Below are 56,323 nucleotides of genomic sequence, written 5' to 3' on the forward strand. Positions count from 1 at the left end.
ATCCGTAAGTGTGATCGCCAATTCGCTTAGGCTAAAGAGAACCGATCTCGATAACTGAGTGTTATCCCGGGAATAAGCCCGGGTCATTGGGAGGAAAATCATGAAAAATGGCACACTGGCTCTTGTTGCCCTGATCGCTATATTGGTATTTGCCCTTATCAGGGAGCACTGGGAACATGTCGCTGGCTACTGGCCCTATCTGATCCTGCTTTTGTGTCCGCTTATGCACTTTTTCCATGGGCATGGGGATGGGCATAACCATAAAGGAAAGGATTCTTCTGACAAAAAATAACGATGTTCGGGGCCAGTCGACCCCGAACGTTAATCCAGAAATCGCTCATACTGTTGTATGTGCGCGTAGACATGTTTTTCCAGTTTACCGATTTTCGGTTTCTGTGGCTGAAAGGCCAGAGAATCAACGGGGCTATCCTTAACCAGCAATTCATAATGCAAATGAGGTCCAGAGGAACGACCACTGTTTCCTGACAACGCGATCGTCGAACCGCTACTGACTCGCTGGCCTTTCATTACCAGAATTTTATTGAGATGGAGGTATCGTGTCTTGACGCCTGCTTTTCCTGCCACCTCCACATAATACCCCATTGAGTTGCTGTATTCTGCTTTCATCACTGTCCCACTGATGACACTGATCACCGCCGTATTCATCGGCATAGAGTAATCAATACCATTGTGGGGACTGATTTTGCCTGATACCGGGTTAACGCGAGCTGGATTGAAAGAGGAACTGAGACGGGCAGAGGGCGGTTTTGGATAAGCCAGGTTCGTTAATTGGGGATCACGTCCTAATTTATAAAAATCAGTATCCGAAATGCGGTACGCGATATATTCTTTTTTTCCTGAAGATAATTTATAAGCGACCACGCGAGATTTTCCGGATCTTTTTTCGACCACAAGCCGTAGGGCTTCATTTATTTTAAGTTTCCGTAAATTGATGGCATCCGGAATAGACTTTTTAAGCGCAGCTATTTCACCCGATCCGAGTCCGGATCGGGTGGCGGTGATATAAAAATCATCCTTAATGACATCAGTAGAATACATACGCTAATTTCGCTGGTAATATAATTGTTACTCGCTATTCTAGAGTGGACAGGGTCATCTGTCATCATTAATCACACAAAATGGGACTACAGATGGTCATAATATTTGTAACATATCTTTTATACGTTGTCGTGCAAAAAATCCTGACGCTTTATGATAAGCCAGATGAGGATTGACTTTTGCGCTGACTGCGGTTATTAGGACTGATGCCCTCGCGATAATGAGCCGCATTTTGTCGGGCTTTATCTGCCAGTTTTACCAGCTCAGCATCAGAAATCGCTTCAGAGGCGGCAAAGAGTCTGGCCAAACCATCACTGACCCTGACATTCAACAACTCATTGTTTTTCATATTAAATTCCTTTCAAATTAATCATATCCTCCACTAAAGAAGGCAGGTAATTTCCGAAGAAATACACACTCAATCTGCATAAGCTGCGCGGATCCTTTCTGCCTGTATCTGATGAGCCGGTGCGGTAGCATTGTTGACTTTTTCATGCACAAGTGCAGCCCGGTCGGCAGCACTTAACTCAGAAAAAGAAACCGGAACAGGTTTGTTTTCTTCCAGTGCTAACATTTTTTTATGAGACTCAATAATTTTCTGATGGGCATACGAGCTGCTGTTATTCATAAATGAATGTGCAACGATAGCTCGCTCATGATCATTCATTTCAGAGAATGACTTTGCCCTATTTTTATTTACACTTGTTGAACTTTCTTTATGTACGGAAGCGTTGACATGTGAAACAGCAGACGCATTATTAACGAATCGATGAGCATTTAATGCCTGCTCACTGGTATTAGCAAAAGAAGTTCCTATGGAAAATGCGGAAAGCAAAGTAATAAGAATTATTCTATTCATGACCGTTATCCTTAATTATTTATATTGACACTTAGGGTGTAATAAAATAATACCTCATTTATAAAGTCAGTGCGGAAAATGACGTAAATGTAATGAAAATAATTACCCTCCCAACATTACGCAAATGTAATGATTATGTTGATTTTTTTATGTTAGCTTCATTTCAAGTTTTAAAAATGTCCAGAGTCCACGTCTCAAAAACACCAAAGAGCAGCCTACGAATTGCTCGAATCACTCTCAAAGGGAGAAAGATAATGCCGCTAAAAGTTACACGACGCTCTTTCATTAAGGGGCTCACTGTCACCGGCGTTACCAGCGGCCTCGGCGTGTGGAGTTTTAATGCCCGATCCAGTCTGAGCCTTCCACTGCCCCCGACACTGCTGGGCACCCATTTTGATCTGACAATAAGTGAAACTCCAGTCAACATCACGGGCAGCAACAAGCAGGCCAAAACAATCAATGGTGGCCTGCCCGGGCCAACATTGCGCTGGAAGGAAGGTGACAAAGTCACACTCAAGGTCAAGAACCAGTTGGATGAACAAACGTCGATTCACTGGCATGGCATTATTCTGCCCGCCAATATGGACGGAGTTCCAGGGCTCAGTTTTGCGGGCATCGAGCCAAACGACACCTATGTCTATACCTTCCAGGTCAATCAAAACGGCACTTACTGGTACCACAGCCATTCAGGTTTGCAAGAGCAGGAAGGCGTTTACGGTGCCATCATCATTGATGCCCGTGAGCCAGAACCGTTTAAATATGATCGTGAGCATGTGGTCATGCTAACCGACTGGACAGATGAGAACCCTCAACGCTTATTGAGCAAGCTCAAGAAACAGTCTGATTATTACAATGTTAATAAACCCACCGTCGGCTCCTTTTTCAGGGATGTAAACACCAAGGGTCTCTCAGCCACGATTGCCGACCGCAAAATGTGGGCGGAGATGAAAATGAACCCCACTGACCTGGCTGACGTTAGTGGCTATACCTACACCTATCTGATGAACGGGCAAGCTCCCCTGATGAACTGGACAGGGCTGTTTACCCGAGGAGAAAAAGTTCGTCTCAGATTCATTAATGGTTCTGCAATGACCTACTTTGACGTACGCATTCCAGGTCTGAAGATGATTATTGTCGCTGCAGACGGTCAGTATGTAGAACCCGTTACTGTTGACGAATTCAGAATTGCAGTTGCTGAAACGTACGATGTGATCGTCGAGCCAACAGAAGATGCCTGCACCATCTTTGCACAGTCCATGGATCGCACGGGTTATGCCCGAGGAACGCTGGCGATACGTGAGGGGCTCAGTGCCCGTATACCTCCTCTGGATCCCCGACCTGTTTTAACCATGGATGACATGGGGATGGGGGGAATGGATCACGGTATGTCCGGCATGGACCATAGCACGATGGCAGGAATGGCAGAGGGTGATCAGATGATGAGTATGGATGGTGCTGACATGGCGCAACCAGAGGTATCGTCGTCACCGATGGACCACAGCAACATGGCTGGAATGGACCATTCGCAGATGGCGGGTATGCCTGGCATGCAGAGTCATCCGGCATCTGAGGATAATAATCCGCTTGTTGATATGCAGGCCATGAGTGTGTCACCCAAACTGAGCGATCCGGGTCTCGGACTCAGAAACAATGGTCGTAAAGTGCTCACCTATGCCGATCTTAAAAGTACGTTTGAAGATCCCGATGGCCGGGAGCCCACACGAACGATAGAGCTCCATCTGACCGGCCATATGGAAAAATTCGCCTGGTCATTTAACGGCATCAAGTTTTCTGATGCAGGGCCTCTACTGCTTCAATACGGAGAACGCATCCGGATCGTACTTGTCAACGATACCATGATGACTCACCCCATTCATCTGCACGGCATGTGGAGCGATCTAGAAGATGAAACCGGTAATTTTTTAGTGCGTAAGCACACGATTGATATGCCACCAGGCACCAAACGCAGCTACAGGGTCACGGCTGACGCGCTGGGTCGCTGGGCTTATCACTGCCATCTTCTTTATCACATGGAAATGGGCATGTTTCGCGAAGTTCGGGTTGATGAATGAGGAGAGTGAATGTGAATATGTGGAATGTTAAACACCTCATGGTCGGGATACTCTTTTCTCCCTTGGCGTATGCCGGTCAACCTATACCTGTCTCCTCTCATGCGGGTCATGATATGTCTGCCATGCAGCAACCAGCCGAGACAGAAGACATGAGTATGACAGCCATGGAGCCGGTGATAACGGAGAGTCGCACGCCTATCCGCCCCATTACGGATGAGGACAGGAAAGCCGCATTCAACGCTCTTCAGGGACATAAAGTTCATGACAGTAGCATTAATTACTTCATTCTGCTTGACCAGTTGGAATGGCAAAAAAGCAATACTGCCAATATGTTCAACTGGAATGTCAACAGTTGGGTGGGCGGTGATATCGATCGGTTGTGGGTTAAAAGTGAGGGCAAGCGGGTCGGCGGTAAAACGGAAAGTGCAGAAGCCCAGTTATTATGGGGGCATGCCATCGGCTCCTGGTGGGATCTGGTCGCGGGGATCCGGCAGGATTTTCGCCCCTCATCACCACAGACCTGGGGCGCAATAGGTTTCCAGGGGCTGGCGCTCTACAACTTTGAATCTGAGATCACTGCCTTTGTGGGAAACGGCGGTAAAGCGGCGCTTCGCCTGGGGGGAGAGTACGATATTCTATTGACCAACCAACTTATTCTCCAACCCTCTTACGAGGTCAATTTCTACAGCCAGAATGATGAATCACGGGGAACAGGCAGTGGGCTGTCCGATACCGAACTCGGCCTCAGATTGCGTTATGAGGTGCGCCGTGAATTTGCCCCTTACCTCGGTGTTTCATGGGATCGGCGTTATGGAAACTCATCAGATTTTGCAAAAAATGACGGCGAGAAGGACAGCGAATTTGCCTTCCTGGCAGGTGTCAGGATGTGGTTTTAATTATCCAAATAATTCAATAGGAAATATTATGCGTTTATTTTATCAAGCTGCACTGGCTTCGGGATTAACTGTCGGTCTTGCTTTTTCAGCAATGGCACATCCTGAATTAAAAAGTTCGGAACCCCAGGCGAATGCAATGGTTTCATCGCCTACAAAAATAGAATTGAATTTTACCGAAGATTTGGCCACTAAATTTTCGGGGGCAAAATTAACCATGACCGGAATGAAAGGCATGTCCTCTCATTCACCAATGGCCGTTGCGGCCAAAGTATCACCAGGTAGTAACCCTAAGTCCATGGTTGTCACCCCTCGAGAACCATTACCTGCAGGAACATACCGAGTTGACTGGCGGGCGGTATCCTCCGATACACACCCTATTACCGGAAATTATACCTTCTCTGTGAAGTGATCGCTATGAACGACCAAGTAATGATTATAGTTCGATTTTTCCTTTATCTCGATTTGATGCTGGTTTTTGGACTGCCTTTTTTTGAGATATATGGAATAAAAAAAACACGACGTGAAGAAGAATCAGTCATTCATTTTAGGTCGTTCATCTTCTTTGCGGTCACCTCAGGTATTGTGCTGACATTTCTCAATATGCTTCTCGTCTCAAATGCCATGAGTGGAGTGACGGATTTCAGAGAGTTATCAATACATATTATAGAGATGGTGATTGAAGAAACAGAAGTGGGTGTCAGTTGGATCATTCGTCTGGTTGCACTTTTTATCGCATTGGCCGGTATTTTACTGTACAAGCGCAGTCAGCAAGTATCACGCTGGATAACCACTCTGGCGGGCATGGTGGCCCTGGCCACCCTCGCGTGGGGGGGGCATGCGGTCATGCACGACGGCATTCACTACTACCTTCACTTATTCAGCGATCTTGTTCATCTTGTCGCTGCGGGTACATGGGTAGGAGCGCTGGCGGCCTTTGCAATACTGTTGCTGCGTAAAGGTAATCACAACAAGCAGTTTGTTGAGGTTGTCTCGGAGTCGCTAGCCGGATTTGCCACAGCAGGAACGATTATTGTTGTGGCATTGAGCCTCAGTGCCGCGATCAATTATGTGTATATTACCGAAGGCACTCTTTCTGTACTTGTCAACAGTACCTGGGGGTTATTGCTGCTGGCGAAAACCGGGCTCTTTGGACTCATGCTGTTGCTGGCAGCAGCAAACAGGTTTCATCTTGGCCCACGCCTGGAACGCACAGTCAGTATGGGTGAATACAGTAAAAGTATCTCTTTAATGCGCCAAAGTATTCTGACAGAATTCTTTATTGCCATAATTATCCTTGCAGCGGTGGCCTGGTTGGGAATGTTGTCTCCTTCCGCCATGGGCAAATAGAGAAACAGCCGACCACTCCACGGGGTGGTCGGCGTACGGCCTGGAGAGCGAGTACATAATGCAGCGCATTCTCATTGTAGAAGATGAAATAAAAACAGGCAGTTACCTTCGTCAGGGACTGGAAGAAGTCGGGTATCATGTGGAGCTTTTTCACAATGGCCGTGAAGGTCTGAATGCTATACTGAAGGGTCACTATGAGCTGATTATTCTGGACATTATGCTGCCGAGCCTAAATGGCTGGCAAATCATCGAGGAGATGCGTAAATCCGGCCATGAAGAGCCTGTTTTGTTTCTCACTGCGAAAGATAATGTCCAGGATAAAGTGAAGGGCCTGGAGCTAGGCGCGGATGATTATCTGATCAAACCCTTTGATTTTGCCGAACTGGTCGCCCGAGTACGAACACTTCTGCGCAGATCTCGTGCCCTTGGTCCGACTGTCTGCAGTCTGGCTGACTTGACTGTGGATATGGTACGCCGGACAGTCATACGTTCTGGAAAACGGATTCATCTGACATCAAAAGAATATATCCTGCTTGAATTATTATTACAACGAACCGGAGAAGTGCTGCCTCGTAGCCTGATATCGTCGCTGGTATGGAACATGAATTTCGACAGTGATACAAATGTTATTGATGTCGCAGTGCGTCGCTTGCGAAGCAAAATTGATGATGATTTTGAACCTAAACTAATACATACCGTACGTGGTACAGGTTATGTTCTGGAGATAAAAGAAGAGTGAAAAAAAAGTTCTCCCTAACAACACGACTTAGTCTTGTTTTTTCCATTTTCATGCTTTCGGTATGGTGGCCATCAAGTTTCTTGTTAATTACTGCACTTAACAGTTACTTTGATAATCAGGATAAAGAATTTATTCTCGGTAAATTACAGCTTACTGAAGAATTCCTGAAAACCGAGACAACCAGCACCACTGAAAATATAAACTCTCTTTATGGTAAAATTAATGACGCCATGATTGGCCATGCTGGATTGTTTATTTCCATAAAGAATTCGGATAATGAAAAAGTGGTTAACGTCTATTCTAAGAATACCTCAATCCCGGAAAATCTGTTAAATAATTCTGGGCGCATTCTAAATAAAATGCTGCAAAATAGAGAGAACGGGACGATATACCGGAGTATTTCTCAGCGTGTTAGCCTACCCCAACCTACCGGACAGGATAAGTATTTCATCATTACCGTGGCCACGGATACCGGTTTTCACTCCCAGTTTATGGATAAGCTGGGAAACTGGTTGTTCTGGTTTAATCTTGGGTTGCTATTTATTTCAGTTTTCCTTGGCTGGCTCACTACACGGCTGGGTCTAAAACCGCTAAGGGAAATGACACGTCTGGCGTCAGGGATCACAATTAATAATCTTGACCAGCGTCTGGATCCAAATTCAGCACCCTCTGAAATAGCCGGAACAATGCGAGAATTTAACAACATGCTGGATAGGCTAGAAGGGTCATTCCAGCGATTGTCTGATTTTTCATCGGACATTGCTCACGAGCTGCGTACACCTGTCAGTAATCTGATGATGCAGACACAGTTTGCGCTCGCTAAAGAGAGGGATGCAGGACATTATCGCGAGATCCTTTTTGCTAACCTTGATGAACTCAAACGCTTATCCCGCATGAGCAGTGACATGCTTTTTCTGGCCAGGTCAGAGCATGGTCTTCTGCAACTGGATAAAAAGGATGTTGATCTTACCAGGGAACTGAAAGACCTCATTGAGTTGTTCGAGCCACTGGCGACGGAAACTGAGAAAAGAATAACCCTGAGTGGCTCAGCAACAGCTCAAGCAGATCCTGACATGCTCCGCCGGGCGTTCAGCAATCTGTTGTCGAATGCGATTAAATATTCTCCTGACAAGTCAAATATTACAGTCAAGATTGATGCTGACGAAGAACATACGATCATCAGTTTCATTAATACTGCCACAGGCATTTCCGTTGCGAATATTGACCGGTTGTTTGATCGCTTTTACAGAGCAGACTCATCAAGGGTCCACAACACGGAAGGTACAGGTCTTGGGCTGTCGATAACACGTTCCATAATCAATACGCATGGCGGAGATTTATCTGTGGAGCAGCAGGGAGGAGAAATATTGTTCAGGGTCTGTCTATTTCAACAAAGTAGACTGAAGAAACAATAAAAACCCCAGAAAAAAGGGGATGAGATGTGCCCTTGATGAGTGACAAAATTGTCATCATCCCGTCACGGGTTAAACAGAACCCAGTGTTTATACTCAACAGCAAATCAGGATAACAGCGGAATATGATGTTTCGCTTCAGGCCTGAACTGAGAAAGAAACTGAGGGTAGCGCGCCATAAATCAGCATTGGATGAATGGAATGCGAACCACCTATTGCTGAATACTGGAGAGTATAAACCATGAAGAAAATTATTATTGCTGCTGCTGTTGCCTTGACCTTTGTTTCCTCAGCCTGGGCCGCAGAAACCGTGAATGCACATGACCAGGTCAAGAATGCCCAAGCGATGGCACACCAAAATATGTCAACCACACAGGGCTCTGCTGTGCAGGGAACGGGGGCGAAAATGGCGGATATGGATGAACATGGTAAAGCCGCCATGTCGCATGAAACCATGAAAAACAGCAGTGCACCTGCACATCAGGATATGGCAGAAATGCACAAGAAAATGATGGACGATAAGGCACCAAATGACACGGCTAAATCAAAATCATTCGCAGAGATGGATGAGCATGAAAAAGCGGCCATTGTCCATGAAAAAGCCAACAATGGGCAATCATCCGTGATTCATCAGCAGCAAGCCGAAAGACATCGTAGCCAAGTCAAGACTAACTGATCCTGAGCTCGAACTCTTAGTATGTGTGTTGTGTCCCCCTGTTAATGCCGCTTTATGATGGCATTTGCCCCGACTGTAGGGGCTTTTTTTTGACTTTGCCCCTGCCAGTGGGGCTTTTTTTTAACCCGTTGCTCCGTTTCCCAGATTTACTGTGACGAAAACGTAAGTGAATGAGATATCGCTTTAATAGCTTTCAGACCAGAACCAAACCGAACGATTGCATCCCTGTTTTTTTCAAGCCCACTATAAGGCAGGTAGGAAATGTTTAAATCTGTGATCCTACTGAAAGCGGGTCGCTGTAGTTGATTACGTACATCTTTTTCGCGTGCATCGGGAGCAACCAAAAATAAAGCCGTTGAGGCAGAAAAATCATTTCCGTTAAGCGCCAGATCCAGCATACGGACAATACCTGAATAAATTGACGTTGAATGCTCCACTTCAAATGCTGCAATAACCTTACCGCCTTCAGGAGCAAACCAGAGCACATCAATTAACTTTGTCGCTTCCGCTCCCTTCGCGGTTGTAATGGATTCAGGCAGGCACTCAAGGCACCCCTTTGCAAGAGGTATGCCCTCATGCTGACGTCCTCGGTCATTAGACGCAATCCAGACATCATACCCAAGCCCTTTACCGATATCTCGCAACCATGCCTGTATTTCGCTGTGTGTCCGTTCGTTTTCGCCCTCCTGGCGCATCGCCTTGCTCAGTTCTTTTGCACTAATAGCTTCCTTCAGATATATGTTCCAATCTTCAACAGCGGAACTCGAATCTTCCAGAGGAGGGGCCGGGTAACGACCCGAACCAACATCAAAAAGAAGCCCAGCAATAGCACCAAGATCGTTAGAAAGTAAATCACGATATCGGGCATTAAGTGCAAGAACCCCCTCTCTCATTGCAAGAAAGTGCTCCCAACTTCCCAGCTTGACTTTCGCACCAGTAAGAGCATTAAATCCCTTGACTATCGCTGTGTTAAAAGGTGGTACATGGGTAGGGTGCAAGAAGTAAAGGAGGTTTGCAACTGCAGGACCAAGCCCCTTTATCTTCACATTATCAAGGGTATGTATATGGCGGATAATCTCATCAGCCTGACCGGAACAAGAGCAGGCATGAAGCAGACGACCAAAGGCTTTCTGATGATGCGGATTTTCATAGATATCAGGAATACGAAGTTTGGGTTTCCAAAGAAACGCATGATCCGCCCCTTTGAATATTTGTTTTTGTTCAGCAACCGAATGCACAATAGTCTCGAGAGATGAACCACGGTATGTCACCCCAAATGTTCCCTGTTCTATCTCATCCACAACAATGCTGATACCGTTCCGGATCGACCTAAAATTCTTCAAGCGCTTATCCCATAAGAACCATGTCTGATAGGTGGCTTGAGGATCATGCCGCCATTGTTCAATTAAATGACGAATATGTTTCTGGTGATTCATCTCCATTGAAGAACCTTTTGCAAAAAAGCATGATAACTATTTATGATTTCTACCTTTTTTAAGATGGTAGAACTAACAGCGTGAGGACTGAGCGTGATATCCCACCAGCATGGTTGGCATAGTTTAAGCTAGTCAGGGTGATAACGGCTACAATCAAATTGGCTATCAATTGCGGAACATTTTTGAAATTTTTTCCACATCTGGCCATCATCATGAATCGGGGGGAGTGAGTCTCTTTGCTAAGGTTGTTTCTCTGGCTAGAATTGAAGTACAGGGATAGCCGTTCCCAAAACTCGTCACTGTTAGCTGATTTTGTCCCGATATTTTGACGACGCCAAAAGTTATGTGCTACACGTGGATGATACTGTGAGTGTTTCAGCCAAATGTAGCAAGACGAGACTCATGGCGTTACGTCTATGGACAGCGCCATGTAAAAGATTATGCGCTGACTGTGAATGACATCATCATTCCAGTGTCTTCATGTTCTAACAGATGGCAATGAGCCATAAAGGCTTTCTCAGGCGGAGCCAGATGATTAAATTGTACTAACACCTCACTGACGGCTCCCTCAACATGAACGGTATCTTTCCAGCCACTGCGATGCGCCGCCGGGGGTTTCCCATTCTCTGAGAGGATCCTGAATTGAGTACCATGGATATGGAATGGATGCAGCATCATGTCCCCTACACCCGAAATCGTCCATTTTTCGTACTGACCTTTTTTTGCATCAAACATCGGTTTCTTCATGTTGAATGGTAGCCCATTAATAAAGTTGGCATTGAACAAATCAATTTTTCCACCTGTCGTCGCACCACCATGATCCATACCTTTCATCATATCGCCATACATTGTCATTGCAGGATCCATTTTCATTTTCCCATGATCTTCCATACTCATGCCTGCCATGGCTTTCTCACCAAATCGATCCATCAACGCTTGCATACCCTGGATGTCAACTTGAGGATCCATAGATAACAGTAATGAGCGCTGGGTCATGCCTTCAGTTGAAGGTATAGCAGGAAGTGTCACCAAACTTTCTGGAAGATTTTTCTCCCCTACTTTTAACGAAGTTTCTATATGCAAAACCGGTAAAACGTCATCAAACGGCGCTAATGTCATCCCTATTTGTTGCACGGGTAATGCCACAATATCAAAAGGTTTTCCATCCGACGTATCAACCAATACTTCGAATCTTTCCCCCATTAAAATAGGTAACTCTGTGATTTTTACCGGCTCTGAAAGATAGCCCCCGTCGCTGGCTATCACATACATGGCTCGTTTATCACTGGTAGCTAATCTTAAAGAGCGTGCATTACAACCATTCAAAAAGCGTAGGCGTAACCATCCGCGAGGAGAAACATGCTGGGGATACACCGCGCCATTTGTCAGCATCAGATCGCCAAACCAGCCAATAGCAGCGGTCATCACATCCATTTTGTAATCAACCTGCCCCTCACTGTTAAGCCTTTTATCTTGTAAAATGACTGGAATATCATCTACTCCCCAATTTTTGGGTAGGGTTAAATAACTACTTTCCTTGTCTTCAACAAGGATAAGTCCGCCTAATCCCATGGCAACATGGTACCCACTGACATGATGAGGATGTGGATGGAACCAACAGGTTGCTGCTTGTTGATCAACCTTGAATTGTGTTTTCCTGCTCTTGCCGGGTTCAATGATCGCTTGTGGTCCGCCATCAGCACTTCCAGGAACCTCCAAACCATGCAGATGAACTGTCGTCGCTTCTGTTAATTGGTTATTAATTAATAAAGTAACATCATTGTCTTTTTTTAAACGTAAAGCTGGCCCCAGTAGCGCACCGTTATAACCCCATGTTGTAGTAGGGGGTGTCCCTCGGAAAAGGGTTTTCCCTGATTGAATGGTTAATGCGATCAGGCCTTGAGCATCAGGTTCTAACAAAGGGGGGATTGGTAGAGCGGGATAGCTCGCTGCAAAAACACGAGAACTCCACAAAGGTAACGTAGTGGCAACACCCAATGCTGCACTTAACTTAATAAAATCGCGACGTTGCATATTCAACTCCTGAGTTTCAGGGCTAATTACATGGCTTTTGATATCTTTCAGAAAACATCGATTTTAATGAAATGACTTAGCATTTACGACGAATAAACCGATAAACGGCTGGGGTGATATCAACAAAGATATCTTTGTGCCATCTGGTACCACCTGTTAGTGATGCAGCTACCCACTGCATCACCTTTTAGTAGTATCGTTTTAATGTGATGGGGGCTTACCTGTGCCGACCTACAGCCATCACTTCGCGTTCATTCAGGTTATGGTATGTATTTCTCAAATGCAAATGATAAACATTATGATTTAGAGCAGGGATTTCGGACATTACCATGAGGATTTCTGATGCCTCAGCCAAACCCCACCCTTTCATTTTTCTATAATTAATCAACGACCTCTCTTGCACCGATGATCTAAAACCACTTTATTGTTTTTGGTGGTTTTTTAGCCATTCTTGCATCTGGTCAATTTCTGGTTGCTGGGCTTTTATGATTTCTTCTGCCAGCTTTCTCATTTCGGGATCTTTGCCGAATTTAAGCTGCGTTTCCGACATCTTAATGGCACCTTGATGATGAGCTATCATCCCTTTAGCAAAGGCTACATCTGGATCCGATGACATTACTCCCGCCATCATGTCATCATGCATAGTCTTCATTCCAGCCATCAACTCTTGAGATGCTGGAGACAGTGATCCATGCCCCCCCATTTGCATGGTCTGGTTGGCGGCGAAGACTGCCACAGGTGACATTAACAACACTGTTAGGAACAACATTTTTTTATTCATTTTACTACCCTTTCAAGTGAATTCGTTCGTTTGAAAGTATAGCTGTTATTTGTAATTCAGAACGTTTATGTCGTAAGTGCATACTCGTCCTCAAAGCTCCCGCGAAAAAGCGACCTGATTGTGGACTGCGCAAGCAGCCATCTATACAAAATCCCGGAAGACCTCATAACGATAGTGGTAGAGCGAGGTTTGGTTAAATAATGCAATAAATTCCGTAACATGCGGATTGAGGGTTATCATAGGGATGTTTCCTGAAATAAAAAGGAAAACATCTCCCCAGGGAAATATTTTCCCTGGGGAGTGATAGGTTGACTTAGCAACCCTGTGTTAAAAATCAGTGCTGCGTTGGTTTGTCGCCAGCCTCATCGATACAGACGAGTTGGACTTTCCCCGGCACAATTTCCAATACGGCAACCAGGAAGTTGCTCGGCGTCAGTAAGGGACTTCGGGGAGACCAGACGTTCTGGTCAATCCTGTCCAGGTGGTACTTTTCGACCAGTTGGTTTATCGCTTCAAACACCGGCACGTTAAGCTCAACCAGCCCCTGTACAACAGCATCGTCATGCAGGTTGGTGTCGTTCAACGTCAGCCCAAAATGCTTCTCCAGCAAATACGCCGCTATCGTCTGGTATTCACGAACTTCATGGGTATCCATCGTTAATTCCTCCGATATAGGTTCAGGCTGCAGCCAGGGTCTGTTCACGTAAAATAAGGTACTCAAAGGCTTCACGGGCAAAACGGCTTGCCTGGAAGATGGCCTTTTTGTCTTCTTTCAGTGCCTTCAGCCATGAGGCAATATAGCTCTCATGCTGAACATCACCCTGGATACCTACTTCAGCGCACAAAAATGCCGAACCGATTTCCGCCACAAGCTCTTCGAACGCATACACCGGGTCCCCGAACCGGCGTGAAGAAGACGTGATGCCTTCTCGCGCCAGGCGGGAGATGTGACCGGTTGAATGCACCAGCTCATGCAACAGTGTACTGTAGTAATCTGCCGGGCGATGGAACTGCACCGCTTCTGGCATTGTGATACGGTCGGCTCTAGGGCTGTAGAACGCCTGATCCTGATGCCGGTGTACCACCGGTACGCCACTGCAGGCAACCACCTGTTCTGCCCGTTGGATACGCTCAATATCGTGTTGCTCGGGTGTTTCCTCAGCATCACCGGCCACACTCACCGGCGTCAGCAATTTCTCGGGTAAATTCTCACACTGCTCAACGTTGAACAGGTGAAAACTGGTCATGAAATTCCGCCTGGAGACCACGGCGTTACCCTTCTCATCAAAAAGAGGCTTGCCTTGATCGTCAGTCTCTTTTTTTTCGAACGGCTTAAACAGGGTCACCAGTGTGGATTTCTCGCCTTTACGCACGTTACCGCCCACATCCAGTGCCTGTTTGAACGTCAGCCAGCGATGTGAGGTAAACCCCTTCTCTGCTGCATCAATCCACAGCAACAACACATTGATACCGCTGTAGGCCCGTCCAGTAATCGCGTTGGCCGGTAACCCGCTCATGTTGACAGAACGGCCGCCGGCAACAGTACGCCACGGTTTGCGCCACGGAGACGTGCCCTTCTCCAGCGCCGCGACAATTTTATCCGTCACGACCTGGAACAGGTCCACTTTATCCTGGTGACGTGATGCTGCCTTTTTCCTGGTCTGTTTCGTTGTCATGGTAAGTCCTCGCCATAAAAAACGGGGACTTACCCCCTTGCGGGAATAAATCCCCGCAAGGGTTGTCAGTGCTAGAATCGCATTAACCGATAATAGCGTCAGTGTGGTGAAGTCCTGGAGGTAACGTCACCGCCAGATGTAAGTGGGTGTTTAACCAGTCAGTCACCTGTTGCCACTCGGTACGTCCGACCGTCGAATGAAGGGCGTAGCACGTCGGGCAGTAATGGCTGACCAGCAGCAGTACCGCCATCACCAGAAAATCGTAAGGGTGATGGAAGGTATTGCACTGACTTTGCCGCCGTTCGGAAGAACACAACCGAACCAGGCAAAGAGGATCACCTGACAGGCCTGCGCCAAAATCACCGTTAAAGGCGATAACGCCCAGACCGACCAGACTGTCGTCATACCTCAGTGGTTTTGTTCCACTGTGGTCATAGACAGTCAAAGGCTTACCCAACCAGCAAAAACCCGGCTCGTTGCGAACCCGATGATGCACTCGGGTTATTGCACGGCACAGCTCACTCCAGGCCTCATGGGGAACCGTCTTGATAGGGGTGAAGAAGTAACATCTACGCATTACCATCCCGCCAGAATTGCCCTTGACTCCTCTAGCCCCGCTTCATAGAAGTGGTCCCAGGCTCCAGGGCAAACCGTTCTGCCCAGAGCAATGACGTCTTCGAACAAAACTTTGCATGGCGGATGGGTATAACGGAGTGGCTCCAACCCACATTTTCTCGCAACAGTTTGAGCCATATGAGCAACCGCCCAGATGTTATCGGTAAAATTGTCTTCATCCGGCTGAGTGCCGATATCCAACTTCTCGTGTGCTGCAATCACCAGCAAATCACCTTCAAGGTTAGCCAGTTCACACAAGTCATCGAGAGAAAAGGGGCTGTTGGCCTGGTTTGTCGTCATCATGGTAAGTTCCTTTATAATTAGAAAAGGGACTTACCCCCGATAGGGAGGTCAGCCCCTATGGGTGAGTAAAATCAAAACATCGGTTTAGCTGCCCTGGGTTCGAACAACCTCTAATGCAGCCTCCAGCGTTAACCAGCAGATCCCCGTGTTGGCATCAAAGTCATGAACAGCCTGTTCAAGGGCTGCTATGGCTTCGCCAGGGGTCGCCGTCTCGTCTTGAGACTGAACATCTTCGGCGTACCACAGATCCAGCAGGATCATTTCGTCCTGATCCGCACGCCGTTGAAGTTTTTGAATGGCTTCAGCCACCGTTAAGATAGCGGCCATCAGTCAATCGCTCCGCCAATAGCAGCCCATTCAGAATGCCGCACCGCAAAATCACGCAGTCGATGGTAGCTCTCGATCAAAAAATCATGACCCGATTCCGCCAGGACGCACAGGGCATACAATGACACCGTCATTCCCAACGCCTGGGCACTCATCTCACCCCGGTAATAGTTTGAGTGAACCTCAACGCGATAGGTTTTTTCTGTCTGCGGACAGACAAAGAATCCGCCATCGGATTGGGTGTACCAGTGCCAGAAATCACTGCCATAGTCCTCGCCATAGTCCTGACTGAACTTACGGGCATAGGCGTAGGACATCTGAGTAAAGCTGACCACATGGAGCGTGGCACTGTCCTGGGAAAAACCCTGTTGGACGAGTGCCGATACCAGGTTGTAGAACCCGGTCATCCAGTCCGTGTTCTCCGCCGTTACGGCGGGTGTTTTTGTCATCTGTATCATTCCAGGCCTTCTCCAAAAAAAGAGCGGAACCTGCCCTTTGGGGGACACGTCTCGCAAAGGATTGAGTAACAATAAGGTTATGCGACGTTCACCACAGACTTGGGTAGCAGCATCTCGCCGTGTTCGTTCAACATCGCTATACGTTCACGCAATAAACGACTGGCATGGCTAAAACATCGCCGGTCACGCTCACTCGCTCGCTTACAGCTCAGATTTTCCAGTTCTGCAAGATGACGTTGCGCACTACCCCGCCATGAACGCCGCTCATCATTCCCAACGCAGGCGCAGAAATGGGCATTCGCCAGGGTAAACATACGGTCTGTTGCATTGCGGTATTCCGCGACAAGAACAAAGGTTGTCATAAGTCACTCCGTATCAAATATGACAGGGAGTCATCCCTTTACGGGGATCGGCTCCCGTAAAGGTGAGAATGAAAATCTCTACCAGGGGAAAAGCATCCCGGCAGAGACAAGAGCCATTAGCTCGCTGAAGTAATTATCAGTTTGTAATCGTCATATTTCACCAGGAAGCTCTCTGTCAGCTCGACAGACTCCTCCCCCAGACGAACAAACAGGGTTAACGAAAATGTCACTTCCGTATCGGAAGGAACTGGCCGATTACTCCAGGCATCCTGCGCTGCTTTTATCAGCGCAAGTTGCCGACGTTCCCACTCAGCGATGCTGAAGCGGTCTACGGCGCGATCCCAGGCCGATAACGTGATAGATACCGGTAAAAAAGCCAGTTCTTTGTCTTTGTGTGAGTCCATAGATGTTTCCTTACGCAAAAAAATAAGGGAACACCTATCCCCAGAAGGGAAGCGTGTTCCCTTGAGGGTGAGTCAATCAGATAGGATGCCAATCAAGGCATGTTGGATAAGTGCACCTTCATCGCAGTGAACTGCGATCCCCGCTTTCAAAGGTTCAGGGGGGTTACCGCTCTAAAGCGCGTCCTCTCAGGTTATGGTCGCTTTGGCTTGCGATTGCCCGAAGGCGTCCTTCTCAAATCACCAGGACATTGGCTGTTGTCAGAGACAACGGGTTAGCATGTAAAATCGTACACAATTCAAACGCATTCGACAAGTCCATTCCTGCAAGAAATACAACTATCCTAGGGGCACCCGACAGCAATTATCACTGCCGATCAAAATTCATCATCACCCACTCTATTATAAACCCTGGCAACATAATGCCCGCGCCCGTCCCCATGCCCTAAATCCATTGAGACCATTGCTTCCGCCTCTTTTCGGCTCAATCCTTTATTCATATGATATTCCGTCGCTTCTCTAGAATAGGCATAGCGCAGACTGTGCGGAGATTCTCTCCCCGTTAACCCGGCCTCTTTGAGCGTATTTCTATATCTATCAATAGCAGAGTGCAAATTAGGCTTATCTATTAATTTCCCATTATGTTTATCAACATATTTTATCGCCTCATTGACTGCGCGAATAACCGTATCGCGATCCACTACCGTGGTATCCCTCGGGCGTCCACCTTTGGTTCCGAATACAATCCGTATACGCTCATCACCTTTATTTAATGCCTGCCGCCAAGTCTTCAATGACTTGGCGGATTGAACTGTCTCTTCCGTTCTCAATCCTAAATAACGGGCTAATTGCATTGCAGCGGCAACACCTTCGTCTTTATCACGGACCTGGGCGAGCGCTGCGTGATAGCGCTCGTCTGAAATAGCGACTTTTGAACCGTCACGACTGGCCCCAGATAAGCCGAGAGCTGAATTACTTAATCGTTCATGATTTGGATCGGCGAGTTTCGTCCTGCCAGCAGTAGAAAACATCGCCCGAATAGCCGCCATTTCATTTTGCATCGTCCGTTTTGATATATTTTCAGACTGACGATTTTTTATGTATAGCTCAACATGATTGGTTTTTATGTTACTGATATCGCGGATCTGGATATTTAATTTCAACATACTTTCGGCGAAACGAGACGCTATTCTGACGCGATCTGAAACAGTTTTAAAACTTCCGCCCGATTTTCGCGCCAATGTGATCAATTGCTTACTTAACTGCTTATTGGCTCTCGACATCCCCCACTCCTTTCGTCCTGAAAAACGCACGACATTACCGCCTTCGTCCTGAAGGATGAAGGACGAAGGACGTACCGAACTGCATTTTTGATGTACGCCAAAAACGTCTGAACAACGTTCAGCACGACGGTGATACATCCTGGCCCCGACGACACGGTTTGATTTGCGCTTCCTGCGGCTCGACTGATAACTGTGCATCGGGGTGGCAAAATGTTGAGTTCTTGTGAGGTATCCACAGCTCGCTGAGCTGCTTGCGGCTTGCGCCGGTACCTGACTATTGCCAGGTCACCTCCATCCATCAGCTTTCACTGATGTTGCCATCGTTACCGAGTCGATTGTTCTCCTTTATTTCATAGATAAGCGTCTTCATGGGGTTACCCCGTTTTTACGACGCGATGGTTTAAAAAATGGCCTTTTACTGCGCTGGACGTTCTGTAGCCCCTTGTTCGGCCAGCGTACTACGTGTCGGTCAGAGCGTAGAAAACGTTGGTAAAGCCCGTATTACGTGGGTTCGTCCGTTATGCGCTTTGCGCGTCACTTGGTATATGCTTCGCAATTACACAAGTGACGCGCTGCGCAACTCCCGCGCCAAATGCCTCTTCTGCAGATGCCAAATGTTCCAATTGGCATAGCAGAACGCCGCAAATGTTGCCGGATTGCTGGACGTCGGTCCAAAAAGATAAGGGCATAGACGTGATGTTTCTCCTGGTCATGGAGAAACTAAACCCGCCGGGAAGTTTCCCGCTGGGGTGTCAGTTGTCGTGATGAAACTGACGGTCTGTGAGTGGATAAGTGCACCTTCATCGCAGTGAACTGCGATCCCCGCTCTCAAAGGTTCAGGGGGGTTACCGCTCTAAAGCGCGTCCTTTCAGGTTAAGGTCGCATTGGCTGTGGTCGCTCGAAAGCGTCAGTCTCAGACCACGCTTCTCTCCGTATGACTTTGGCTGTGTGATCACCCTAGGGCGCTTCTCTCAGATCACCTGCGCACTCCTTGCGCTGAAAGCATTGGCTGTTGTCATCGACAACGATAGAACGGGGGGATCATAAAGGAGAGTTCAGAGATCTTCAACAGAAACAAGGGGGGATATATGCAGCAGAAGCGTTGGAGTTTTGCACATACCCACCGCCAGAGTCTGTTCGCTTGCCCCGCTCACAGACCGCTCCCGTTTGCCGGTGTGCTGGGTGGCCCCCGGCTTCACTGGCTTTTCTGACCGTGGATATGTGCATAACTCACTTTATTTTTTCAACATTGACAGGTTCACAATCGCTTTTTTCTCCGCCAGTTTAGCTACCGGTTTAATATAACCCTCAATGCCTGAAGACACTGGAGGAATAACATCAACACCGGTTGATTTTGATTGGTAACACGTCACCTGCTCTATCAGTTTAATCACATTATCGGCTGTTAGCGCCCCATTAAAAAAACCACTAATCAAGTTAACCAAACGAGGATCAACAGAGGATAATGCAGCTCCGCAAATAATGGCTTGCCGGTAAAAATCACCCCGAACTTGCGTCGGTAAACTTTCAACATAGTGTTGCGCAAATTTATCTTGCAGGTATATTGATGGATGTAAATACGCAACAATCTTCTTTCGTTTATCATCCATAATTACGCCCTGACCATCGCCTTCACCAAGGCAAATTGTGGCTCTTCTACTTTACTCACTTTATGACGAGGGAAATATTCCTTGATATAGGAATAGATAATTTCCGCACCTCCTCCTGTCAGATATATACGATGCATGCCGCTGAAGGATTCAATTTCATTTCTCACACCATCAGCCAAGGAAGCAGATTCCATTTGGGGTCGTCTCAGAAAACGGAAAATAAAGCACGTTAAGCCGGTGGCAGTGGTCGCAACGGTCTGAACTTGCCTGCGCCGACCTTGGTGCTGCTGCGCCAGAGGTAATCGCCGGTCAGATTGATGTGTTCCCACCCCAGCGGTGACAGGTATTGAAACAGCGTCTCGTCTACCGGTTTGCCGTGCCCGTTCAAAGCATTGGTTGCCCGTTCCAGATAGGCCGTGTTCCACAACACGATGGCCGCCGTCACCAGATTGAGGCCGCTGGCTCGGTAGCGTTGTTGCTCAAAGCTGCGGTCGCGGATTTCACCCAATCGGTAGAAAAAGACAGCCCTGGCCAACGCGTTGCGCGCTTCGCCCTTATTCAGTCCGGCATTAACGCGGCGACGCAGCTCCACGCTTTGCAGCCAATCCAGTATGAACAGCGTGCGCTCAATGCGCCCCAGCTCGCGCAGTGCAACGGCCAGTCCGTTCTGACGCGGATAGCTGCCGAGCTTGCGCAACATCAGCGAGGCCGTCACCGTACCCTGCTTGATCGAGGTCGCGAGCCGCAAGATTTCATCCCAATGGGCGCGTATCTGCTTGATGTTCAGCCGGTCGCTGCTAATCATCGGCTTGAGCGCGTCATAGGCGGTATCGCTCTTTGGGATGAATAGCTTGGTGTCGCCCAGGTCTCGGATACGTGGCGCGAATCGGAAGCCCAGTAGGTGCATCAGGCCGAAGACATGATCGGTAAAGCCCGCTGTGTCGGTGTAGTGCTCCTCGATCCGCAAGTCCGACTCGTGGTACAGCAGGCCATCGAGCACATAGGTTGAATCACGCACGCCGACGTTGACTACCTTGGTGCTGAAGGGCGCGTACTGGTCGGAGATATGGGTATAAAACGTCCGGCCTGGACTGCTTCCATACTTCGGGTTGATATGCCCGGTGCTCTCCGCTTTGCTGCCGGTTCTGAAATTTTGGCCATCCGACGATGACGTGGTGCCATCGCCCCAGTTTCCGGCAAAGGATTGCCGGAACTGCGCGTTGACCAGTTCGGCCAGCGCCGTTGAGTACGTTTCATCCCGGATGTGCCAGGCTTGCAGCCACGACAGCTTGGCGTAAGTCGTGCCTGGGCAGGACTCGGCCATCTTGGTTAGCCCGAGATTGATGCCATCAGCCAGGATCGTCGTCAGCAGCAAGGTTTTGTCCTTGGCCGTGTCGCCGGTCTTCAGATGCGTGAAATGCCGGGTGAAGCCTGTCCACTCATCAACTTCCATCAGCAGTTCGGTAATCTTGACGTGTGGCAGCAGCATCGCCGACTGGTCGATTAGGGCTTGTGCGGTCTCCGGCACCGCCGCGTCCAGCGGCGTGATCTTCAGGCCGGACTCGGTAATGATGGCATCCGGCAGATCATTGGCCGCCGCCATGCGGTTGACGGTGGCAAGCTGCTGTTCCAGCAATGCCAGTCGGTCGTGCAAATACTGATCGCAATCGGTGGCCACTGCCAGCGACAATTCGTTGGCCAGCTTCAGAGTAGCGAACTTCTCGGCCGGCACCAGGTACTCATCAAAGTCCTTGAACTGGCGCGAACCCTGCACCCAGACATCGCCTGATCGCAGCGCGTTCTTTAGCTCTGACAGGGCGCACAGCTCGTAGTAGCGCCGGTCAATGCCATCGTCCGTGAGCACCAGTTTCGCCCAGCGTGGCTTGATGAATGCGGTCGGCGCGTCGGCGGGCACCTTGCGGGCGTTGTCGCTGTTCATGCCGCGAAGCACCTCGATGGCATCGAGTACGCCCTTGGCGGCTGGTGCCGCCCGTAACTTAAGTACGTCCAGGAACTGCGGCGCGTAGCGGCGCAACGTGGCGTAGCTTTCACCGATGCGATGCAGAAAGTCGAAGCTCTCCGGCTGCGCGAGCTTTTGCGCCTCCGTGACGCTGGCGGCGAAGGTATCCCACGGCATTACGGCCTCGATGGCGGCGAACGGATCGCCGCCGCTCTGTTTGGCTTCCAGCAAGGCTTGGCCGATGCGGCCATACATCCGCACCTTGTCATTGATCGCCTTGCCGGAAGCCTGAAACTGCTGCTGATGCTTGTTCTTGGCGGCGTTGAATAGTTTGCCAATGATGCGGTCGTGCAGGTCGATGATTTCGTCGGTGACGGTGGCCATGCCTTCAATGGCCAGCGAAACCAGAGTGGCATAGCGTCGTTGCATCTCGAACTTTGCCAGATCGGCAGGCGTCATCTGCCCACCCTCACGGGCGATCTTGAGCAGGCGGTTCTGGTGAACTTGTCGCTCGATGCCTGCGGGAAGGTCAAGCGCCTGCCAAGCCTTGAGGCGCTCGATGTGTTCAAGCATATGCCGAGAGTTCGGCTTGACGGGCGACTGGCGCAGCCATGCCAGCCACGTCAATTTGCTGCCGTCCTTGCGCTTGAGAAGTTCGTCCAGGCGCTGACGGTGGAGCGATAACAAAGAATCGGTCAACGCCGCGTAAATGCGCCGGTTGGCACGGGTGATGGCCTCGGCGCTCGCGCGCTCGATGGCATTCATGGCGGGCAGGATGATGCTCTGGCGCCGCAGGTTTTCGACAAGGGCGCTGGCCAGCACAATGCCTTTATCGGTCTGCAAGGCCAGCTCGGTCAATGTATGCACGGCTTGCCGGTAGTGACTCATGGTGAAGGGCTTGAACCCGAACACCGTTTGCAGCTCGACCAAGTGCTCCCGCCGCGTCTGCTCGCGCTGGCCGTAATCGTTCCAACTTTCCACCGGCACCTTGAGTTGTGCGGCCACCATGCGCAACAGGGGCGGAAACGGAGGCTCATCGATGCCCAAGAAGATGCCAGGGAATCGCAAGTAGCGAAGCCCAATCGATTCGCAGCGCCGCGACGCTGGCGGATCACCGATAGGTCGGTTTCGTTGAACGTGTAGTGCCGTATCAGTTCGTCTTTGGCATCTGGTAGTGCCAGCAGGCTTTCGCGCTCGGTGGCGGACAGGATTGAGCGGCGCGGCATGATCAGTCTTCCCGCAGGTACTGGTACAAGGTTTCGCGACTGATGCCGAAGTCACGGGCCACCAAGGTTTTTTGATCGCCTGCCGCGACTCGCTGTTTCAACTTGGCAATTTGTTCGCTGTTCAGCGATTTCTTTCGTCCCCGGTAGGCACCGCGCTGCTTGGCCAGCACGATTCCCTCGCGCTGGCGTTCGCGGATCAGTGCGCGCTCGAACTCCGCAAAAGCCCCCATGACCGACAGCATCAAATTGGCCATCGGTGAGTCATCGCCGGTGAACGCCAGCCCTTCTTTGACAAACTCCATCCGCACGCCCCGTTGTGTCAGCCCCTGAACGATGCGGCGCAGGTCATCGAGATTGCGTGCCAACCTGTCCATGCTGTGCACCACCACGGTGTCGCCCTCGCGCACAAAGGCCAGCAGCCTTTCAAGTTCGGGACGTTGCGTGTCCTTGCCGGAAGCCTTATCGGTGAATACCTTACCGACTTCGATTTGCTCCAGTTGCCGATCAGGGTTCTGGTCGAAGCTGCTGACGCGGATATAGCCAATGCGTTGACCTTGCAAGGTGCCTCCAAAGGTAAAAGTGTCAGGATGAAATCTATTACCCTTGGCGGCTTATGTCAATAAATACAAACTACAACTCTATTCTGACGTGCTTTGCGCCAAGCATCTGACATCAGGTTAGGGTATAGCTTAACCGGACACCTCGGCCTCTGTGCCTTTACTGCTTTTCGGTACAACCGTCAAGAACAGGCAGAGCGCTCCGATAGTTATCGCCACATCAGCGAGGTTGAAGGCGGGCCAGTGCGCAAGTCGCCAATGGAAGTCAAGGAAATCAACAACCTGTCCACGCAGCACACGATCCGCGACATTGCCCAGCGCACCGCCGAGGATCAGGCTGTATCCCATCGCTTCGAGACGGGGCAATTGCTGGCACAGCATGCGTCCCAGCCAAGCAGAAACGACCAGGCCCAGCGTGATGAAAAAGTAACGTTGCCAGCCGCCAGCGTTCGCCAGAAAGCTGAATGCCGCGCCGGGATTCAGGACATGGACGAAGTTGAAGAAGGGCGTGACTTCGACCTGTTCACCGTAGGCAAACGTGCGGGTGATGGCGAACTTTGCGAGCTGATCTGTCATGACAGCACTGGCGGCCACTGCGAACCAGACCCAAGTCGATGTGCGGCGAGCCGATTGCCACACAGGGGCGGCCAGCGGCATCAGCCACCCGGCGAGCGCCGTGCAACTCAATCCAAGTACCCACCCCGCCAGCACATCGGCAGGAAAGTGCATTCCGGCTGCGATGCGTGACCAACCGACCAATGCGGCGTACAACACCAAGCCGATGCGGCCACGACGGCCTATCAAAGGCCAGAGCGCGCCGACCACCAGCGCGGCATAGGTGGCATGCCCGCTGGGCAGGCTGTAGTGTCGTTCGATGCCCCCGATAACGCGCACCATGTCGCCAAAAACGGCAGGCGGGCGTGGAAAGTCGATCCATGGCTTCAAGATGGTGGCGACGAGAAATGCCAACGCAAAGGCCACGCTAAAGACTCTGAGTCTGTACCGGATGGCATCGGCCCGCGTTGGGTCAGGTGCCGACTTTGACCATCCCCACATCGCCAAGAGCATCAGTGGTGCAGTCCAGTAGTTGCCTATCACAAGGTTGAAGAACGATGCCAGCGGTTCCAGCGCTGCAGGTGTGCTCATGTTGATGGCTTGGAACAACGCGATGTTCAGACCACCCCAGTCGTAGAGAAAGAATTTCCAGCTCATTTGCGCAACAGCCTCAAGCCATTGCCAACGACGAGCAAGCTGGCCCCCATATCAGCAAACACCGCCATCCACATGGTCGCTTGACCCGTGAAGGTCAGCACCAGAAATACTGCCTTGATGCCAAGGGCCAGCACAATGTTTTGCATCAGCACCTGCGCCGTCGCACGCGACAGGCGCACGAAGGTCGGAATCTTGCCCAGGTTGTCGTCCATCAGGGCCACGTCAGCGGTCTCGATGGCGGTATCTGTGCCAGCCGCTCCCATGGCAAAGCCGATGTCCGCACGCGCCAAGGCCGGGGCATCGTTGATGCCATCACCGACCATGCCGACCTTGCCCTTTATGGCCAGTAGCTCAACTTCGCGCAGTTTGTCGTCTGGGAGCAGATTGCCTTGCGCACGGTCGATCCCGGCTTGTGCGGCAATGGCCTGTGCCGTGTGGGGGTTGTCGCCGGTCAGCATCATGGTGTTGATGCCCAGTGCATGAAGCTCGGCAATGGCGCTCCTGCTGCTTTCCTTGATGGTGTCCGCTACGGCAAATAAGGCATGAACCCCTTTTGCGCTGACCAACATCACGACAGTTTTACCCATGGTTTCCAGCGCCGCGATGCGCTGTTCCAGCTCGGGAGTACGCTGCCCCAGCTCTTCTAGCATCCGCTGGTTGCCAAGATGGTAGGTTTCACCGTTGATTTGGCCCTGCACACCCCGACCGGGCAGCGCGTTGAATTCGGCCACGTCGAGCAAGGCAACCCCGTCCGTCTGCGCGGCCTGTGCCACCGCCTTGGATACAGGATGGTCCGAGCGGGCCGCCAGACTGGCAGCGATGCTGCGGCTGTCCGAGGCGAGTGCATTGCCCCATGTGACAAAGTCGGTCTGTGCGGGCTTGCCGTGCGTGATCGTGCCGGTCTTGTCCAGAGCCAGCCAGCGCAGCTTGCGGCCTTCTTCCAGATAGACGCCACCTTTGATGAGAATGCCGTGGCGGGCGGCGGCGGCCAGGCCGCTGACGATGCTGACCGGTGTAGAGATCACCAGTGCGCACGGGCAGGCGACCACCAGCAGAACCAATGCACGGTAGATCCAGTCGAGCCATGCCGCACCCATGAACAGCGGCGGCAACAACGCGACGGCGATGGCAACGCCGAATACAACGGGGGTGTACCAGCGGGCGAACTGATCGACAAAACGCTGAGTCGGCGCACGACTACCTTGCGCAGCCTCTACCGCGTGAATGATCCGGGCCAAAGTGGAGTTGTTGGCCAAGGCGGTGACGCGGTACTCGAACGAGCCGGATTCGTTGATCGTGCCAGCGAACACCGAATCACCGGGGGATTTTTCGACCGGGAGGCTTTCACCCGTGATCGGGGCTTGGTTGACGGCAGAGCGGCCTTCCAGCACCTCACCATCAAGGGCGATGCGCTCACCTGGTTTGACCCGGACGCGGGCGCCGATGGTGATTTGCTTGGCGCCCACCTCGCGCCATGTGCCGTCAGCCTGCTGTACCGTGGCCTGTTCCGGGGTCAGGTCGAGCAGGCCACGGATAGCGTTACGAGCGCGATCCAGCGATTTGGCTTCGATTACCTCGGCCAGCGCGAACAGTACCATCACCATTGCCGCTTCGGGCCAGTGGCCGATCAACATGGCACCCGTGACCGCAATCGACATGAGGGCGTTCATGTTGAGATTACGGTTCTTGAGCGCAATCCACCCCTTCTTGTAGGTGGAGAGGCCACCCGTGAAGACCGCGACAAGCGCCAGAACGACAACCGACCAGTGATTGCCGTTGTGGAGCCAGTAGACCGCCTCGGCCGCCGATGCAGTGACCAAGGAGATGCCCAGCGGCCACCAGTTGGTCGGCGTGGTCACAGGGGCGGCGGATGGAGATGCGACCTCTGCCGTGTCCACGACCTGCGCCTCGAATCCAAGCGCTTGCAGTGCCACGAGCACGTCTGGCAGAACCTGGTTCGCATGGCGTACCGACAGCGTGCGCTGCATCAGGTTGAAATCGAGATCAGCAACACCGGCCACGGTGCCGAGCTTGTTGCGGATCAACGTCTCTTCGGTCGGGCAATCCATCTTGGCAATGGACAGCTTGGTCGTCTGCTCGGCCGACGCCTGATCCATGCGCACAGCTTGCATGCCGATGGCCTTCAGCGCCTGCTCGACGGGAGACAACGAAGGCAATTCGTGTCGCACGGCCAAGGTACGTTGCATCAGGTTGAATTCAAGACCCGCCCCCCCCGCCAGACCGGCCAGTTTGCTTCGGATCAGCGCCTCTTCGGTCGGGCAATCCATGTTCTCGATGCGGTACACCGCTTGAGCCGATCCGGTTGCCAGCGGGGCCGGTGCCGTGGGTTGGATGATCGGCTCAGTCGTGCAGCCACACCCCTTTGAAGCGCATTCGCTCATGAGTAACTCCTGAAAATCTTCTATTCAGCCTCCATTAAAATCTCTATAGTCACTATAGAGTCAAGTGATAATTGGAGATTGATGCATGGAAATCAGAATTGGCGACCTCGCCAAGCGCTCTGGGTGCGAGGTCGTGACCATCCGCTACTACGAGAAGGAAGGGCTACTGCCGAAGCCAGCGCGAAGCGGTGGCAACTTCCGGCTGTACGGTGAGGTGCACATTGAGCGCTTGCAATTCATCCGTCATTGCCGTTCGCTCGACATGACGTTGAGCGAGATTCGCGCATTGCTGGGTCTGCGAGACAACCCGATGCAGGACTGTGGGGAGGTCAACACGCTGCTGGAGGCCCATATTCAACAGGTGGAAATGCGTGTGTCCGCGCTGTTGCAGTTAAAACGGCACTTGGTTGATTTGCGCGAGAAGTGTTCTGGCTCTCGATCTGTAGAGGCGTGCGGCATTTTGCAAGGGTTGGGCAATTGCAATTGCCATGGTGAAAGTGCCACGAACAGTCAAACATCTGGGTAAGTAAGGGCTTAGCGTGCTTTATTTTCCGTTTTCTGAGGCGACCCCCATTTGTATTACCGACTGAATATTACTGATCTGGTCAACGTCATTGATGAGGGTTCGTAAATAGTCCTCATCCAAATGATTCCTGATAATTTCCCCCGTCACATAATAGCTACTTGGGGTAGAAGCATTCATTAATGCATTCATCACCGCCCGGTTAATTCGAGATGTCCCAATCTCTGCATTCCCTTTGACCTCGGTAATACTTTCGAAAGCCCCCTGTATAATGCCACAATCCAGCGTGGTTCCCCCTAGATCGACAATCAAACTACGCTCCAGTGGATTAACCTCATCAGCAATGATTGAAGCCAATGCCGCTGGCAAGGACTCAGGCATGACCTTCACATCGATAATTTTAAAGGTTTCTCCTTTATTCAACGAAATATCGCGCAAAACATTATTTTTCTTCGCCTCTATATTCGCCTCATTCGGCTGGTTATCCGCATCGAAAAATTCCGTCACCGGCAGGGTGACCGTCAGTGCAATCTCCTGTGGTGGTAAACCCGATGTCAGCAGGGCATGATGAATGGCAAGTAGGTTTGTGGTGCTGTATTGGTAACTGACATGCGTGGTGCCGATTGCTGCAGTGCTTCCCAAATCATGCGAATACTTTTTCCCGTCAACGGTATAGTTGAACACTTTTCGCGTTCCCAGGATGGCAGGGCTCCAGCCATCTTTGAAACTGTTACCCGACAGATGTGTCTTGATCTCACCCTGTTCCAGCCAGGCCAGTTTTACGTAGGTCGATCCATCATCACAAGATACGTTGAGCATAGCTTTGTCTCTAATTGCGTATTGATATGACTCATATTGGGAAAAATGAGCGTGTGAAAACACGCCCACCTTCTGATAAACCCCAAAGTGAGTCTATTTTTAACTCAAATTGAGAAAATTATAATTTCCCGGCCTCGTGATCCCCAGCGCTGACTCAAAATGCGTCATGATTTGTCTCAGATTACGTCACCCTTCATGCAGTAAACAGGTTGTTTTTGCATCACCGCTGCCGTAAGGTGACCATGTTATGATAAGCAGATAAAACGAGGGAGAAAGCATGGCTAACAAAACGCAGGATGATATCTGGAGCGTTATCGCCAAGGGATTAGTTGAAGCCGTGAAGATGGTGTTTTCAGTTATAGTGGCAATCGTTGTTGCTGGGATCGAAACAACTCCCCCGACTAACACATCAACAGAAGATGAAACATTACATGCTGGTTATCGTCATAATGACGACAAAACTGTACATTTCGACAACGATGCATAAAAACAGGCAGTGAAACGACCATTCACTGCCTGCACTGCTCAGCCTTTCCCTTTCGATGCCCCTTTTGTTGCAACTGTCTTGGCTACTTTCATTGCGGCAGCGCCCCCTTCAGCACCCGCTTGCTGTGACCCTCGACTAGCTTTATCAACTGCTGAAGATAATGCCCCACCGATCTGAACACCACTCCAACTCACCGCCCCGAACCAAAATGCAGGCAGCACCACAAACATCGACCCCAGTACCAGATTCATAATCCAGCCTTCAGCCCCAACACTGCTGAACCAGTTGTAATACCCGCGAGCGCCAGTGTAGACAATCTCGATGAGCCGATCATCAAGCCAACTGCCCAGTTCCCACCAGAATGTCACGAAAGTCATCGCAAACATGACAAACGTCAGCGTGACCACCACCTTGGGGTCATAGGCACCGAACAGCATCACCAGGGGGATACAAATGACCAGCGCCATCATCAGAATGCCATGCACCATCGGCAACGCCTGACGCAGCGCATCAAACGCCGGTAACTGGGTCGCTTGTGCTGAGAATGCGCCCAGGCCACTGACCATCTGCTTGAAACTAGTATCAAGGTCTATCCCGGTCCCCCGTTGGCTTCCCGCCATATAGGTTTCATGCCCCCCGGACATCAGGGTATTTTGCGGGCTGACCAGCCAGCGCAACAGATTTTCCTCCCAATTTTCGCTATCAACGAACTTCATCCTGTTGGCAACTTTGGTGTTATAGCTCCCTGACAATCGGCTTTTCAGCCCGGTACCGGAGGCACTCCACCACTCCTTGCACGTGGGGTACCCACCCCGCCCCACGTTGGGATAACCGCTGTCCCGACTCTCGCTGTACGGCCACTGCGAACGGGGTGAGGTAGACGTGTAATAGTCATAGTAGCCCCCCGTATTCAGGAAGTAGCTCGAGCCTATCCAGCCCACCGAATTGATGGTGGCATCAGTAAGCTGGCTATTGGTGGATTTCAACTTGTAGTAGGCTTTGGAATAGCACTGATTGGCGAATTCCTGCACCTCCTGACGGATCACCGGATCAATAAGTTGGGTATGCTGTACCTCAAAGCGCAACTGGCGCAGTTCCATACCGCAGGGGATGGACGCAATGGCTGCATGCGTTACCCCTTTTGACAGGTTGTGAACCAGGTACCACCACATCGGCACCTTGGCAACCTGGCCGTTGAAGTCGGTCAACAACCCGCCATAGCCTGATTCATCCGGCTTGGGCACGTTAGTGCCGCATTGTCTGGAGCGGGTCTGGTCAAACTTCATCACCGTCAGATCCACTTCTTGAAAAGGCATCGCGCAGAACATAATAACGATGAACGCCACGTACAATACCTGCTCGATGCGAGGGAGCGCCAGCGCCCCCTTGTTTCCCTCGTCATCCCCTTCGGTACGCACCTTCAACCAGACTCCGGCCACCTTCAGTACCAACGGCAACGCGAACAACCCCGTGGCGGTAATAATGGTCCACAGGGCGTTGTTAATCAGCCAGCCCAGGAACACCAGGAAAAACTCAAGATAACTGTCCGTCGTCATCACATCCCCCAACGGTAACTGGTGAATTCAATCAGCAAGGCCAGGCACACCATCATCACTTCGAGCCGGTAAACCGCCCACGGTGACGAGGCCTGACGTAACAACGTCGCCCGGACACGGTGAAACCACATGGCGGCCACAATGCCGTACAGTGTTAACCGCCAGATAAACAGCGGAACTCGCGCCTGCTGCAGCCAGTCTGTCAGTGCGGTTTCATGTCCGGCAAGATACAGCCCCAATGCCGTCGCACATCCCCCCAGTAACAAAATCCCTGCCATGCCGAAAATAAAACCGGTAGCTTTACGCCACCGGCGCTGCGCCATTGTCTTTGGTCGGTTTTGGGTTTCGTCCTTCGATACTCTTGTGGTCGTCATGATTGATTATTCCTCCGTGGACTTGCTGAGCCCTTGGACAGCACTGTCATTTTGTTGACGGTCCTGACGCAGGCTGTTGTCCACTTCACGCGCTTCCTGACGGGTGATCGCCACCAGAATGGAGTTGTTGCTGATGGCCTTGCGTATATCCATCTCATTTTTCAGCGCCTGGATCTCCCGATCCAGAAACTCCAGGCGGCGATCAGATTCCGCCACGATGGGCTCTTGGGCTGCTACGCTAGGCTCTGATTGCCCCACCATCAACATACGACGCATCGCCAATGCCGTCGTAATGGTGTCTGCCATCGCCAGTTCCCCGGCCAGACGCTGTACCAACGCCCCATTGTCTGGGTCATCTTTCAGCGCCTGGATAACCCCGCGCGTTACGGCCAAATCACCGGTTTTCAACGTTGCCAGATTAGTTGTATTGGGAGCCAGGTTACCGTTCACCAGTTTGATCAGGATCTCCTGATTCTCTTTGGTGGTCTTTTCCAGCGTGGGAGAAAAACCTTCGCCTGGTGTAGAGGTGCCCGGCTCATTTTCCAACCCACCGCTATTACATTCGCTGCCACTCACACAAGTGCGTAGCGCTCGATCCCCCAGAACTTTCGATACCGCATCTGCTGCTTCAGCACTGGTTTTATACTTTTGACACAACGAGCCATTACACGCTGAAGTGCTCACCGCAGCATCACTGGTTGCAGACTGTTTATTCAGGATGTTGTAACCCGCTTTGGCAATGTCATACGTGGGTTTGATAGCCTTCTGACCCGTCCCCCCGCGCTGTTGCCCCCCCACCCATTTCACCCCTTCTTTGCCCGTCGATTTCTTCAAGCTATTATCTGCACGGATCGCATCAGACGTACTGGAAATGACGTTTTGAAACTCTTCCCCGATAGCGGTTTGCGTCAACTTGCCTGACAAAGAGTAATCAGCCAGTTTCTTCGACATCGTCTGGCAGTTGAGCTGAGCCTTATCAAACGCCACATTGGCCTGCAGAACACCGTTGGTCAGCAGTTCGTACAGTCCAGGATTCGCCCGCTGGATTATCATCGCCGGAAGGCTGGCAACCGCGCCGGTAGCCCCATTAATCACATCCCCCATCATGTTTTTAAAGCCATCCGTCGCCCCGTTGAGCTGGTTCTTGACCGTGGTACTCAAATCGAAATTGCCGCACATCAGGTCATTGTTCCAACTGATACCGAGTCCCATTTTCTCCATATTGTTGCTACTGGGGGGCTGGGATATCACGGTTCCCCCACCGATGGAGTAAAACAGGTTGTCGTTTACCGCCCCTTTCATTCCTTTGCCATAACCGACGTTGGCTTCTTCGCCCGTGATACCGAACGCCGCCAATGCCGGTTGATTCAGAACCAGCAGGACAGCACCTGCCAGCGCCCCTGCCTTTAAAAATGCGTTGAATGTCATGGTGTACACTCCCTTGAGTTAAAAATCAGTGCTGTAGAGGAACGTTTGCCCGCGCCGTTGGCAGCAGGAATAGGGTTGCCAGAGCGCCCAGGCATACGCGCCATCTGTCGCGATGGGGTTGCTGTTGTCTGGGAATACGGCACAGGAAGAGGAAACCGAGGGAACCAATTGCTGCCATTTGTGGTTTTTGGTGCCGGTATTCTCCGTCACCGGGTCGGGCGGCCAGTACCCGTCACTGCGGCTGGCGGTCATCGGGTTATAGACATGCACCTGACCGGTACGCGTGATAATGTCTGCAGTACGTTGTGCGACAACAGCCGCCGCCTTGTAGTCATCCACCTGGGTGACAAACCCGCCACGGGGGTACACATTGCCCCACATATTCCCGGTTGACCCCACTTCACGCATTCCCGGTGTCAGGGCTTCCGGGTAGAGGGTTTCCGGGAGACCGGTACGCCACATCAGGGCATCCAGGGTACTGAGGAAATACGGCACAAACGCCGTGGCCGAACCGGCGCAGGTGTAGCCCATCGACCCCATGAAGTTGTTAAACAACGGGGCGGCTAATGCAGGGTGACCAATCGCATCGGCGTTCTTGAAACGCAGGTTGTCTTTGCGCAGCCCACGCTTCTGCTCATTATTGCTACCGCCTTCAGCCACACCCTGAATACCGGTCCCCAGTATCGCCACTTCCGACCAGGGGTTATCCCCGGTCTGGGCATAGCTGGACACCACGGCATTGGGAATGTAGTGCTTCACCTTGACGGAGGTCCGAACCGTACATCCCCACGCGGTACAGAACAGCCAGTAACACACCCCGACAACCCGGTATTCCAGGCAGGACGGAGAAAGGGCACTGGTGACTATCGCTACCGAGTTGATGGCACTGGCCGTGAACGGCTGTACCGCGCTGCACAGCAATAACGCCGTCGCCAACTTATGACGACGCAAGGAGAGTCGTTTCATTGAGCCCCCTTGTGCTCAGCCAGCTTCGATTCGGCCAGGGCAACGTCAGCCGTGCCGTACACAACATAATGGTCGTCAAATACCACGGCAGGATATTTCTTCAGTTCGAGACCGTAGGCCTGGAGAACGCCCTGGTAGGCCTGCACTATCTTTTGTTCTTTCTGCTGCCAGTCAGGGGACTGCAGCACCGCGTTGGCCTGCTGCTCTGCCTGGCGAGGGTCAGCCGACAGCGCACCAAATACCTCGTGCTGAACCGTCTCCGGCGCATCCAGGTAAACCACCTGATGACCGGTACCTAATCCAGTCGGGGGATGCTGACTGTCGGTATATACCACGGTGGCCGCCTGTGCCGATACGGCAGCGCACCCGATAGCCAGCAGGAACACAGCGTTACGTTTCTTCATCACATTTCACTCCTGTGGGACAAAACCGCAGGGTGACGCGCATTGCTGACAAAAACAGCAAACAACTCGAAATGCGCGGGGAAAAATTAGGGGAACCAGGGGGTGTTCTGATGAAAAAAACGGCAGACTACCGAAACCGGTAACCTGCCGCCAAAATAAAGGGGCCAGACGCGTATAACTGCTACTCGGGAACGCCCAATCGCTCAGCCAACTGCGTCACCAGGTACACTGTATCGACCGCATCCGGCAGGTTGATATACCAGCGCGGAGCCAGGACATAATCCTGCGAGGTCGGCCAGCGTAACGTGCCGGTGATCGTCAACAACAGATTGACACAGGCGCTGGCCCCAGCGAACTTCACCGCGACACAACTGTGATGCCCCACCCGGTGCGGTGAACAGGTAATCGAGACCACCGGCTGGGCACGCATCTGGATCTGCTCACACAGCTCAGCCAACTGCACGGCATGTGCCTCACTGATACGCGGGTTACCCTGTGGCGGGGCCTCAAACAGCACCCCACCTTCACCACCGTCACCGGCCACAATCTCCAACATAGCCTTTTTCAACTGCATCATGCCGCCGCCTTAGCGATACCGCGAGCGACATCCAGTTGATGTGCAATCTGTTTTGCTGCCGCCAACTCTGACACCCCCTGTGCCTGCATAATCGCCCGTCGCGCCGCCTTCTCTTCTTTCTCGGTCATACCCAAGGCTAAATATAAGCTTGGCGGTACTGCCCGGAACAGCGCCTCAATGCGGCTCGCCAGCACCACACCTTCGGTATAACAACGGGGGGTTTTGGTCGCCGACAGCAACATGGCTTTCTGCTCCACCGTCAATTTCTTGAAGCGGGCGATCTCCTCCACCTCTTCCGGTGGCATCACCAGGCACAGCCACCATTCAATCATGTTGAGCATCTTCTTCGACGTATTCGGGAAATCCTCCAGGTTCTGCGTCGCCAGCCACAGCCAGGCCCCCAGTTTACGCCACATCTTCACAATTTTGACCACGAACGGGGCCAACAATGGGTTGGTCGTTATCATGTGCGCTTCATCGGTCGCAAACACGATTTCCCGGTCCAGGAACTGATCGCGCTCAGCAATGTTGTTGATGGTGTTCACCAGCGAGGTGTACGCCACCGCCAGTGCCGCTTCATACCCTTCCCGCGCCAGCGTCCCGAGGTCAATCAACGTCACGTCGGCTTCCGGCCAGTTATCTCCGGGGCGGTCAAACAGTTCGCCCAGGAACCCCTGCATAAACACGCCCAGCGATTCCCCCATGTTCTGCGCTCGGGTTCGGCGAACTTCTGGCCGTGCAGAATCAGCGGCAAACTGGTACAACGCGGCCTGCAAGTCGCCGGTGACCATCTGCCGCCCTGCGTTATAGGCCGCTCGCGCGGCCACCAGGATGGCCTCACGCATCATGCCCCGGTCAGCCCGTTCCAACTTGGCCTCTTCCTTGGCCTCGCCACCGGTGATCATCAGTCGCGCCACAATCTCCAGTTCACCCAGAATGTCACGCTCCTCCTCGTCATCCTCCTCGTCACTGTCCTCGGTCTCGATACGTTCACTCAGTTCCTCCTCACTCACCAGAACGGCTGGCGTCTCGATCAGACGGTGGGCATCGGCAAAGGGAGCCAGAGAAATACCGCAACCGGGCTTGATGCTGACCTTGTTCACCGTCAACGCCAGCTCTTCACAGTAATCCGCAAACAAGCCAAAGGAGTTACCGGCTTCGGCAATAAACAGCCGGGGGCGGTGAATGGCCATCAACTGCGCAAACAGGCTGTTCAAGGTGGCCGATTTGCCCGAACCAGTGGGTCCAAACAACACCAGGTGAGCATTCTTGGCGCGGTCCTGACTGTTGAGAGGATCAAAGGTCAGCGGTGCACCACCGCGATTAAAGAAGGTAAAGCCGGGATGCCCGGTGCCGGTATCACGGCCAAACACCGGCAGCAAGTTGGCCATGTGCTGCACAAAGGTCAGCCGGGTATACCAGTGTTTTTTGTCGTGCATCGGGTTAAAGCACATCGGCAAGGCGCGAAGGTAGCCGTTGAGCGGGGCAACATCAAACTCCGGCTTCACTGGCTGCAACCCGGCGTTCAACAAGACCGCCGTCAGGTCACGCTGGCGGGCATTCAGCACCTTGACTGTCGGGGCCTTCAGATAGAAGGTCATGCTGCCCCGGTACAGCTTGTGTTTTTCCCCCAGATAACGCTTGGCGGTCTCCGAGTCTTCACGCACCCGCTCCGACTCGGTATTCTCGCCGATGGCATTCTTTGCCAGGTGATTAAAGCGCTCTTCCAGCACGTCCTGGGGCTGCACCACCAGGGTCAGTGAGACCACTGTCCCTTCTGGCAGCAAATCCATCAGCGCATTGATATTTTCTCCTTTGCGCGTCTCCCCCGTCAGGTGCCCCACGGTGGGCGCCCGGCGCAGCCGGTCAACAGTGACCGCCTTGTGCGGCAGTCCGTCAAACCACCACACCCCGCGCTCCACGTCAGAACGCGGCGGTGAAAACAGCACCGTCTCACTGAAATCATTTTCCACCGGTAACACACCCGACTCATCATCCTGGTGCGCTGCCGTGCGATACAAGGTCTCTTTATCGACCCAGTCAGGCTCGGGGTTAAACCAGCGCAGCAACCAGGCGTGGATCTGCTCCCCGTTCTGACGGGCCGCCACGACACCGGCACCGGCCAGCGCTGACGAGAGTCGTTCACAGACCTGGTTCAGCGCTTCTTCCGGGGGATGCGGCTCGCGCAGTGCCGGATTGACATAGCGGTAGACCACCATCCGAGTCCGGCGTTGCTGGCCGCGCCAGGGTGCGCCGGTGATCGCCTTGTCGATAAACAGCCCTTTGGGTACCGCGATACCGCGCATATGCCGCTCCATCTCGGTGAGATAGGCCTCGGTAAACGCTGACCCCTGCGCCCAGGGCTTGACGTAACCGCGCAGTTTATCCAGGTATTCGGTAACGTCGGTCTCATCCTGACAGAAGAACTGCACCACCCACGGGTGCGAATCCCGCTCTTCAAAACTGTCCTGCAGGGCATCTTCCACCACATCGCGGATCTCCTCCAGTCGCTCCGGCGTCCGCCCTTCGGTACCCACCGGTACAATCTCGAACACCGCCCCGACCGATACCCCGTCATCGAGCAACAGGCACTGGCTGCGCGGCAGGTACTCGGCCCACGGCAGGTAATCCACAAACGTCGGGTTATTCGGGTAAAGCGCCTTTTCCTCAGCCACCGTCAGCTTGCCGGTTTTCACCTGCGGCTCACGCGTCAAGACCGCCGTATCCAGGCCATCGTCTTCTGCTGCTGCAGGAGCCTGTTGGCCGATTTTCTTCTTGCTAAACAATGAGAACATTACAGCGCCTCCGTACGTTCACCCGGCAGCGCATACTGCACCCGGCTGTAAAACGAGAATACCGAGCTATAACCCGGCACCGGCGCGGGCGCATTTCCCGCCATGTGCGGGTAGATATAAATCACCATATCGGGGTTCGGCAGGCGCGGAAAAATTTGCTGGATCTCGTTTTCCGCCGTCCGGGTATAGCTCTCCTCAATCGCCTGACGCACAGCGCTGTCGTCATCGGTCAATCCCCGGCGTAATGTGCTGCGGGCCTCGGTGGACGTCCGTGCCGATGAGCCTTTATTTTGCCACAACTCCAGCATGGTAGAATCCCCCGGTGGCAGCATTTCATCTTTGGTGGTACTGCAGCCGGTCAACAAGATAGCCAGACACAGTAACGGTAAAACGTGCTGTTTCATCAAAACCTCCTCAATCCAGCGCATGCTGCTGGCTGATATCAAAATCGTACCGGACCTTGCGGCCTTGCTCTTCATAGTCAATCGGGATCTGACGGGTAATATGGACGGCCACCTGGGCACCCGGTGGGACATACACGGCGTCAAACATCTGGCCGTAACGTGCCTTGACCCAGTCGGCCAGTTCATTGGTGCCCCCTGACAAGGCCTTGCCCAGCGCCGCCTGTCCTGCACTGCCGGTCAGCGTACTGGTCACCGTGGTGCCGTCCACCGAGGTGGTGTTCTGGCCGTTCGCCATCGCATCCGCCGCCGCACCGGCACCGGACAACGCGAACAGGGTCGGCAAGTAGGTGGAGGCGTTGGATTTGCGCTCCCCGGACAGGCACGGCACGCCGTTTTCATCGGACAACCAGCCAATGCTGCCGCCGTTCGATTTGCCGTTGCTGCCATCACTGGATTTGGCCGGGGACGGCACAGTACGCACCGTGCCATCGGTAAAGACAAAGGTGATCGATTGAACTTCGCCCCGGACACAGGACAACACCCAATCGCCGGTGGCGGTACCGGAGACAATCGCCCCTTCCACGTCCGGCAGCTCGATGCCGTTGGCCGTCAGGTTCTCCTTGCCGATAAGCACCTTGAACGGGTACGGATCGGTGACTTTGCCATCAATCGGTACCCGGCCCAGCAACGCCGTCATACCTCGGCTACCGATCAGGGTCGAGTTTTCCGGCAATGTATACACCGGGGTCGCCTCCTCAATGGCCTGCTGATTTTTCGCCACGCGATCCAGTTCGGCTTTCTGACGATTGATTTCATTATCATCAAGGCTGGCAAAAGAACTCGGGAACTGGAAACTGCCGGTGCCCGCTGCAGTGCCGGTAGCTACCGCCCCAATAATGGGTTTACCATTACGGTCGAGTTGTACAGCGTCCTGCGGCTCAATCCACATCACACCGCCGCTCACGGTGCCCGTTGCCCCGTCACTGCCCTCCAGGCCCAGCCCAATCGGCAAATCACCCTGCTGTCCCTGCCCTGATGCGGATGAACCGGCAGACGGCGTCTGAACTGGCTGACCGCCCATGCCCTTCAGATTTTCAATCAGCGTTGCCAGGCGCTGCTGCTCCGCCTGAAGTTTCTGCCGGGCCTGCACCTCTTCCTGCTTCGCCACATTGACCGCATCACGAATGCGGTTATCGACATTCACCCCGCCTTCTTTGAGGGTGGCGTTCTCTTCCGACAGCGTGACATTCTGCCGCTCCAGACTGGCCTGCTTGTCCTGGATAACCTTCAGACGTGCCACCAGGGTTCGCAGGGTATCTTCCGGGGTATCCCCCTCGATACCGAGGATCTGTAACTCCTCATCGGTCAGGTCAGCCACCGTATTCGTTTTGACGGTCGATGAGGCCGGTGGGGTGCCTGAACCACAGGATTTCACCCCAATGGCGATGGCAATAAACAACACCACCGGCACCAGGACTTTCAGCAGGGTATTGGATTTAATTTGCATGTGTCTGTCCTCCTGACGAGGTTCGCGCCTTGCCTTTGGCTTTCACCACGGGTATCACCGGCTCAGGCAAAAACGCCGCGTCCGGGCGTCCCTGCATCACCAGGTACAGCAGGGTGGTGTCTTCCGGTGTACCGGCTGCACCCAGCCAGCGATGCTGGAAGGTCGCCGAATGGAAGGTGCCCTGCAGACGACGCGGGTCGAGTACCACTTTCCCCGACCGCTGATTGGTCAGCTTCAGCGCGACCACGTTGTATCCCTGTACCCCCCATGCGGCCAGCGGGCGCACCGTGACCGGCTCGGAGGGCAACAGAGAAGTAATGTTCGATGACAGGCCATGCGAAATGGCATGCACGCCCGGCAAGGCTTCAATCGTACGCAGAGGGGCATATAGGTTTTGTGCCGCGTAACGGGTCAGGGCAATCGGCAAGGGCGTTGTGATACGTGGGGCTGTGTCTTTGGCGGAGGCCGAACCCTTGCCCTTGGTGGTGGCCGTCTCCGCTGCACTGACCGAGGTGTTGTCGCTGCCGGTCGCACTGGAGACCTCGCCCTGATAGACCAGGCTCACCGGCTCACGCACCTGCTTGCCCTCCAGACCGGTGATATCCAGCAGGATAAGCTCACCGTTCTCCACGTCCTGCAGTTGCAACCGCGTGGAGGCAAAGACACTGCTCGCCTGCAGGTAGACCGCGCCGCCGGTGCTCTGCACCCGCAATTTACCGTTCAGCTCCGGGGGAAAACCGACCCGGACGTTCTTGTTCACAAACACAATACGCTCTTGTCCGACTGTCAGCGGCACTTGTAGCGGGATACGCTCCCACTTCATCAGTTCCACCGCCTCAACCGGCAGGCTCACGGCGCACACGGGGCCCAACAGGGCCAGATATAAAGGAAGATAACGGGTAGACATCATCAGAACAGTCCTTTCTTCTCGACCGGTGCGACCGGGGCCGCTTCCAGGCGTTGGGGAATATCGGCGTAGCAATCGAGTGCCAGACCGAAGGGATTGGCTTCCGGGTTCTGATCCCAGCGCACAATCTTCAGCGGGTAACGCACCAGGGCGCGTTTCACCGGTTCGGTGTGGTAATACTCATCGGCCACCAGATCCAGGCGCACGATCCAGCTATCGCGGCTCACCACCGTGACACTGTCGTCCTTGTAACCGCGCCCAGGGACTTCAGAGATCCCCCTGACGCGTTCACGCAATTCCCCGGCAGATTTACGCTGTTTCGCATCCTTGTTGAGCCACTCTTCACAGGTCGGCGTCAGGTAAGCAGACAGCGTGCCGATACGGTACTCATAGTCGGTGTTGCCGTCTTTCGGCCAGGAATTCAGTTGCTGGAAGATGTAAAACGCAAAGCTGTACACCGTGGGAGGCGGGATTTCCCACCAGGCACGGGTCGAGCCCGAGCGCAGATCGGGCGGGTTATGAACGGTCAGGTTGCGCGGTGACAACATCCAGCCAGCAAGGGCTATCATCAGCAGAACCATCAACACCCCGCAGGCTCCACGCAGGGTTGAAATATGGCGGTCACGCGCATTGACCGCACTTCTGTACTTACTCATCAAACTCCTCCTGGAACTGGCGAATGACCGGCGTTGAACGGCGCAATGCCCAGGTCTGGCTACGGTGTATCAAGTGGGGATTGCCCATCCGCTGACGGCTCAGCCACAGCTCAACACGCCGGTACAGGTAGTTCTCCGGTTTGCCGCGCTTGAAACGCGCCATCAGCTTGCCGCCGAAAAACACGACGACAATCGGCATCAATAAACTGACGGTAGGGAACGCCAGCCAGCCAATAAACAGGGTAAAAGGTATGGCGACCACCAGGCCGCCCAATACGCTTAATCCCGCAGTCATAAACAGCTCTGGCGTCGTAAAGCCCTTGAATACAATAGGCTCTGCATTCAGCCGGTCGGGTAGAAACGAGATAGTCGCCATACCGTACCTGCCTTAGCCCACGATAACCGTGGCCGCTTTGGTTGCCAGCCAGATGACCGCGACGACCAGCACGATACCGACCACGACCAGCATGCCGAACTTGGCCCAGGTGGATTTGCCCTGCTGGACTTCGGAGAAGGTCGCAATGATGGCGTTGGCAACAACCAGCAGCGCTGCAGCGGCGAGGATCAAGCCCCCCAGGACAATCCCGTCATTGAGGTAGCCGGAAATCTGGCCGTAGAACGAACTGTCGGTGCTGGATTTGGGGCCTTCAACGGTCGGTAAAGCCGCGTGGGCTGACGTGACAGCCGTTAACGCCAGCAGCAAGGTGGACTGACTGATACGCTGTGCGACACGGCGGGCGGAAGAGAAAAGAGACGGCAAATTCATGGTGGTTTCCTTACAAATGAAGAAGAGATAAATGATTAACTGGCGAACAAATACAGACTGACCAACAGCAAGATGACGACACGGACCACGAAGCGTTGAACGGCAGCCCCTTTGATGTTGCCTGCCGCATAGCCCCGATAGACGTGAACAAATCCCCACCCTGCCCACAGCGTCAATACCGCAATCAATGAACCGATAAACAGCAGGTTCAGGACGGCAGGTTCGACGTTGCCAGCAGCGGCTTTAAACGCGGCGGTCTGTGCTTCATTCATTACCGACGCTCCTGGCGGTATTGCCCGGAGACTGACGATGTGGTGGGTTGAGCACGGGAAGGTTCGAGGTAAAACTCAACCCCCCGACGCATCGTGTTGACGTCCTGCGTAGCCCGCAGATAGTCAAAATGAAAACGCCCGGACTGGCCGTCCTGAACCGCCACCACACGGGCGCGCTCCAGGCTGGCCTGCACCTGATCCAATTGCTTCATGACCAGGGCCAACTCGTCTTTCTCACCGGCCTGGACGGACAGCGCGGTGAACAGACTGCCAGCGAGACACAACGCCCGCAGCGGTGTTATGTGCATGGGAACCTCCTTTTACAGGTAATAGATGCAGGAGAGAGCTTGGCGAAAAGGCGGGAGTGGGTCAGCAAACAACTAGAAGGGAGATTTTGAAAATTTATCCGGGGTTCAACGCGTGGCGCGAACCGCGCCATCGAGGGGCTTGACCTAAAATCTACAAAATAGACATCAAAGTAGAAAAGGGGCTACTGTGTTGTTCTTCATGCCGTTTTGTACTGGTAATATGCTCGTACAGTTACCTATGAGGATCACTTAGTGCCACCGAACAATTACGGCATAGTTGGTTACCCTAACGAGGAGATAGCTCACCCTGGTGGTCTTGTGTGTTATGGAAGGGTTCCAGAGATGAATTCAAAAAGCGACAGTATTCCTGCCGGAGACATTTTCCTACGTGCCGGTAAGCATAGTGGCCCAAACAGAGGTTTTGGTGTTCGCCATATCTGGGCTGAACACGAAAGTGAGCTAGCAAAATTAGGGTATGGAACTGTAGACGATGTGGCGCGGTTCGTGAGTGATATTATTCGCCCAGGAGTACCGATCTATTGTGAATTCAATCACCCTGGCGGGAAGCATAGAACAACGGTTTTAAAGTCATCGTTAGGTGTTGTGATTTTGGAGCCAAAAGAAGCCCCTGAGACGGATTCAGGCTGGATATATGTCGTTGTTACTGCGTATACGCGAAGAAAAGCTCATGGTGTATTGATTGGTAAAATTCAATAAAAAAAACGGGGCGCAATCAGCACCCCGTATAATTTTGTTGGTAGTCGCAGCATTTCTTTAGCACATAGGGTTCAGAAACCGACTGTTGTCGTAACTACCCGGCAGATGATCAGCCATCTGACTGCCCGGCACAGAAGGCCTGTATCTGATTTGCGCCCCCTGCGAATGCTCTTGCAGTAAAATAATTCTATACGCATTACCGTAAGTATTCAACTAAAGGTTGAGCACTTGTTATCCGCCCCACAGGGATGAACACACCTATAAGTATTTTTTGAACGATCCCATTGTTACCGATATCGCCAATCCCATCAGCAGCGCAGCAGGCAGCAACAAGACGTTCGGATACACCGAGAACGGCACCGACAAATACACGATACAAGGGATAAACAGCGCCGGTTTCACGAACCGCTTGGCATGGTGATACAGAAAACTCGACTCATACCCCGCGCCGTAACGCCGCAGGTCACGCCTTACCATCCCGTCCACGATCCCCACCAGAGCCACCAGAACAAACAGCGGCACCGACAACACCAGGATGGTGACCCGCATCAGGAAAACCAACGTGACATACATCGAGGCCATCAGGTATTCACGCGCCACCTGTATCAACCAGGCTCCACTGACATTCAGGCCATCCGTCAGGGCATTGCCGCTGTTACTTGACTGCGCTGACTGGAGCCACCCCAGAAAACCGCTGTTCACAAACAGCAACTGGTAGCCGACCGTTATCCAGGTACTCACCGTGGTCACCGGCGCTGACAGCAACAAACTACGGGTAAACCCTTCAGAGAAATAACCGCTTTCCGTCACCATCACCGCACGGCTGTGCTCGGCTCCCTGTTCCGGCCAGAAGAAGGCGATCCCGATGTACTCCACTATCAAGCTAAACAACAGAGAAACCAGTAACATGCCAACTATCCGCCAGGGCATGTCCCACAATACCGTCATCAGCAAACCATGCGGTTTAGGTGGCTGGGTCTGCTGAACCGGTTGCGGGGAAGAAGATGCTTGTGCCATATACCCCTCTCCTTAATGCAACGCCAGGACTTCCAGCTCACATTGCAGCAGCATGGGCTGGGCATTGATTGTCACCCAGATCCCCACCTGGTTAACCGGGCAAGGCTCCTGCTCTCGTCGGGCGTCATACCCTAATTCACTCAACGCCGTCACGATCTCCGGGGCAAACGGTGTTGAACAGTGCCGGGCCTTCAGCACCGTCATGATATCGCGGGGCACCTCGGCAGACTGCCCCAGACTGGATGCCAGTACAGCACTGACACGATATTGTTGTTTCAGATTCATTGAACTTCCCTCATCAGACCACGTTATTGTCAATCTCGGGTGCCCGGTCTCCCGGCAAGGCCGCTCCCGACCACCAGGTATCGCCCGTGCGATAATTTTTTTTCATATACTCGGCAATCTTCCCCAGACTGTCCGGCATCAAGGCATCATTCCCCGCCGCTGGCAACGGCATACGGATCTTCCACAGTTTACCCCCTTCCAGCAAGGCAAACGCCTGGCCTTTCGGCAGGTTGATCACATTGGCCGGAGTGATCAGCGGCGTACGTACCGAACTCACCCTGTCCTGGGTATTGGAGGTAAAATCACTGCCCATCTCCGGGTTGGAAATATCGGTGACGCCAGACACCAGGGTTTTGGTATACACTTCTACTTCAGGTAATTGTTTTGTCATCAGTTCTGCCGTTTCGGTGTGCCGGACGCGCAGCATCACCAGGCTGTTGAAGTTACCGACCACCTGTGCAGCCTTGGCCGCACTGCCCAACCGCGCCTCGATGTCCGGCAGGGTCTGTGTATACGCCGTCACCTCGATACCCGCACCGCCGCCCTTGTTGATAAGCGGGATAAACTCATCGCCCATCAGTTCGTTAAACTCGTCACAGTGCAGGCTAATGGGGGTTTTCTTCTCATCCTCCACAGGCAAACCATCATTGATACCAAACTTGTAAATATGACCGGCTACGCTCACCAGGTCGGCAAACATGCTGTTGCCCACCGCCGCCGCCACCTCCGGGTCTGACAACGCATCCAGACCGATATAGACAATGCCCTTCTTGCGGATCACTTGCTGCCAGTCAAAAATGGGGCGGGGGTCGGTCAGGTCGGTATAGTCCGGGGAGATCAACGGTGCCGTCTTGCCGGAGGTCAGTTTCTCCAGCAACGGCAGCAGGCTGGCAACAATTTTGTCGTAGTATTTCTGGTCATAGCGAACAGACGAGCGCAGGCCATCCAGGACAGGGTCATACACTCGTTTTCCCTCATCACTTCCCAAAACATGCTCAATCGCCACGATACGCATCGAGCGCCCCTCCATATGCCGGGGAACATCACGCTCATCAAGAACGGGCACCAGACTCTCAATCTGCTGCCACAACGCCGGGGCATGTTGCGATAGGTAAAACTCGGCGTAGTTTTCATAGAGGTCACTGATGTTATTGACGTAACGCATGATCAGGCCAAAGTCAGGCCGTTGTCCCAGGGCAACCAGGCCACGGGCGATGATGTTGACAAACCGCCAGGCAAACTCCCGGAACACCGCATTGTTACCGCCGCCTTCCAATTGTCCCGCCACACGGGTGGCCACCTCAGAAATACGGCTGAAACGGCCCACGGCGTTATAGCGGGCACTGATGTCGGGCCAACCCAGATGAAACACCTGCAGTTCGCTGGCGCGACCGGCGCGGTGGGCTTCGGCGTAAATGCGTTTGAGCAGATCTGCATCCCCCTTGGGGTCAAAGACAATGGTGACGTTGCCACGCCGAATATCCTGGGTGATCAGCAGTTCCGCCAGGCGGGTTTTACCGACGCGGGTCGTCCCCAGAACCAGCATATGCCCAACTCGCTCTCCCAGATTCATCGAGACATTGACTTCATCGGGTTCAATACCATGCAATGCGGGCTTGCCGCCGACGTCCGGCAGTGGGCGCACAGGATTAAGCGCTGACTGGCTGGAAAGCCATTTGCACAAGGTGGGGTAACGGTATTCATGGTGCTGTTCAAAACGACGCGCCGCCTGGTACAGCGTCGGGGGATTCACATAGCGCTCCACTTCGGGGCGCAATGTCGCCAGCAGGCGCTGTGTGTGTTTTTGCTCCCACAGGAACCCCCGCCCCAGGAACAGACGCTGATGGCTTACCGGTACCTGGGCGCTGGTCATGACATAGCGCGGCAAACGGCGGATATTGCGCCGGTAGCGCAGCACCCTGACCCCCTCACGGGTCCGTTTCAGGGCAAACACGGCAAACCCACCGGCAGTGACATAGCTGACAGCAGGAGCCAATGCCACTGCCCACGGCGCGGTCACACAGATATAGCTGGCACAGGCGGCAACGACCGCTGTATTCAGCTCAACAGCAGGTCGCAACATCGCCTCAATCACATAACGATCACTCATTGTTCACTCCTCATTCAGTAGCCAGGGACGCTGCTGGTCGATCAGGTCAAGCAGCCGCTGACCACTGATAAATTCAATGCAGGGAGAGGCGCTCTGCGCCTCGCGGGACTTCAGGCCGGTACGCCCGGTGTGAATAAACAGCCCCCGGCAACGTTCGCGGCGGACCAGCGCCCCAAATGCCACCACATGGGCCGGTGTGATGGTGCGGGCATAGCGTTTGGCCTGGATGAGATAACGCTGGCTACCCATCCACACCTGCCCATCAAGCCCACCGTCACCGCTATAACGCCGGTTGCGTTTGATGCGATACCCCCGACGTTCGAATGCAGTCAGTAGCAATTCTTCAAACACATAGGGGTTCACTTTACGCAGATAATTCAGGCGTTGGCCGTCACCGGCCAACTGGGGAAGACGCGCCAGAATACGTTGCGCCTGGCGCTGATAACGTCGATGGCGACTGACTTTCGCGCCAATCAGTAACGCTATCCAGCTAAGCACGCTAAGTAAAAGCAGCCACCAGACCAACGGTCCCAGACTCCCCAGCATCAGGCCCGATCTCATTGTTCCAATCCCTTTTCCGTCAACAGCACCGGGTAATGGGTCAGCCCCAGCCGCTTCGCCAGATCACTGCCCGAGACCGGCAACAACTCCAGCCCATCCGCGTGTTTCTTCAGGTCGTTGAGCGCCCCTTCACTGGCAACATTCACCACCAGTCCCACCGCGTTTAACTGCACCAGGGCATCTCGACGCAGTGACAGCCAACGGCGAGACAGGTCATCATCACCAATCAAAAACATCGGGCGCATCCCCGGCAGAGCCAGTGCCTTGGCCTCCACTTTGCCGGGTGTCAGCTCAGGGGTGCTGATGGGCAAAACGGTAAGTGGAATAACAGACAACGGCGCTGCCTGGGATACCGTGGCTTTGCCCTGATTATTGATGCCCTCGAAATACGTTGCTGTAGACTGGCCGCCCACATCGGCGACGACGGTAAGGTCAGCCTGGACGGTGAAACTGGCGACACCCAATACCAGCACACAGCTCAGGCGGGTCAGTAAACGTGGATTCAGATTCATGGCGTCGCTCCTGCTGCAGGTTCAATGACAACATTCGATGCCAGTACGCCAGTTGTCGGCTGCAGGCGATTCAAATGCCGTTTCACGATGGCTTGATAGGTCCGTGCAGGCTGGCCGCCTGCCGGATGGTGATAGCACCCGGCAGCGGTTATCCAACTCCCCGGCTTGTTGTCGTAGCAGGCCCGCAGAATACGGGCCGCCACATGCAGATTGATGTACGGATCAAAGGCCTCCCAGGTGGAACGGAAGTGATGCCCGTTCCAGCCCAGATTCACCTGCGCAATCCCGACGTCGATACGTTTCAGTGAGTTATGGCGCATAAACCCCAATAGCGCCTGATAAGCCTCTTGGCGGGTTGCATAGCGATACCCTTTCCCGGCAACGTTAATGGTCCACGGCCAGGGGCGAACGCCGTGGGGAAGTTTCTTTGACGATTCCGTCAGCGCCAGGCTGTACAAGGCTTCGGCGGGCACCCGCTCCTGCACCGCCACCTGGTAGTAGCCTGACGGGATCTGCTGAGAGGACACGGTCGCCAGGCTGTTCGAACTGCAGAGCAGGAGCGCCAGCGCACTCAATACGCGGTAACTTGCCATCCGTTTTCTCCCTGTTGCAGCACCACTGGCATACGTCCCTGACCGAACTTGATCCACTGCCCCCGGTCGTGATTGAGCGTCAGCGTTTTCGCTTTCACCCGCTCAACGGGGATAGCCAGCTTTTTCGCCCAGGCCCGAACGGCCTCATCTTTCCCTTCGCTGCCGACCAGGTAGATATCCAGCAAACGTTGGCTTGTCAGCAGGGACGCCACTTTGCTCTCACACGGAGCCCCACAGTCCGCCCGGACAAACAGCGCCAACCGCCCATTACCCTGCCCGGCATCCCCGGCAGAACGCACCGGCAGGATACCGGGGTAGACACGAACCCAGGCGGCATTCACTTCACGCTGGAATGCCAACTCAGCCTCAACCCGCTGAAAGTCCTGTTTGACGGACAGGTCGGCGTAGTGACGCCGCTCCTCCTCGCTCCGCGCTTCGATACCCAGCGTGGTGATCGGATCTAACCCCGGCGATAAAATCCCCCGACGCCCTTTGCTCAACTGCTGATAACGCTGCCATTCCTCGGTGGTCAGCCCCCATTCCTGCGCATTTTTTTTCGACTGCGCTTCTTCCAGCGCCTGCAGGGTGGTACTGACACTGGCGGTGTTTCCCTGTTGGGATTGCTCTGTTTGCAGTGCGGCTGTTACCGAGAAAAACGGGGCCATACCCAGGCCCAATACCAGCGCGATTGATGTCAATTTCATCCTGACCCTCCTTTATTGAACGCTCAGCGTCTGCGTCCGGCCTGCAACGCTGAACTGGGCCTGATTGCCCCCGGCAGACAACAGTGTCCAGCCCTGAAAGGTCTCGCCGGTTTCGACAAGCCGTATATCCGCCAGGTTGAACGCCTGCAGGGGAGCCACAGCGACAAACACCGCGCCCCCCCGCCGCTCAATGCTGGTCAGACGGAAAGGGGCAGCAACAGACCGGGCGCTCCGGGTGGGGGATTTCTTGACGGTGGTCGGGGTCGCCCCAGGAGTGACGGCAGAGGTTGCTGGTTTGATTGCCGATGTTTGTGCTGCACCGGCACGTTGTTCCAGGGTGTCAACACGGGCCTGCAGAAGTGCCATCGTGGCATGAACGTCCTGCAGTGACTGTACATCTGATGACACCGGCTGGCTGACTTTTGTCTCGAGCGTACGCACCTGCTGTGCCAGGTGCTCAAACGCGGTTTTATCCACGACGGGCGCAACCAGAGCTTCCTCCAGGGAGGCTGACAACGTTTTCAACGTCTCGCTATTGCTGGTCACCTGCTCGTTCAGCTTGTCCAGCTCTTGCTGGACCGCATCCCTACCGGGGACTTGCCCCAGGGCCGTTTGCAACGAGGCAATCTGGGCAGACTGGCTCATCACCTTAACTCCAACACCGGCGACAGACAGCACCAGAAGCGTAAAGACGCTATAGCGCAACAACTGCATCACCTTGCTTGGACGCACCGGCTCGCTCTCCCAGTTCTCTCCTTTCAACTCAATCATTTCAGCATCCTTTGCTGGGCAGGGGCCGGAGTAGGCTGAGGTTGCACTACCGGGGTAACAGTCTGCAATACAGGCGGTTGCAGAAAGGTACTGCTGACGATCGGCGCAGGTGTCGGCTCTGGCGGCAGGCGGAATCCTTCACGCAGCGAATGGCAAACTACACGCTGCACCGAATCCACATCCAACTGCCAGGCCGGTCCGGCCAGGATTTGCAGGGCTTCAGCCAGGCGAATGGGTCCCAACTGGTACTGCACACCCGGTAAGGCCTGGGTGTAGAGCACGCGATTGGCAGAGGTAATACTGCACAGACTGAAGCCTGACTGGCGCAGGGCGTAACGCATCGCATCCGCCACCGTTGGCGTCACAGACGCCGGGATACGGATATCAATCACCTGCTCCAGCGGAGCCCGTTGCGCCAGGGAAGGCGAGGTACTGACCAGCAGATAGCGGTCATAGCGAACCACTTCAATCGGCGTGGCAAACACATCGGGCTGTGCCGATTGTACGTTGCTGGACAAGGTGACACCGGCTATCGGTGAAATGAGATCGCGTTGCAGGTTTTTTTGCGGTTGGACACACCCGGTCAGCACCGCAGCGGCCAGTAAACACGCAGGGAAAACGTAATATGATTTCATGAATATCCTCAGTAAGCAGTCAAAAAGACGTGCTCACTGTGCGAATCTTCACGGTCGCCCTCAACGAACAACTCATTTCCCGAAAATAAAAAAAACGCCAGAGAAAAACTCTGGCGTAAAGGATGGTACTACATCGACAACCTAGAACGCATTGTCCGGGTATTGTTGTTGTGCGGTACAGGTCGAAGCCCCTGGTGTTGGCGTTGACTTTTCCGCTTTGTAAACCATTTCTTGCCCTACCTTGATCCAACTGATTTTTATCAGTCTTGCTTTCAGCGTAGGCCGGGATTCACCTGCGTGCTCTCCCTTGGTTAAGGTAAACACATCAGCCGTCAGATTGCTGAGTTTAAAGCCCAACAGGACTTTTTTTTCTTCATCAACAGACTTCTGGCAGCGCCGGATGAGGCTACTGGCTTCTTTGCCAGATATGGTCACATCGAAACGCGTGTAATCGGGTTTCTCGGTCGATCCGTGCAAGGCATTAATCACGCCGGTCAGGAATGAACCGTTGGCCGTCGTGATCTCACGGATATTACTCAGATACCCCAGACCATCCACATGCAGATTAAAATAGCCGGTCTGATTTTGGGTAGCAGTAGATTGAGATGCTTGAGACATGGTGTTTCTCCTTGGGAATAAACCGGTATGCGGAGAAACGTCCCCAACGGGAAGTTTCCCGCAGGGTATCAACGTGAAGACGCTGACTGTCTGTTAAGTTGGATAAGTGCACCTTCATCGCAGTGAACTGCGATCCCCGCTTTCAAAGGTTCAGGGGGGTTACCGCTCTAAAGCGCGTCCTTTCAGGTTAGGGTCGCATTGGCTTGTGATTGCCCGAAGGCGTCCTTCTCAAATCACCAGGACATTGGCTGTTGTCAGGGACAACGAGTAAGCTGGATCATTATTAAAACGGGCTAAAAAGAAGTCAACACGAAACTCTCAGCCGAAATATCCTTAGGAATAGTGTGATAAAAAAAACGGGAACCGTATCTTCCCGATACGTTCCCGCCATGCCCGCACCACAGGCTGTTGTATGACTGCATTCCATCAACTCAGAGGCCGAGCCTTCGAACCCGACGCGGTTTTCACTGAGACTTTGCGTCTTATACATCTATTCTCCGGGTAAAAGAATGATGCATATTACTGGTGACCGCAGTAATCACGGGGTGCTTCAGAAGCCACGGCAAAATAGCAAACTCCCCGCACCGAGTGCAATGGATAATTAGTTTTACCTCAACGCGCTTTCTTTTTGGGGAAACCTCGCCGTTTGTTCCGCTGAGGGGGATTCACTATCCCGATACAGTCAGGATAACGCAGACAGCCCCAGAAATTCCCTGATTTCCCCGTCCGCTGCAAGGTCACGCCACCACACACCGGACACGGCGGCGAGGGAGGAACGGTGATGTTTATCGCCTGTTGACGCCCTTTCTCGACCAACTGCGTTGTCCAGGCTGACTGTTTTGCCATAAAGTCATCTAGCGACATCTTGCCTTCGGCGATATCATCCAGCGCCTGCTCCCACAGGGCGGTCATGCCGGGATCTTTCAACGGCATCGGCAACACATCCATCAATTCACCGGCCACCACGGCAGCACGCAGAGATTTCCCCTTTTTTACGATAAAACCGCGAGCCAGCAGGGTTTCAATAACCCCGGCCCGCGTCGCTTCTGTCCCCAGCCCCGCATTCTCTTTCAGGATTTTTTTCAGGCGGGGATCGGTCACAAACTGCGCGGCGTTTTTCATCGCCGCAATCAGGGTGCCTTCCGTATAATGCTCGGGCGGTTTGGTCTGCTGGGGCTTCATGGCTGCACCGGTCACCTGACACGACGTTCCCTGCTGCAGGGCCGGAAGTTGCGCGTTGTCGGTATCATCTTGCGCCTCATCGCCCTCCTGCTCTTTCTCAAACAGGGCTTTCCAGCCCGACACCACCACCACATTGCCACGGGTTTTAAACAGTTGGCCGCCACAAAGCAGTGACACTCGGGTTGCATCCTGTTCATAAACAGGCAGAAACTGTGCCAGATAGTGCTGCCGGATCAGTTGGTAGACCTGACGCTCTACCTCACTCATTTTACCAAGATCGCACGGTTGTTTTGTGGGGATAATACCGTGGTGGGCGGTGATCTTCTTATCGTTCCAGACGCGGGAAACAAAACCTGGCTGCAACCGTTCCAGCACGGTCGAGAGTGCTGGGTCACTTTTTACCAGGGCGGAAAGAACGGTGGGGACTTCCGACAACATCGAGGTCGGCAGAAACCCGCAGTCTGTACGCGGATAAGTTGTCGCTTTATGGGTTTCATACAGCTTCTGGGCAATATCCAGTACCTGCTGCGCACCCAATCCCCAACGCTTTGAACACTGCTGCTGTAGCGTACCCAGATCAAACGGTAATGGGGCTGAGACGGTTTCACGTTTGGTCTCTATCTCTGTGACCGAGGCAACTCCCGCTTGCTGGCAGAGCTGGACAACCTGCTGCGCTACCCCTTGCTGGATACAGCGTTTTTCTTCATCACAGTAGGTCGCCGCTGGCACCCATTGCGCCTGAAAAGACTGACCGTTGGACGCCAGTGCCAGCGTGACCACAAAAAAGGGAGTTGGCACAAAACCCGCGATATGCCGGTCGCGCTCAACAATCAGATTGAGCGTCGGCGTCTGTACCCGCCCGACGGAAAGCACATTGCCGTAGCCGCTGTCACGGGCTTTGACCGTGTACAGGCGGGTCAAATTCATGCCGATCTGCCAATCTGCCCGAGAACGGCCAAGACCCGCAAGGTAATGTGGATAGGTCTCATGTCCTGGTTTTATCGCCCCCAGTGCAGCCCGGACGCTGGCTTCATCGAGCGCCGAGAGCCACAACCGTTCGACGTTGCCCTGATAGTCACAATAATCAAGGATTTCACGGGCAATCACTTCACCTTCACGGTCGGCATCTGTCGCAATCACCACACAATCTGCCTTGAGTAACAACTTTCGGATCACTTCAAACTGCGCTTTGGATTCGGGTTTGACCTGCATTTTCCATTGCGTGGGCAATACCGGCAACACCTCTGCACGCCACGGTTTGCCAAACTGTTCGCCGTACACATCCGGGCTGGCCTGCTCCAGCAGATGCCCAAACCCCCAGGTAACCGTTACCCCTGCACCTGACAGATAGCCGCCCTTCTTCTCCGTTGCGCCCAGCACGGCGGCAATATCCCGTCCCTGGCTGGGTTTTTCACACAAAAAGAGTTTCATTCCATTCTCCATGAAAGTGAACCCGCCAGATTCAGCATGCACGACACCCTACCCAAAAGGGCATGGCAATAAAAATGACAGGTGAAAAAAGAAAACTCGGTGATGGCCCAGCCGGACCATCACAGGATGCAGACACTGTTAGCGGATTTTACCTTCCGCGACCTGTTTGACTTCGGCAAACAGTTTGCCGGTATAAGCCTCAGTGACATGTGAGGCTTCACTGGAGCGGAACGTGATATACATACGACTCCCCGCACCATTTTTCTCCAGTTCAATCAGGATATTGTCCTCGATCCCCTCATCTGCGCCCCAATCCCTGCCCATCTTGTAGTAGGCACCCGGTTGCGCGTCCCAGGCATATCCCCCTTGGGTAATCGCTGCCACTTTCACTTTACCTTCTAACCCTTGGCTATTTAGGGTGTTAATAACATCACTGGAGGTGAAATTGTAATACCGTTTTACTCGTGCAGCAGCGGTATCCACATCAACCGGAACCTCAAGTTCTCGGGCAGTTTTCTTATCAATTACCGGTGAATTCTTTGACATCGCAGGCAAACCACCACTCTCATGGCTGTCCGCTTTTTTACCCAGTGAAAGCAAGCCGTAGCTCATGTCGCTGACTTTCTTATTCAACTCGGCCACATCGCTACTCGCACACCCCCCTAACAGAACCGCAGATAACACCACGCCTGCAGCATGACAAAAATTACTCTTTCCCATGACTATCATCCTTATCTCCTTGTTTATCAATGCTTACTACTACCTTATTCTCCCTGGATTTATGCCGCAATCGATTATTTAACAAACGAAGGCTTTCAGCATTGACCGGCGGCGAGAAACGAGAGCGTTTTTTTCCAAACAACACCATTTCATCTAACGCGCCAAAATACTGCTGCGCCGGGGGTATCGTTTCAGTCTCCATCACAATGTCTCTGCGGTTGACGGGGAATGAACGATAACCCATTGCCACAGTGAATATTCTACGAATTTGGTATCCCCCCTGATGCAATCGATCGTCACGATGTTGCCGGGAGATAAACCCGTAATGATGAGCCTGAAATAATTTCAGCGCCAGTTGGTCAAAGCCGACAAGCAAGTAAACGCAGCGATACCCTAAAGGTGTATGACTATGCACACCAATATTAAGAGGGGAGCTGGAAACAACACTGGACAACGAGATACCGCCAGGGAGATCGTCTATCAGACTATTTGCCTCCTCTAATAGACGCTGAATGTTCTTATGCGCTTCATCTATCAGCGTTTCAAGCTGATACATCACGGCATCCGCATAAGGATTATCAGCAAGAGAATCCCGGTTGATGCTGGACACTAACCGGAAAAATCGCGGCATTCCTATGATTGTATCTTTTCTCGCACCTCTTTCTCTTCCTTCCCAGGTACTGATCGCATAGTAGGTATGCAAATCAATCCGCAGTTCTGAATGTAGTGCACCGACTTTTTTCCCGTCCTTTTTCTCTGCATTGTCAGTCATAACAGCCTCTATTCGATAGTTGACGCAGAGTGAGATAGTCAGAGATCAGCAGCCCCTCGAACAACGGGAAAGTATTTCTTCGGCTTTCACAATTTTCATCATAGCCTGTACCTATCAATCCCATTTTATTAATCGTTTAAAACTGATGACACTGTCATCAGTCTGTACCTATTAATTACAGATTATTAATCGTTTAAAACTAACAACGCTGTCATTAGTTGTACATTTCAATTTAATACATTGATTTTAATAATAATTATTGCCTGTAAGCAGCTCGTATTCCCGCCACTACCCGAGCAATATTTTCCGCCGATGCTCTCTGGTTTTTCCCTTGCGTTTGGGCGGGAACAGGCTCTGTAGCCCCAACGGGTTGGGGTTTTGGCTGCTGCATGCGTTTGGTCGCGCCAGCTTTTGAATTGAATTGCCCATTCCTGGCCCGCTTCAGCGTGGCGAGCAGGTAGGCAATCACATTTTTTATCTCACCCGTGCCGATACGCTCCGCCACTTCATCCAGAACCTGCTGCCCCAATGGCGCTGGCAGTGCCTGCAGTTGCGGCTCCACGTTATCCCGGTCAACCGTGGTCAGATTTTCAATCAGCACTGACGGCCAGTGAAGCCGATTGGCGTTTTTCCCTGATGCCCCTACGTACGTATCTTTTACACCCTGTGTATAACTACGTACGTAACAGTTCGGATTCCGAACTCTGTCATAACCCCTTGTTTCCAGAATGAGTTCGGATTCCGAACTCGGTAAAACAGTCCCCTCATTTATACTGAGTTCGGTTTCCGAACTCGGTGATCTTTGGGTGACAGAAGGCATTTTTTGACTGAGTTCGGAATCCGAACCCGGTAAAGACACCTGCGGCCGTAATGCCAAATCCTGGGGAGATTGTGGCGAAGACAAGCGAGCCTCGATCAATGCAATACGCGAATGACGGTGACGCATGGACGTATCCTGTTTGATTTCACCCAGTACAGACAGTGCAGTTAACCGGATAGTCTTGTTGCCGTGCTGACACGCTTGTGCCAACGCATCAAGCCAGCCAGGGTCAAAATGCTCGGCATCACGTAACCCCAACGGCTCATCATGCTGGGCATAGATGTTGCCACGCACCCGGCCACCGTCGTCCCTGACCCGCTTGCATAAGCTCAGCCAGCCTGTCAGCCGTAACATCAGCAAGGTACGGCTGACCGTTTCTCGGGAGGCTTTACCTGAATGGGGGGAGGCAAGCTGAAGCTGCAG

The 56,323-nt window shown here is 52.9% G+C and carries 62 protein-coding genes and 1 pseudogene (2 of these 63 cut by a window edge); 12 read left to right on the plus strand and 51 right to left on the minus strand.

Annotated features, from left to right (window positions below):
• Positions 1-58, plus strand: the 3' end of a protein-coding gene (locus H5P17_RS01900; protein WP_306423607.1) for a heavy metal translocating P-type ATPase. The gene continues 2,375 nt to the left of window position 1, outside the view; only the last 58 of its 2,433 coding nucleotides appear in the window; its start codon lies beyond the left edge, outside the window; its stop codon occupies positions 56-58.
• A 42-nt stretch (positions 59-100) separates the two neighbouring features.
• Positions 101-292, plus strand: coding sequence for a DUF2933 domain-containing protein (locus H5P17_RS01905; protein WP_050136383.1), 192 nt, complete (start codon positions 101-103; stop codon positions 290-292).
• A 29-nt stretch (positions 293-321) separates the two neighbouring features.
• On the opposite strand, the gene H5P17_RS01910 is transcribed toward H5P17_RS01905, so the two are convergent.
• The 3 genes from H5P17_RS01910 to H5P17_RS01920 all read right to left on the minus strand — a co-directional run bounded on the left by H5P17_RS01910 (position 322) and on the right by H5P17_RS01920 (position 1,918).
• A complete protein-coding gene (locus H5P17_RS01910; RefSeq protein ID WP_050919680.1) occupies positions 322-1,059 on the minus strand; it encodes a peptidoglycan DD-metalloendopeptidase family protein in 738 nt (245 codons plus the stop codon).
• Between the two features lie 151 nt (positions 1,060-1,210).
• Entirely contained in the window at positions 1,211-1,408 is a 198-nt protein-coding gene (locus H5P17_RS01915; RefSeq protein WP_050136380.1) for a hypothetical protein, read from the minus strand.
• 69 nt (positions 1,409-1,477) lie between these two features.
• Positions 1,478-1,918 (minus strand): hypothetical protein, encoded by a 441-nt coding sequence (locus H5P17_RS01920; protein WP_050136377.1) that lies wholly within the window; start codon positions 1,916-1,918, stop codon positions 1,478-1,480.
• A 254-nt stretch (positions 1,919-2,172) separates the two neighbouring features.
• On the opposite strand from H5P17_RS01920, the gene H5P17_RS01925 reads away from it, so the two are divergent.
• The 7 genes from H5P17_RS01925 to H5P17_RS01955 all read left to right on the plus strand — a co-directional run bounded on the left by H5P17_RS01925 (position 2,173) and on the right by H5P17_RS01955 (position 9,060).
• Positions 2,173-3,990, plus strand: a complete 1,818-nt coding sequence (locus H5P17_RS01925) for a copper resistance system multicopper oxidase (protein ID WP_050136374.1) — start codon at positions 2,173-2,175, stop codon at positions 3,988-3,990.
• Positions 3,991-4,028: 38 nt separating this feature from the next.
• Positions 4,029-4,886, plus strand: a complete 858-nt coding sequence (locus H5P17_RS01930) for a copper resistance protein B (RefSeq protein ID WP_226716387.1) — start codon at positions 4,029-4,031, stop codon at positions 4,884-4,886.
• Positions 4,887-4,914: 28 nt separating this feature from the next.
• Positions 4,915-5,295 carry a copper homeostasis periplasmic binding protein CopC gene (gene copC, locus H5P17_RS01935; protein WP_050136368.1) on the plus strand — a complete coding sequence of 127 codons (381 nt, stop codon included), beginning with the start codon at positions 4,915-4,917 and terminating at the stop codon, positions 5,293-5,295.
• A 5-nt stretch (positions 5,296-5,300) separates the two neighbouring features.
• Complete coding sequence (gene copD / locus H5P17_RS01940; protein WP_050136363.1) at positions 5,301-6,233, plus strand: copper homeostasis membrane protein CopD; 933 nt, start codon at positions 5,301-5,303, stop codon at positions 6,231-6,233.
• Positions 6,234-6,291: 58 nt separating this feature from the next.
• Positions 6,292-6,972 carry a heavy metal response regulator transcription factor gene (locus H5P17_RS01945; RefSeq protein WP_050136360.1) on the plus strand — a complete coding sequence of 227 codons (681 nt, stop codon included), beginning with the start codon at positions 6,292-6,294 and terminating at the stop codon, positions 6,970-6,972.
• Positions 6,969-8,387: a heavy metal sensor histidine kinase gene (locus H5P17_RS01950; protein WP_182820966.1), complete on the plus strand. Its 1,419-nt coding sequence runs from the start codon at positions 6,969-6,971 to the stop codon at positions 8,385-8,387. Before H5P17_RS01945 ends, H5P17_RS01950 begins: the two co-directional genes overlap by 4 nt.
• 238 nt (positions 8,388-8,625) lie before the next feature.
• The gene (locus tag H5P17_RS01955) at positions 8,626-9,060 is read left to right on the plus strand and encodes a hypothetical protein (RefSeq protein WP_050136354.1); all 435 of its coding nucleotides are present in this window, start codon (positions 8,626-8,628) and stop codon (positions 9,058-9,060) included.
• 146 nt (positions 9,061-9,206) lie between these two features.
• Here H5P17_RS01955 and H5P17_RS01960 read toward each other — a convergent pair whose 3' ends face one another.
• The 18 genes and pseudogenes from H5P17_RS01960 to H5P17_RS02045 form a co-directional block, all read right to left on the minus strand.
• Positions 9,207-10,502 (minus strand): type II restriction endonuclease, encoded by a 1,296-nt coding sequence (locus H5P17_RS01960; protein WP_211135964.1) that lies wholly within the window; start codon positions 10,500-10,502, stop codon positions 9,207-9,209.
• A 432-nt stretch (positions 10,503-10,934) separates the two neighbouring features.
• The gene (gene cueO / locus H5P17_RS01965) at positions 10,935-12,530 is read right to left on the minus strand and encodes a multicopper oxidase CueO (RefSeq protein ID WP_050136352.1); all 1,596 of its coding nucleotides are present in this window, start codon (positions 12,528-12,530) and stop codon (positions 10,935-10,937) included.
• Positions 12,531-12,951: 421 nt separating this feature from the next.
• Entirely contained in the window at positions 12,952-13,311 is a 360-nt protein-coding gene (locus H5P17_RS01970; protein ID WP_050136350.1) for a DUF305 domain-containing protein, read from the minus strand.
• Between the two features lie 334 nt (positions 13,312-13,645).
• Complete coding sequence (locus tag H5P17_RS01975) at positions 13,646-13,966, minus strand: TA system toxin CbtA family protein (protein WP_072077761.1); 321 nt, start codon at positions 13,964-13,966, stop codon at positions 13,646-13,648.
• Positions 13,967-13,988: 22 nt separating this feature from the next.
• On the minus strand, positions 13,989-14,987 hold the full coding sequence (locus H5P17_RS01980) for an ArdC family protein (RefSeq protein ID WP_050136348.1): 999 nt from the start codon (positions 14,985-14,987) through the stop codon (positions 13,989-13,991).
• Positions 14,988-15,069: 82 nt separating this feature from the next.
• Positions 15,070-15,564 carry a hypothetical protein gene (locus H5P17_RS01985; protein ID WP_050311407.1) on the minus strand — a complete coding sequence of 165 codons (495 nt, stop codon included), beginning with the start codon at positions 15,562-15,564 and terminating at the stop codon, positions 15,070-15,072.
• Positions 15,564-15,905, minus strand: coding sequence for a hypothetical protein (locus H5P17_RS01990; protein ID WP_050136345.1), 342 nt, complete (start codon positions 15,903-15,905; stop codon positions 15,564-15,566). Before H5P17_RS01990 ends, H5P17_RS01985 begins: the two co-directional genes overlap by 1 nt.
• An 84-nt stretch (positions 15,906-15,989) precedes the next feature.
• Positions 15,990-16,232: a hypothetical protein gene (locus H5P17_RS01995; protein WP_050136343.1), complete on the minus strand. Its 243-nt coding sequence runs from the start codon at positions 16,230-16,232 to the stop codon at positions 15,990-15,992.
• The gene (locus tag H5P17_RS02000) at positions 16,232-16,681 is read right to left on the minus strand and encodes an antirestriction protein (RefSeq protein ID WP_050152502.1); all 450 of its coding nucleotides are present in this window, start codon (positions 16,679-16,681) and stop codon (positions 16,232-16,234) included. Before H5P17_RS02000 ends, H5P17_RS01995 begins: the two co-directional genes overlap by 1 nt.
• Before the next feature lie 86 nt (positions 16,682-16,767).
• Positions 16,768-17,052 (minus strand): hypothetical protein, encoded by a 285-nt coding sequence (locus H5P17_RS02005; RefSeq protein ID WP_050136663.1) that lies wholly within the window; start codon positions 17,050-17,052, stop codon positions 16,768-16,770.
• 116 nt (positions 17,053-17,168) lie between these two features.
• Positions 17,169-17,456, minus strand: a complete 288-nt coding sequence (locus tag H5P17_RS02010) for a hypothetical protein (RefSeq protein WP_050136662.1) — start codon at positions 17,454-17,456, stop codon at positions 17,169-17,171.
• A 374-nt stretch (positions 17,457-17,830) separates the two neighbouring features.
• On the minus strand, positions 17,831-18,736 hold the full coding sequence (locus tag H5P17_RS02015; RefSeq protein ID WP_050147528.1) for an integrase domain-containing protein: 906 nt from the start codon (positions 18,734-18,736) through the stop codon (positions 17,831-17,833).
• Between the two features lie 1,235 nt (positions 18,737-19,971).
• Positions 19,972-20,346, minus strand: a complete 375-nt coding sequence (locus tag H5P17_RS02020; RefSeq protein ID WP_050136660.1) for a plasmid partitioning/stability family protein — start codon at positions 20,344-20,346, stop codon at positions 19,972-19,974.
• A 2-nt stretch (positions 20,347-20,348) separates the two neighbouring features.
• On the minus strand, positions 20,349-20,540 hold the full coding sequence (locus H5P17_RS02025) for a plasmid segregation protein ParM domain-containing protein (RefSeq protein ID WP_050136659.1): 192 nt from the start codon (positions 20,538-20,540) through the stop codon (positions 20,349-20,351).
• A gap of 35 nt (positions 20,541-20,575) precedes the next feature.
• Positions 20,576-23,532 (minus strand): annotated as a pseudogene (locus H5P17_RS02030) (Tn3 family transposase).
• A gap of 2 nt (positions 23,533-23,534) precedes the next feature.
• Positions 23,535-24,092: a recombinase family protein gene (locus H5P17_RS02035; RefSeq protein ID WP_004213590.1), complete on the minus strand. Its 558-nt coding sequence runs from the start codon at positions 24,090-24,092 to the stop codon at positions 23,535-23,537.
• A 129-nt stretch (positions 24,093-24,221) separates the two neighbouring features.
• Positions 24,222-25,301: a signal peptidase II gene (lspA, locus tag H5P17_RS02040; protein WP_050136658.1), complete on the minus strand. Its 1,080-nt coding sequence runs from the start codon at positions 25,299-25,301 to the stop codon at positions 24,222-24,224.
• Positions 25,298-27,703, minus strand: coding sequence for a heavy metal translocating P-type ATPase (locus H5P17_RS02045; protein ID WP_182820968.1), 2,406 nt, complete (start codon positions 27,701-27,703; stop codon positions 25,298-25,300). Before H5P17_RS02045 ends, lspA begins: the two co-directional genes overlap by 4 nt.
• An 85-nt stretch (positions 27,704-27,788) precedes the next feature.
• On the opposite strand from H5P17_RS02045, the gene cadR reads away from it, so the two are divergent.
• Entirely contained in the window at positions 27,789-28,229 is a 441-nt protein-coding gene (gene cadR, locus H5P17_RS02050; RefSeq protein WP_050136657.1) for a Cd(II)/Pb(II)-responsive transcriptional regulator, read from the plus strand.
• 18 nt (positions 28,230-28,247) lie between these two features.
• Here the strand turns inward: cadR and parM are convergent, their stop codons facing one another.
• Complete coding sequence (gene parM, locus H5P17_RS02055; RefSeq protein WP_072077727.1) at positions 28,248-29,045, minus strand: plasmid segregation protein ParM domain-containing protein; 798 nt, start codon at positions 29,043-29,045, stop codon at positions 28,248-28,250.
• Positions 29,046-29,322: 277 nt separating this feature from the next.
• Between parM and H5P17_RS02060 the strand changes: the two genes are divergently transcribed.
• Positions 29,323-29,532 carry a hypothetical protein gene (locus H5P17_RS02060; protein ID WP_050135229.1) on the plus strand — a complete coding sequence of 70 codons (210 nt, stop codon included), beginning with the start codon at positions 29,323-29,325 and terminating at the stop codon, positions 29,530-29,532.
• A 38-nt stretch (positions 29,533-29,570) separates the two neighbouring features.
• Here H5P17_RS02060 and H5P17_RS02065 read toward each other — a convergent pair whose 3' ends face one another.
• From H5P17_RS02065 to H5P17_RS02135, 15 genes are all read right to left on the minus strand, one after another.
• A complete protein-coding gene (locus H5P17_RS02065; RefSeq protein WP_050135232.1) occupies positions 29,571-31,088 on the minus strand; it encodes a conjugal transfer protein TraG N-terminal domain-containing protein in 1,518 nt (505 codons plus the stop codon).
• Positions 31,088-31,462 (minus strand): hypothetical protein, encoded by a 375-nt coding sequence (locus H5P17_RS02070; RefSeq protein WP_139815932.1) that lies wholly within the window; start codon positions 31,460-31,462, stop codon positions 31,088-31,090. Before H5P17_RS02070 ends, H5P17_RS02065 begins: the two co-directional genes overlap by 1 nt.
• Positions 31,463-31,468: 6 nt before the next feature.
• A complete protein-coding gene (locus H5P17_RS02075; RefSeq protein ID WP_050135235.1) occupies positions 31,469-32,890 on the minus strand; it encodes an integrating conjugative element protein in 1,422 nt (473 codons plus the stop codon).
• An 18-nt stretch (positions 32,891-32,908) separates the two neighbouring features.
• A complete protein-coding gene (locus H5P17_RS02080; RefSeq protein WP_050135237.1) occupies positions 32,909-33,856 on the minus strand; it encodes a TIGR03756 family integrating conjugative element protein in 948 nt (315 codons plus the stop codon).
• Positions 33,853-34,260, minus strand: coding sequence for a TIGR03757 family integrating conjugative element protein (locus H5P17_RS02085; RefSeq protein ID WP_050135240.1), 408 nt, complete (start codon positions 34,258-34,260; stop codon positions 33,853-33,855). Before H5P17_RS02085 ends, H5P17_RS02080 begins: the two co-directional genes overlap by 4 nt.
• A 181-nt stretch (positions 34,261-34,441) precedes the next feature.
• Positions 34,442-34,837, minus strand: coding sequence for a hypothetical protein (locus tag H5P17_RS02090; RefSeq protein WP_050135242.1), 396 nt, complete (start codon positions 34,835-34,837; stop codon positions 34,442-34,444).
• Positions 34,834-37,632: a conjugative transfer ATPase gene (locus H5P17_RS02095; RefSeq protein ID WP_050135244.1), complete on the minus strand. Its 2,799-nt coding sequence runs from the start codon at positions 37,630-37,632 to the stop codon at positions 34,834-34,836. The genes H5P17_RS02090 and H5P17_RS02095 overlap by 4 nt, the downstream gene beginning before the upstream one ends.
• Positions 37,632-38,036, minus strand: coding sequence for a TIGR03751 family conjugal transfer lipoprotein (locus H5P17_RS02100; protein WP_050135246.1), 405 nt, complete (start codon positions 38,034-38,036; stop codon positions 37,632-37,634). Before H5P17_RS02100 ends, H5P17_RS02095 begins: the two co-directional genes overlap by 1 nt.
• Positions 38,037-38,046: 10 nt before the next feature.
• Positions 38,047-39,543 (minus strand): TIGR03752 family integrating conjugative element protein, encoded by a 1,497-nt coding sequence (locus tag H5P17_RS02105; RefSeq protein ID WP_050135248.1) that lies wholly within the window; start codon positions 39,541-39,543, stop codon positions 38,047-38,049.
• Entirely contained in the window at positions 39,533-40,450 is a 918-nt protein-coding gene (locus H5P17_RS02110; protein ID WP_050135325.1) for a TIGR03749 family integrating conjugative element protein, read from the minus strand. The genes H5P17_RS02105 and H5P17_RS02110 overlap by 11 nt, the downstream gene beginning before the upstream one ends.
• Positions 40,451-40,452: 2 nt before the next feature.
• Entirely contained in the window at positions 40,453-41,106 is a 654-nt protein-coding gene (locus tag H5P17_RS02115; protein WP_050135250.1) for a PFL_4703 family integrating conjugative element protein, read from the minus strand.
• A complete protein-coding gene (locus H5P17_RS02120; RefSeq protein ID WP_038275066.1) occupies positions 41,099-41,482 on the minus strand; it encodes a TIGR03750 family conjugal transfer protein in 384 nt (127 codons plus the stop codon). Before H5P17_RS02120 ends, H5P17_RS02115 begins: the two co-directional genes overlap by 8 nt.
• Positions 41,483-41,494: 12 nt before the next feature.
• Positions 41,495-41,866 carry a TIGR03745 family integrating conjugative element membrane protein gene (locus H5P17_RS02125; protein WP_050135327.1) on the minus strand — a complete coding sequence of 124 codons (372 nt, stop codon included), beginning with the start codon at positions 41,864-41,866 and terminating at the stop codon, positions 41,495-41,497.
• 41 nt (positions 41,867-41,907) lie between these two features.
• Positions 41,908-42,144, minus strand: coding sequence for a TIGR03758 family integrating conjugative element protein (locus H5P17_RS02130; RefSeq protein ID WP_050135254.1), 237 nt, complete (start codon positions 42,142-42,144; stop codon positions 41,908-41,910).
• The gene (locus H5P17_RS02135; RefSeq protein WP_050135255.1) at positions 42,144-42,452 is read right to left on the minus strand and encodes an RAQPRD family integrative conjugative element protein; all 309 of its coding nucleotides are present in this window, start codon (positions 42,450-42,452) and stop codon (positions 42,144-42,146) included. Before H5P17_RS02135 ends, H5P17_RS02130 begins: the two co-directional genes overlap by 1 nt.
• Before the next feature lie 342 nt (positions 42,453-42,794).
• Here H5P17_RS02135 and H5P17_RS02140 point away from each other — a divergent pair, with 342 nt between their 5' ends.
• The gene (locus tag H5P17_RS02140; protein WP_050135329.1) at positions 42,795-43,169 is read left to right on the plus strand and encodes a hypothetical protein; all 375 of its coding nucleotides are present in this window, start codon (positions 42,795-42,797) and stop codon (positions 43,167-43,169) included.
• 258 nt (positions 43,170-43,427) lie between these two features.
• Here H5P17_RS02140 and H5P17_RS02145 read toward each other — a convergent pair whose 3' ends face one another.
• The 14 genes from H5P17_RS02145 to H5P17_RS02210 form a co-directional block, all read right to left on the minus strand.
• Entirely contained in the window at positions 43,428-44,186 is a 759-nt protein-coding gene (locus tag H5P17_RS02145) for a TIGR03747 family integrating conjugative element membrane protein (RefSeq protein ID WP_050135257.1), read from the minus strand.
• A 12-nt stretch (positions 44,187-44,198) separates the two neighbouring features.
• Entirely contained in the window at positions 44,199-44,471 is a 273-nt protein-coding gene (locus H5P17_RS02150) for a hypothetical protein (RefSeq protein ID WP_050135259.1), read from the minus strand.
• A 13-nt stretch (positions 44,472-44,484) separates the two neighbouring features.
• A complete protein-coding gene (traD, locus tag H5P17_RS02155) occupies positions 44,485-46,581 on the minus strand; it encodes a type IV conjugative transfer system coupling protein TraD (RefSeq protein ID WP_050135261.1) in 2,097 nt (698 codons plus the stop codon).
• 3 nt (positions 46,582-46,584) lie between these two features.
• A complete protein-coding gene (locus H5P17_RS02160; RefSeq protein WP_087784700.1) occupies positions 46,585-47,142 on the minus strand; it encodes a restriction endonuclease in 558 nt (185 codons plus the stop codon).
• Entirely contained in the window at positions 47,139-47,624 is a 486-nt protein-coding gene (locus H5P17_RS02165) for an integrating conjugative element protein (RefSeq protein WP_050135333.1), read from the minus strand. The genes H5P17_RS02160 and H5P17_RS02165 overlap by 4 nt, the downstream gene beginning before the upstream one ends.
• A gap of 26 nt (positions 47,625-47,650) precedes the next feature.
• The gene (locus H5P17_RS02170) at positions 47,651-48,247 is read right to left on the minus strand and encodes a transglycosylase SLT domain-containing protein (protein WP_050135263.1); all 597 of its coding nucleotides are present in this window, start codon (positions 48,245-48,247) and stop codon (positions 47,651-47,653) included.
• A complete protein-coding gene (locus tag H5P17_RS02175) occupies positions 48,226-48,951 on the minus strand; it encodes a TIGR03759 family integrating conjugative element protein (protein ID WP_050135265.1) in 726 nt (241 codons plus the stop codon). Before H5P17_RS02175 ends, H5P17_RS02170 begins: the two co-directional genes overlap by 22 nt.
• Before the next feature lie 12 nt (positions 48,952-48,963).
• Positions 48,964-49,722, minus strand: a complete 759-nt coding sequence (locus H5P17_RS02180) for a hypothetical protein (protein WP_050135267.1) — start codon at positions 49,720-49,722, stop codon at positions 48,964-48,966.
• Positions 49,719-50,357 (minus strand): hypothetical protein, encoded by a 639-nt coding sequence (locus tag H5P17_RS02185; RefSeq protein WP_050135269.1) that lies wholly within the window; start codon positions 50,355-50,357, stop codon positions 49,719-49,721. The genes H5P17_RS02180 and H5P17_RS02185 overlap by 4 nt, the downstream gene beginning before the upstream one ends.
• A gap of 141 nt (positions 50,358-50,498) precedes the next feature.
• On the minus strand, positions 50,499-50,975 hold the full coding sequence (locus H5P17_RS02190) for an STY4534 family ICE replication protein (protein WP_050135271.1): 477 nt from the start codon (positions 50,973-50,975) through the stop codon (positions 50,499-50,501).
• A 612-nt stretch (positions 50,976-51,587) separates the two neighbouring features.
• Positions 51,588-53,588: a DNA topoisomerase III gene (locus tag H5P17_RS02195; protein WP_050135273.1), complete on the minus strand. Its 2,001-nt coding sequence runs from the start codon at positions 53,586-53,588 to the stop codon at positions 51,588-51,590.
• Positions 53,589-53,726: 138 nt separating this feature from the next.
• Positions 53,727-54,308: a hypothetical protein gene (locus tag H5P17_RS02200; RefSeq protein ID WP_050147524.1), complete on the minus strand. Its 582-nt coding sequence runs from the start codon at positions 54,306-54,308 to the stop codon at positions 53,727-53,729.
• On the minus strand, positions 54,295-55,080 hold the full coding sequence (locus H5P17_RS02205) for a PFL_4669 family integrating conjugative element protein (RefSeq protein WP_050135277.1): 786 nt from the start codon (positions 55,078-55,080) through the stop codon (positions 54,295-54,297). The genes H5P17_RS02200 and H5P17_RS02205 overlap by 14 nt, the downstream gene beginning before the upstream one ends.
• A gap of 256 nt (positions 55,081-55,336) precedes the next feature.
• Positions 55,337-56,323 carry the 3' portion of an STY4528 family pathogenicity island replication protein gene (locus tag H5P17_RS02210; protein ID WP_050135279.1) on the minus strand. The gene runs 252 nt beyond the window's last position, so 987 of the gene's 1,239 nt are visible here — the last part of the coding sequence; the start codon falls outside the window, past its right edge; its stop codon occupies positions 55,337-55,339.

Origin of the sequence: Serratia sp. OS31 (genome assembly GCF_014164835.1) — a bacterium.
Lineage (GTDB): Bacteria > Pseudomonadota > Gammaproteobacteria > Enterobacterales > Enterobacteriaceae > Serratia > Serratia liquefaciens_A.

Coding starts and splice junctions, on each gene's coding strand:
- H5P17_RS01905 (WP_050136383.1), top strand. CDS start 101: ATGAAAAATGGCACACTGGCTCTTGTTGCCCTGATCGCTATATTGGTA.
- H5P17_RS01910 (WP_050919680.1), bottom strand. CDS start 1,059: ATGTATTCTACTGATGTCATTAAGGATGATTTTTATATCACCGCCACC.
- H5P17_RS01915 (WP_050136380.1), bottom strand. CDS start 1,408: ATGAAAAACAATGAGTTGTTGAATGTCAGGGTCAGTGATGGTTTGGCC.
- H5P17_RS01920 (WP_050136377.1), bottom strand. CDS start 1,918: ATGAATAGAATAATTCTTATTACTTTGCTTTCCGCATTTTCCATAGGA.
- H5P17_RS01925 (WP_050136374.1), top strand. CDS start 2,173: ATGCCGCTAAAAGTTACACGACGCTCTTTCATTAAGGGGCTCACTGTC.
- H5P17_RS01930 (WP_226716387.1), top strand. CDS start 4,029: ATGGTCGGGATACTCTTTTCTCCCTTGGCGTATGCCGGTCAACCTATA.
- copC (WP_050136368.1), top strand. CDS start 4,915: ATGCGTTTATTTTATCAAGCTGCACTGGCTTCGGGATTAACTGTCGGT.
- copD (WP_050136363.1), top strand. CDS start 5,301: ATGAACGACCAAGTAATGATTATAGTTCGATTTTTCCTTTATCTCGAT.
- H5P17_RS01945 (WP_050136360.1), top strand. CDS start 6,292: ATGCAGCGCATTCTCATTGTAGAAGATGAAATAAAAACAGGCAGTTAC.
- H5P17_RS01955 (WP_050136354.1), top strand. CDS start 8,626: ATGAAGAAAATTATTATTGCTGCTGCTGTTGCCTTGACCTTTGTTTCC.
- H5P17_RS01960 (WP_211135964.1), bottom strand. CDS start 10,502: ATGGAGATGAATCACCAGAAACATATTCGTCATTTAATTGAACAATGG.
- cueO (WP_050136352.1), bottom strand. CDS start 12,530: ATGCAACGTCGCGATTTTATTAAGTTAAGTGCAGCATTGGGTGTTGCC.
- H5P17_RS01970 (WP_050136350.1), bottom strand. CDS start 13,311: ATGAATAAAAAAATGTTGTTCCTAACAGTGTTGTTAATGTCACCTGTG.
- H5P17_RS01975 (WP_072077761.1), bottom strand. CDS start 13,966: ATGGATACCCATGAAGTTCGTGAATACCAGACGATAGCGGCGTATTTG.
- H5P17_RS01980 (WP_050136348.1), bottom strand. CDS start 14,987: ATGACAACGAAACAGACCAGGAAAAAGGCAGCATCACGTCACCAGGAT.
- H5P17_RS01985 (WP_050311407.1), bottom strand. CDS start 15,564: ATGCGTAGATGTTACTTCTTCACCCCTATCAAGACGGTTCCCCATGAG.
- H5P17_RS01990 (WP_050136345.1), bottom strand. CDS start 15,905: ATGATGACGACAAACCAGGCCAACAGCCCCTTTTCTCTCGATGACTTG.
- H5P17_RS01995 (WP_050136343.1), bottom strand. CDS start 16,232: ATGGCCGCTATCTTAACGGTGGCTGAAGCCATTCAAAAACTTCAACGG.
- H5P17_RS02000 (WP_050152502.1), bottom strand. CDS start 16,681: ATGACAAAAACACCCGCCGTAACGGCGGAGAACACGGACTGGATGACC.
- H5P17_RS02005 (WP_050136663.1), bottom strand. CDS start 17,052: ATGACAACCTTTGTTCTTGTCGCGGAATACCGCAATGCAACAGACCGT.
- H5P17_RS02010 (WP_050136662.1), bottom strand. CDS start 17,456: ATGGACTCACACAAAGACAAAGAACTGGCTTTTTTACCGGTATCTATC.
- H5P17_RS02015 (WP_050147528.1), bottom strand. CDS start 18,736: ATGTCGAGAGCCAATAAGCAGTTAAGTAAGCAATTGATCACATTGGCG.
- H5P17_RS02020 (WP_050136660.1), bottom strand. CDS start 20,346: ATGGATGATAAACGAAAGAAGATTGTTGCGTATTTACATCCATCAATA.
- H5P17_RS02025 (WP_050136659.1), bottom strand. CDS start 20,540: ATGGAATCTGCTTCCTTGGCTGATGGTGTGAGAAATGAAATTGAATCC.
- lspA (WP_050136658.1), bottom strand. CDS start 25,301: ATGAGCTGGAAATTCTTTCTCTACGACTGGGGTGGTCTGAACATCGCG.
- H5P17_RS02045 (WP_182820968.1), bottom strand. CDS start 27,703: ATGAGCGAATGCGCTTCAAAGGGGTGTGGCTGCACGACTGAGCCGATC.
- cadR (WP_050136657.1), top strand. CDS start 27,789: ATGGAAATCAGAATTGGCGACCTCGCCAAGCGCTCTGGGTGCGAGGTC.
- parM (WP_072077727.1), bottom strand. CDS start 29,045: ATGCTCAACGTATCTTGTGATGATGGATCGACCTACGTAAAACTGGCC.
- H5P17_RS02060 (WP_050135229.1), top strand. CDS start 29,323: ATGGCTAACAAAACGCAGGATGATATCTGGAGCGTTATCGCCAAGGGA.
- H5P17_RS02065 (WP_050135232.1), bottom strand. CDS start 31,088: ATGACGACGGACAGTTATCTTGAGTTTTTCCTGGTGTTCCTGGGCTGG.
- H5P17_RS02070 (WP_139815932.1), bottom strand. CDS start 31,462: ATGACGACCACAAGAGTATCGAAGGACGAAACCCAAAACCGACCAAAG.
- H5P17_RS02075 (WP_050135235.1), bottom strand. CDS start 32,890: ATGACATTCAACGCATTTTTAAAGGCAGGGGCGCTGGCAGGTGCTGTC.
- H5P17_RS02080 (WP_050135237.1), bottom strand. CDS start 33,856: ATGAAACGACTCTCCTTGCGTCGTCATAAGTTGGCGACGGCGTTATTG.
- H5P17_RS02085 (WP_050135240.1), bottom strand. CDS start 34,260: ATGAAGAAACGTAACGCTGTGTTCCTGCTGGCTATCGGGTGCGCTGCC.
- H5P17_RS02090 (WP_050135242.1), bottom strand. CDS start 34,837: ATGATGCAGTTGAAAAAGGCTATGTTGGAGATTGTGGCCGGTGACGGT.
- H5P17_RS02095 (WP_050135244.1), bottom strand. CDS start 37,632: ATGTTCTCATTGTTTAGCAAGAAGAAAATCGGCCAACAGGCTCCTGCA.
- H5P17_RS02100 (WP_050135246.1), bottom strand. CDS start 38,036: ATGAAACAGCACGTTTTACCGTTACTGTGTCTGGCTATCTTGTTGACC.
- H5P17_RS02105 (WP_050135248.1), bottom strand. CDS start 39,543: ATGCAAATTAAATCCAATACCCTGCTGAAAGTCCTGGTGCCGGTGGTG.
- H5P17_RS02110 (WP_050135325.1), bottom strand. CDS start 40,450: ATGTCTACCCGTTATCTTCCTTTATATCTGGCCCTGTTGGGCCCCGTG.
- H5P17_RS02115 (WP_050135250.1), bottom strand. CDS start 41,106: ATGAGTAAGTACAGAAGTGCGGTCAATGCGCGTGACCGCCATATTTCA.
- H5P17_RS02120 (WP_038275066.1), bottom strand. CDS start 41,482: ATGGCGACTATCTCGTTTCTACCCGACCGGCTGAATGCAGAGCCTATT.
- H5P17_RS02130 (WP_050135254.1), bottom strand. CDS start 42,144: ATGAATGAAGCACAGACCGCCGCGTTTAAAGCCGCTGCTGGCAACGTC.
- H5P17_RS02135 (WP_050135255.1), bottom strand. CDS start 42,452: ATGCACATAACACCGCTGCGGGCGTTGTGTCTCGCTGGCAGTCTGTTC.
- H5P17_RS02140 (WP_050135329.1), top strand. CDS start 42,795: ATGAATTCAAAAAGCGACAGTATTCCTGCCGGAGACATTTTCCTACGT.
- H5P17_RS02145 (WP_050135257.1), bottom strand. CDS start 44,186: ATGGCACAAGCATCTTCTTCCCCGCAACCGGTTCAGCAGACCCAGCCA.
- H5P17_RS02150 (WP_050135259.1), bottom strand. CDS start 44,471: ATGAATCTGAAACAACAATATCGTGTCAGTGCTGTACTGGCATCCAGT.
- traD (WP_050135261.1), bottom strand. CDS start 46,581: ATGAGTGATCGTTATGTGATTGAGGCGATGTTGCGACCTGCTGTTGAG.
- H5P17_RS02160 (WP_087784700.1), bottom strand. CDS start 47,142: ATGAGATCGGGCCTGATGCTGGGGAGTCTGGGACCGTTGGTCTGGTGG.
- H5P17_RS02170 (WP_050135263.1), bottom strand. CDS start 48,247: ATGGCAAGTTACCGCGTATTGAGTGCGCTGGCGCTCCTGCTCTGCAGT.
- H5P17_RS02175 (WP_050135265.1), bottom strand. CDS start 48,951: ATGAAATTGACATCAATCGCGCTGGTATTGGGCCTGGGTATGGCCCCG.
- H5P17_RS02180 (WP_050135267.1), bottom strand. CDS start 49,722: ATGATTGAGTTGAAAGGAGAGAACTGGGAGAGCGAGCCGGTGCGTCCA.
- H5P17_RS02185 (WP_050135269.1), bottom strand. CDS start 50,357: ATGAAATCATATTACGTTTTCCCTGCGTGTTTACTGGCCGCTGCGGTG.
- H5P17_RS02190 (WP_050135271.1), bottom strand. CDS start 50,975: ATGTCTCAAGCATCTCAATCTACTGCTACCCAAAATCAGACCGGCTAT.
- H5P17_RS02195 (WP_050135273.1), bottom strand. CDS start 53,588: ATGAAACTCTTTTTGTGTGAAAAACCCAGCCAGGGACGGGATATTGCC.
- H5P17_RS02200 (WP_050147524.1), bottom strand. CDS start 54,308: ATGGGAAAGAGTAATTTTTGTCATGCTGCAGGCGTGGTGTTATCTGCG.
- H5P17_RS02205 (WP_050135277.1), bottom strand. CDS start 55,080: ATGACTGACAATGCAGAGAAAAAGGACGGGAAAAAAGTCGGTGCACTA.